The 47197-nt window shown below is 30.6% G+C and carries 39 protein-coding genes and 5 tRNA genes (1 of these 44 only partly in view); 32 read left to right on the forward strand and 12 right to left on the reverse strand.

Annotated features, from left to right (window positions below):
* Positions 1-848, reverse strand: partial view of a phosphoglycerate kinase gene (locus L8T90_RS01575; RefSeq protein WP_263736519.1) — the 5' portion only. Its footprint begins 355 nt before the window's first position; 848 of the gene's 1203 nt are visible here — the first part of the coding sequence; the start codon lies at positions 846-848; its stop codon lies beyond the left edge, outside the window.
* Between the two features lies 1 nt (position 849).
* Entirely contained in the window at positions 850-1845 is a 996-nt protein-coding gene (gene gap, locus L8T90_RS01580) for a type I glyceraldehyde-3-phosphate dehydrogenase (RefSeq protein ID WP_039628046.1), read from the reverse strand.
* Between the two features lie 59 nt (positions 1846-1904).
* Here gap and nadD point away from each other — a divergent pair, with 59 nt between their 5' ends.
* From nadD to L8T90_RS01595, 3 genes are read left to right on the forward strand one after another with little or no spacing between them, the layout of a single operon-like run.
* Entirely contained in the window at positions 1905-2450 is a 546-nt protein-coding gene (nadD, locus tag L8T90_RS01585) for a nicotinate (nicotinamide) nucleotide adenylyltransferase (RefSeq protein ID WP_263678587.1), read from the forward strand.
* Between the two features lie 13 nt (positions 2451-2463).
* Positions 2464-2793, forward strand: coding sequence for a ribosome silencing factor (gene rsfS, locus L8T90_RS01590; RefSeq protein WP_257912880.1), 330 nt, complete (start codon positions 2464-2466; stop codon positions 2791-2793).
* A gap of 9 nt (positions 2794-2802) precedes the next feature.
* A complete protein-coding gene (locus L8T90_RS01595) occupies positions 2803-5178 on the forward strand; it encodes a tetratricopeptide repeat protein (protein WP_263736520.1) in 2376 nt (791 codons plus the stop codon).
* A gap of 52 nt (positions 5179-5230) precedes the next feature.
* Here L8T90_RS01595 and L8T90_RS01600 read toward each other — a convergent pair whose 3' ends face one another.
* The 5 genes from L8T90_RS01600 to L8T90_RS01620 all read right to left on the reverse strand — a co-directional run bounded on the left by L8T90_RS01600 (position 5231) and on the right by L8T90_RS01620 (position 12875).
* The gene (locus L8T90_RS01600) at positions 5231-6583 is read right to left on the reverse strand and encodes a hypothetical protein (protein WP_263736521.1); all 1353 of its coding nucleotides are present in this window, start codon (positions 6581-6583) and stop codon (positions 5231-5233) included.
* 196 nt (positions 6584-6779) lie between these two features.
* The gene (locus L8T90_RS01605) at positions 6780-7154 is read right to left on the reverse strand and encodes an HIT family protein (protein WP_263663842.1); all 375 of its coding nucleotides are present in this window, start codon (positions 7152-7154) and stop codon (positions 6780-6782) included.
* Positions 7155-7197: 43 nt separating this feature from the next.
* On the reverse strand, positions 7198-8589 hold the full coding sequence (fumC, locus tag L8T90_RS01610; RefSeq protein WP_139453887.1) for a class II fumarate hydratase: 1392 nt from the start codon (positions 8587-8589) through the stop codon (positions 7198-7200).
* 128 nt (positions 8590-8717) lie between these two features.
* A complete protein-coding gene (gene glmS, locus L8T90_RS01615) occupies positions 8718-10517 on the reverse strand; it encodes a glutamine--fructose-6-phosphate transaminase (isomerizing) (protein ID WP_263736522.1) in 1800 nt (599 codons plus the stop codon).
* Positions 10518-10520: 3 nt separating this feature from the next.
* Complete coding sequence (locus L8T90_RS01620) at positions 10521-12875, reverse strand: nucleotidyltransferase (RefSeq protein ID WP_263736537.1); 2355 nt, start codon at positions 12873-12875, stop codon at positions 10521-10523.
* A gap of 115 nt (positions 12876-12990) precedes the next feature.
* Here L8T90_RS01620 and mqnE point away from each other — a divergent pair, with 115 nt between their 5' ends.
* The 8 genes from mqnE to L8T90_RS01660 all read left to right on the forward strand — a co-directional run bounded on the left by mqnE (position 12991) and on the right by L8T90_RS01660 (position 22414).
* Complete coding sequence (gene mqnE, locus L8T90_RS01625) at positions 12991-14055, forward strand: aminofutalosine synthase MqnE (RefSeq protein ID WP_263736523.1); 1065 nt, start codon at positions 12991-12993, stop codon at positions 14053-14055.
* Positions 14056-14063: 8 nt separating this feature from the next.
* Positions 14064-15380 carry an NCS2 family permease gene (locus L8T90_RS01630; RefSeq protein ID WP_263736524.1) on the forward strand — a complete coding sequence of 439 codons (1317 nt, stop codon included), beginning with the start codon at positions 14064-14066 and terminating at the stop codon, positions 15378-15380.
* Positions 15381-15389: 9 nt separating this feature from the next.
* Complete coding sequence (locus L8T90_RS01635) at positions 15390-15830, forward strand: phosphoribosyltransferase (protein WP_263736525.1); 441 nt, start codon at positions 15390-15392, stop codon at positions 15828-15830.
* Between the two features lie 63 nt (positions 15831-15893).
* Positions 15894-18293, forward strand: coding sequence for a molybdopterin guanine dinucleotide-containing S/N-oxide reductase (locus L8T90_RS01640; protein WP_263736526.1), 2400 nt, complete (start codon positions 15894-15896; stop codon positions 18291-18293).
* 2 nt (positions 18294-18295) lie between these two features.
* Entirely contained in the window at positions 18296-18829 is a 534-nt protein-coding gene (locus L8T90_RS01645; protein WP_263708571.1) for a hypothetical protein, read from the forward strand.
* Between the two features lie 6 nt (positions 18830-18835).
* The gene (locus L8T90_RS01650) at positions 18836-19993 is read left to right on the forward strand and encodes a hypothetical protein (RefSeq protein ID WP_263706652.1); all 1158 of its coding nucleotides are present in this window, start codon (positions 18836-18838) and stop codon (positions 19991-19993) included.
* Positions 19990-20730, forward strand: coding sequence for a Tfp pilus assembly protein FimT/FimU (locus L8T90_RS01655; protein ID WP_263736527.1), 741 nt, complete (start codon positions 19990-19992; stop codon positions 20728-20730). Before L8T90_RS01650 ends, L8T90_RS01655 begins: the two co-directional genes overlap by 4 nt.
* A gap of 400 nt (positions 20731-21130) precedes the next feature.
* Complete coding sequence (locus L8T90_RS01660) at positions 21131-22414, forward strand: major outer membrane protein (RefSeq protein ID WP_263728258.1); 1284 nt, start codon at positions 21131-21133, stop codon at positions 22412-22414.
* Positions 22415-22437: 23 nt separating this feature from the next.
* Here L8T90_RS01660 and L8T90_RS01665 read toward each other — a convergent pair whose 3' ends face one another.
* Positions 22438-23178 carry a YaaA family protein gene (locus tag L8T90_RS01665; RefSeq protein ID WP_263736528.1) on the reverse strand — a complete coding sequence of 247 codons (741 nt, stop codon included), beginning with the start codon at positions 23176-23178 and terminating at the stop codon, positions 22438-22440.
* 91 nt (positions 23179-23269) lie between these two features.
* Here L8T90_RS01665 and L8T90_RS01670 point away from each other — a divergent pair.
* The 19 genes from L8T90_RS01670 to fusA all read left to right on the forward strand — a co-directional run bounded on the left by L8T90_RS01670 (position 23270) and on the right by fusA (position 40807).
* Positions 23270-23345 (forward strand) — tRNA-Thr (locus L8T90_RS01670).
* Positions 23346-23392: 47 nt separating this feature from the next.
* Positions 23393-23478, forward strand: a tRNA-Tyr gene (locus tag L8T90_RS01675).
* Positions 23479-23485: 7 nt separating this feature from the next.
* Positions 23486-23562: transfer RNA gene (locus tag L8T90_RS01680), tRNA-Gly, on the forward strand.
* Between the two features lie 105 nt (positions 23563-23667).
* Positions 23668-23742, forward strand: a tRNA-Thr gene (locus L8T90_RS01685).
* 65 nt (positions 23743-23807) lie between these two features.
* Entirely contained in the window at positions 23808-25007 is a 1200-nt protein-coding gene (gene tuf / locus L8T90_RS01690) for an elongation factor Tu (RefSeq protein ID WP_039668122.1), read from the forward strand.
* A gap of 39 nt (positions 25008-25046) precedes the next feature.
* Complete coding sequence (gene rpmG / locus L8T90_RS01695; protein WP_012661178.1) at positions 25047-25205, forward strand: 50S ribosomal protein L33; 159 nt, start codon at positions 25047-25049, stop codon at positions 25203-25205.
* 21 nt (positions 25206-25226) lie between these two features.
* Positions 25227-25302: transfer RNA gene (locus tag L8T90_RS01700), tRNA-Trp, on the forward strand.
* A 16-nt stretch (positions 25303-25318) separates the two neighbouring features.
* Entirely contained in the window at positions 25319-25501 is a 183-nt protein-coding gene (gene secE / locus L8T90_RS01705; protein WP_012661179.1) for a preprotein translocase subunit SecE, read from the forward strand.
* 4 nt (positions 25502-25505) lie between these two features.
* The gene (gene nusG, locus L8T90_RS01710) at positions 25506-26036 is read left to right on the forward strand and encodes a transcription termination/antitermination protein NusG (RefSeq protein WP_012661180.1); all 531 of its coding nucleotides are present in this window, start codon (positions 25506-25508) and stop codon (positions 26034-26036) included.
* A gap of 27 nt (positions 26037-26063) precedes the next feature.
* The gene (gene rplK / locus L8T90_RS01715; protein WP_012661181.1) at positions 26064-26489 is read left to right on the forward strand and encodes a 50S ribosomal protein L11; all 426 of its coding nucleotides are present in this window, start codon (positions 26064-26066) and stop codon (positions 26487-26489) included.
* Between the two features lie 63 nt (positions 26490-26552).
* Entirely contained in the window at positions 26553-27254 is a 702-nt protein-coding gene (rplA, locus tag L8T90_RS01720) for a 50S ribosomal protein L1 (RefSeq protein WP_039617747.1), read from the forward strand.
* Positions 27255-27408: 154 nt separating this feature from the next.
* Positions 27409-27888, forward strand: a complete 480-nt coding sequence (rplJ, locus tag L8T90_RS01725; RefSeq protein ID WP_012661183.1) for a 50S ribosomal protein L10 — start codon at positions 27409-27411, stop codon at positions 27886-27888.
* Between the two features lie 19 nt (positions 27889-27907).
* Positions 27908-28285: a 50S ribosomal protein L7/L12 gene (gene rplL, locus L8T90_RS01730; protein ID WP_012661184.1), complete on the forward strand. Its 378-nt coding sequence runs from the start codon at positions 27908-27910 to the stop codon at positions 28283-28285.
* 95 nt (positions 28286-28380) lie between these two features.
* The gene (gene rpoB / locus L8T90_RS01735; protein WP_263683249.1) at positions 28381-32514 is read left to right on the forward strand and encodes a DNA-directed RNA polymerase subunit beta; all 4134 of its coding nucleotides are present in this window, start codon (positions 28381-28383) and stop codon (positions 32512-32514) included.
* On the forward strand, positions 32507-37060 hold the full coding sequence (gene rpoC, locus L8T90_RS01740; RefSeq protein ID WP_263736529.1) for a DNA-directed RNA polymerase subunit beta': 4554 nt from the start codon (positions 32507-32509) through the stop codon (positions 37058-37060). Before rpoB ends, rpoC begins: the two co-directional genes overlap by 8 nt.
* A 42-nt stretch (positions 37061-37102) precedes the next feature.
* Complete coding sequence (locus L8T90_RS01745; RefSeq protein ID WP_263736530.1) at positions 37103-37735, forward strand: CatA-like O-acetyltransferase; 633 nt, start codon at positions 37103-37105, stop codon at positions 37733-37735.
* A gap of 62 nt (positions 37736-37797) precedes the next feature.
* Positions 37798-38181: a 30S ribosomal protein S12 gene (gene rpsL, locus L8T90_RS01750; protein WP_012661187.1), complete on the forward strand. Its 384-nt coding sequence runs from the start codon at positions 37798-37800 to the stop codon at positions 38179-38181.
* Positions 38182-38248: 67 nt separating this feature from the next.
* On the forward strand, positions 38249-38719 hold the full coding sequence (gene rpsG, locus L8T90_RS01755) for a 30S ribosomal protein S7 (RefSeq protein WP_012661188.1): 471 nt from the start codon (positions 38249-38251) through the stop codon (positions 38717-38719).
* A gap of 12 nt (positions 38720-38731) precedes the next feature.
* The gene (gene fusA / locus L8T90_RS01760) at positions 38732-40807 is read left to right on the forward strand and encodes an elongation factor G (RefSeq protein WP_039668128.1); all 2076 of its coding nucleotides are present in this window, start codon (positions 38732-38734) and stop codon (positions 40805-40807) included.
* Between the two features lie 32 nt (positions 40808-40839).
* Here the strand turns inward: fusA and L8T90_RS01765 are convergent, their stop codons facing one another.
* From L8T90_RS01765 to putP, 4 genes are all read right to left on the reverse strand, one after another.
* Positions 40840-41322, reverse strand: coding sequence for a pyridoxamine 5'-phosphate oxidase family protein (locus tag L8T90_RS01765; RefSeq protein ID WP_263736531.1), 483 nt, complete (start codon positions 41320-41322; stop codon positions 40840-40842).
* A 64-nt stretch (positions 41323-41386) separates the two neighbouring features.
* On the reverse strand, positions 41387-42757 hold the full coding sequence (locus L8T90_RS01770) for a hemolysin family protein (protein ID WP_263664233.1): 1371 nt from the start codon (positions 42755-42757) through the stop codon (positions 41387-41389).
* 78 nt (positions 42758-42835) lie between these two features.
* Positions 42836-43816, reverse strand: coding sequence for a putative transporter (locus L8T90_RS01775; protein WP_039668130.1), 981 nt, complete (start codon positions 43814-43816; stop codon positions 42836-42838).
* Entirely contained in the window at positions 43817-45295 is a 1479-nt protein-coding gene (putP, locus tag L8T90_RS01780; RefSeq protein ID WP_263736532.1) for a sodium/proline symporter PutP, read from the reverse strand.
* A gap of 143 nt (positions 45296-45438) precedes the next feature.
* On the opposite strand from putP, the gene L8T90_RS01785 reads away from it, so the two are divergent.
* Positions 45439-46644 (forward strand): saccharopine dehydrogenase family protein, encoded by a 1206-nt coding sequence (locus L8T90_RS01785; protein ID WP_263736533.1) that lies wholly within the window; start codon positions 45439-45441, stop codon positions 46642-46644.
* A gap of 37 nt (positions 46645-46681) precedes the next feature.
* A partial coding sequence (locus L8T90_RS01790; RefSeq protein WP_263736534.1) for a molybdate ABC transporter permease subunit occupies positions 46682-47197 on the forward strand: 516 nt, incomplete at its 3' end.

Below are 47197 nucleotides of genomic sequence, written 5' to 3' on the forward strand. Positions count from 1 at the left end.
TTCATTACTGCTTCTTGAGAGCAAGTTTGTGCTGCTGTAATATCCACAGGAAGATAAATTTTCACCCCTAGATTTTTACCTTTGAGCAAGATTTTATTTGCTTCTTCAATTAAATCTTCTTCTAAGAGAGAATTTCCTATATCATAACCTTGAGCTTTTAAGAAAGTAAAGGCCATACCTCCACCTATGATGAGCTTATCTACTTTTGGAAGTAAGTTAGTCAAAGCTTGCAATTTTCCACTTACTTTAGAACCACCTACTACAGCCACAAAAGGACGCGCAGGGTGTTTGATAAGATTGCTTGCAAATTCTATTTCTTTTTGGAGTAAAAATCCCGCACCTTTGTTTGTATTATCAAAGTATTTTGTAATAGCTTCAACGCTAGCATGGGCTCTATGACAAACCCCAAAAGCATCATTAATATAAACATCAGCCATAGAAGCAAGTTCTTTAGCTAAGTTTTCATCATTCTTAGTTTCACCCTTTTCAAAGCGTAAATTTTCTAAAAGCAAAATTTCACTTGATTTTAATTCACTAGCTTTTTTCTTTGCATCTTCACCTATAACATCTTTAGCCATAATGACTTCTTTAGCCATTAAGCGTGCAAGTCTTTTTGCAACCGGCTCTAAAGAATATTTTGAAGCTATTTCTTTTGGACGCCCTAAATGTGAAGCTAAAATAACTGCACAGCCATTGTCTAAACAATATCTTATAGTAGGGATAGCCGAGCGAATACGACGATCATCAGTGATATTTAAAAACTCATCTTGAGGAACATTAAAATCACATCTAATAAACACTTTTTTCTTTGCAAGATTAATATCTTTAATCGATAAAATACTACTCATCTTAAGCCTTTGCTACAAATACTGCCATATCTACCAAACGAGAAGAATATCCCCATTCATTATCATACCAAGCAACCACTTTAACAAAATCATCACAAATAACTTGAGTTAAATCGCTTGCTACAATCGCACCATAAGAGCAAGTTATAAAATCACTTGAAACTCTTTCTTCATCATCTACTAATAATATACCTTTTAAATTGCTAGCAGCTGCTTTTCTAAAGGCTTCGTTGATTTCTTCTTTACTTACTTTTTTCTTTAAAGTTGCAGTTAAATCCACAGTTGATACATCAGCTACAGGTACACGCATACTTTGACCGTGTAATTTTCCATCAAGCTCAGGCATAACAAGCTTCATAGCTTTTGCTGCACCAGTTGAGGTAGGAATGATATTTTGCGCAGCAGCACGTGATCTTCTTTTATCTCTTGCTTTTGCATCAATAATGCTTTGTCCGTTTGTGTAGGCATGTATAGTAGTCATTAAGCCTTTTTCTATGCCAAAATTATCTTGTAAAACTCTACAAATTGGACCTAAGCAGTTAGTAGTACAACTTGCATTTGAGATGATGTTTTCGCCTTTATATTCGTGAGCATTTACTCCTAAAACATAAGTTGGAGTTTTATCTTTTGCAGGTGCACTCATGATAACTTTTTGCACCCCATGATCTAAAAATCCTTGACATTTTTCCATAGTTAAGTGTGCACCAGTACACTCTAAAACAATTTGTGCACCATATTTTGCAAAGTCTAAATCCGCTACATTTCTGCTTTTTAAAACTTTTATTTTTTTATTATCAATTATTAAATCATCACCATCATTTTCAACACTACCATCGTATACCCCATGAACAGTGTCATATTTAAAAAGATATTTAGTAAGCTCTATATCAGTAGTATCATTAATCGCTACAAGTTCGATATCATCGCGCTTCATAATAATTCTTGCAACACATCTTCCAATGCGTCCAAAACCATTTATTGCAACTTTTACAGCCATTTTCATTTCCTTTTTATGATTAAGTAGGTAAAATTCTACTAAAAAAAGGTTAAATTTTAATGAAAATCGCACTTTTTGGTGGCAGTTTTGATCCACCCCATTTAGGGCATAATGCTATAGTCTTTAATGCACTAGCAAATTTAGAGCTTGATAAACTCATTATTATGCCAACTTTTATTAGCCCCTTTAAGCAAGAATTTACCGCAAATGAGCAAAGACGCTTAAAATGGTGTGAGATGATTTGGGGAGGTTTGGAAAAAGTTGAAATTTGTGATTTTGAAATAAAAAAGCAAAGACCTGTGCCTAGTATAGAAAGTGTTGATTTTTTGCATAAGCAATATGAAATTTCTAAATTTTATCTTATTTTGGGAGCTGATCATTTACAAAGTCTTGAAAAATGGCATGAATTTGAAAGATTGCAAAATTTGGTAGAATTTGTTGTAGCCAAAAGAGATGGTATTTTTATACCAAAACATTTTAAAACTTTAGATACTAAAGTAAATATCTCTTCTTCTTTTATAAGAGAAACCTTGCAAACATCGCAAGTTTGTGAGCAAATCAAAGAAGAAGTTAAGCTTTATTATTCTAAATTTAAAAATATTTAACAAAAGGAAAATAATGCAAGAAAGAATTAATAATATAGTACAGATTTTAGATGATAAAAAAGCAGATTTAATAGAAACTTTTGATATGCAAGATAGGGATTATTTTGTTAAATTTGTAGTGATTGCTACTACTATGGGAGAAAGACATGCGCTTTCTTTGATTGATGATTTAAAAACTAATCTTAAAAGCAAGGGTGAAGAGTTTTTAAATATAGAAAGTAGTGAAGAATGGACTGTGCTTGATTTAGGTGATATTTTGATTCACTTAATGAGTGAAACTTATAGAGCAAAATATAATATAGAAGAATTTTTAAAAAGTCTAAATAAAGAAAATCAAAACTAGGATTAAGATTTGGATAATCTAATCACTGAATTATCAGATTTAGCTAAAGAATATTTTGAAAATTCAGAATTTGAAAAATGCGATGAGGTTTTAAGTGAACTTATAGCTTTTTGCAAAGGCGAGGTTGCGCTTGCTCAAGATGGTAAAATGATTTTTATAGATGATGAGGACAAACATCGTTTGCTTTTAGAAGCTTACCATAATAGAGCGCTTTGTAGATTTAATTGTTTGAAATTTCAAGAAGCACTTAAAGATGTAACCATAGCTGTAGAATTTGATCCTAGTAATGTATTTTTATTTAATCTTTTGGGTCTATGTAATTTTAAATTAGATTTATTACAAGAAGCACTTTTGGCTTTTAATAAAACTATAGCGCTAGATAATGCATATTATTTAGCATATTTTAATAGGGCTAGAGTTTATATACTTTTAGATGAGCACACAAAAGCTTTAAAAGATTTACAAACTTGTATTGATTTAGCTCCAGAATATTATATGGCTTATTATACTAGAGCCATTACTTTGCTTAGTATTGATCCAAAACAAGCTTTGATTGATTTTAAAAAGTCTCAAGATTTAGGATTTGAATCCTCGCAGATTTTTTATTATCAAGGTGTAGCTTGTGAGAATTTGGAAGATTATCAAAAAGCTATAGAATTTTTTACTAAGATGATTGAGCAAGATGAGAGTTTTGCTGATGCGTATTATAAAAGGGCTAATAATAAACGCAAGGTTGATGATTTAGAAGGAGCTTTGCAAGATTGTTTAAAATCTATTGAATTAGACAATGAAAACGCAATGGCATATTTGATTTTGGGACATATTTATAAAGATCTAGAAAAGATAGAATTATCAATAGATGCTTTTAAAAAATCAATTGAATTAGATGAAAATTTACAATATCCATGTTTTGCATTAGCTAGAGTTTTGTATGATCTAAAAGATTATGAACAAGCTTTGAAATATTATGATAAAACAATTGAGCTTTATGAAGAATACGCTCAAGCATATATTAATAGAGGCAATACTAAAATTAACCTAAAAATGATTGAAGAGGCTATAGAAGATTTTGACTTAGCAGCTAAATATTATCAAGAAAGAGCAAGAAAGCATGATTTTACTCCATCAGAATTGGCAGAACTTGAACAAGCAGTTCCTTATGGTTTTTATCATTTGGGTAATAGTTTATATGAAATAGACAAATATGATGAAGCTTTGATAAGTTATGAAAAAGCTTTGAAATATCAAAAAGAATATCCTGATGTGTTTTTTAATAGGGCTTATTTAAAATCTGATCTTGAAAAATATGAGGAAGCTTTAGAAGATAGCGAATTAGCTGTTAAATATTATAAAAAGCAAAATAATACCCAAGATTATGTTAATTCTCTTTCTCAAAGAGCTTGGATTAAAAGTAGACTTGAAAGATTTCAAGAAGCTATGGATGAATACAATGAGCTTATAAAAACATATAAAGATTATATTGATTTAAAAGATGTATTATTTGAAAGAGCATATTGTGCAAAAGAGCTTGAATCTTATGAAGAATTAATAGCTTATTGTAATGCAGCACACAAGGTGGATAAAAATAATTTTAAACTTTATTTTTGGCGAGGAATTGCTAAATATAATTTAAGCTTAGAAGAAGAAGCTATAGAAGATTTAAACAAGGCTTTAAAAATTGATAAAAATCATAATGGAGCAAAGTATTATAAGGGGCTTTGTTATGAAGATCTTTATATGTTTGAAGAAGCTATAAAATGTTACGATAGTGTGATTTTAAGTAATGAAGAAGATGATGAATCATATTTTCATAGAGCAAAATGTAAAAGAAATCTTGAAAAATATAATGAAGCCTTAAAAGATATCAATGAATGCTTAAAAATAATTGATGATGTTGGGGAGTATTGGATAGAAAAAGCACAAATTTTAAGCTTTTTAGGAAAATATGATGAAAGCTTTGAAGCGGCAAAAAAAGCAAGTGAGCTTGAACCAAAATCATATGAGTGTTATCATTTTATGGGTGCAGTTAAAGTGTATTCGCAAGATTTTAAAGAAGCTATAAAATATCTTAATATGGCTTTAAATTTAGATGAAAGTCAAAATTGGACACATTATTATAAGGCAGAGTGTTTAAGAAATTTAGGTGATTTTCACGATGCATTGCAATGTTATGAAGATTGCTTAAAGATAACAAAAGAAAATACTGATGCTTTGGTGGGAAAAATTCAGTGTTTAGAAGAGCTAAAAGAATACGAGCAAGCTTTAGAGTGTACTAAAGAATTATTAAAGCTTGATGAAGAAAATGAATTTGCATTAAAAAATCAAAATATTTTAATGCAAAAATTAAAACAGCAAAATAAAAAATGGTGGCAAATTTGGAATTAAGCTTTGTGTGATTTATTATTTGTGCAGATTTGAAAATTTGCATAAATAAAGTCTATTTGGTATTTTTAATGAAAATATGAGTTTTGAAAAAAGTTATTTGACCTTTTATATTAATGTTAAACTCCAAAGGGATAAAAATCAAAGATGAGTTATTGTTAAGTTTGTAGCTTAATTGTGAATTTTTCTGATAATTTTTTAAGATTTTGTCAAAATTTTCAAGCTTTAAAAGTTCTTTTTCCTGAAGTAAAAAATATAAGGTATTATCATCAATCTTCATAAAATATTTAAAGTCGCTTGAATTAGCAACAAAATCAAATAATACTTCATCGTAATTTTCTTTTAATTTAGAGTATTTTGGATGAAATTTTTTGGACATATTGTGAAATTCTATCTTTTGTGGTTTTAAATGAGTTAAATTATAAGTTTTTAAAAAATCATCAAAACTATAATTATTATTATAATTTTTATTAAGATTATGCAAGGTGTTTTTGATACTTTTAATTTGATTATAATATTGCCTGCTTTGAATATAGTCAAGATTTAAAGAATGTATAGAGATTTCTAATTTTTGCAATTGATATTTTTGTGAAGAGAAGCTTATGTAATTTGCAAAAAATCCTAAAAATAGCGCCATAAGTGCAAGTAGATAAAAAGAAAATTTTAATGCTATTTTTTGTTTAAACACGCTTAGATAATTTGCAATCAAAAGCCATAAATTTAAAGCTAATACTGCTAAGCGTTCTGGCGTAAAGCCATATTGTGTAATTCTAATTATAATAGCATAAAATACGAAAATATTTAGTGATAGTACCACAATAAAAAAGGCATAAAGTAATGATTTTTTGATTTTATAAAAAGATAAATTTATCCAAAGATTAATTAATAAAAAACTACCAAACCAAAGACATAAATGAACTATACTAAGATTTTCTAAAAGATTAAATAATGCTCCTAAACCATAGATAAAAAGCATGATTAGATATAAAATACTAAAAGTATTTAGTATAAAAACAAAAATTTTATGAAAATTGTATGAAGTAAAATTGCCAAGTAAAAATAAAGAAAAAATTCCAGCACTACAAAGCCATAATGATAAAACACAAGAATCTAACATGCTTGAAGAAATATCAAATAAAAAATCAAATGAACCATAAAATATAGCCAAAAATATACCAAAAATGAACCAAAAGCTTATACTAAAAGAAATGGCAGCTAAAAAATGATGAAAATAATTAAAATCATATAATTTTCTTGCACATACTAAAGCTATAAGAGCTGTTGTTAAGGAAATATACAAAGAATTATTAGTAAAAAATATTAAATAATTTTCTATACCATCTTTAAAAATAAAATTTAAAAATATATAAAAAATTAGCCCAAAAAATCCAACCCATAAATTTTTCAAACTTTTATAATTTTGTATTAAATTGCTTTTTGATTCAGTGAATGTTTCACAAAAAATTATAAATAGGGTTAAAAGTAAAAAAATACTAGTTTGGTATGAATCATTAAAAAATGCTACAAAAAACCAAAAACATAAATAAAAAATAACTCCAAGTGGATGATGTAATAAAGCTATATAGCTAGAATTAATAAATTTTTTAAACATGAATATTTTTTATTTTGTTAAGTAAAATTGATATAAATTCTTCAAAGTCAGGTAAATTTAAATCCTTAATTTCTCTTTGCTGTTTTCCCCACATGCATTCAGGAAAAAACCCATCTTCTTTAAACCGTGCCATAACATGAAAATGCACTCTTGGTACATAGTTTGCAAAGGAAGCTATGTTGATTTTTTCTGGGTTATAGTACTCTCTAAGGCTTAATTCGCAAGCTAAAACATATTGAAAAAGCATATTTTGCAAAAAGGCTGGGCAATCACTTAATTCTCTGTAATTTTCTTTAGTAAAAATTTTCACCCAAGGAATTTGAGAATTTTCTTTTTCTATAAATAAATAATCATTTTCATAAATCATACTAACCCTTAAGAAAAGACTAGGATTATTCCTAGTCTTTTGATTATTTTTTTGGTCCTATCATTTTTGTAGGATCTACAAATTTAGCAAAGTCTTCTTCACTTACCAAGCCAAGCTCCATAGCACTTTCTTTTAAAGAAATACCTTTTTTGTGAGCATTTTTAGCTACTTTAGCTGCGTTTTCATAGCCAATGTGTGGGTTTAATGCAGTCACTAGCATTAAAGAATTATGTAAATTATGATCTATTTTTTCTTTATTTGGCTCTATGCCAACAGCACAGTGGATATTAAATGAATGCATAGCATCAGCTAATAAATCAAGGCTTTGCAAGAAATTATAAATAATCACAGGTTTAAAAACATTAAGCTCGAAATTTCCTTGGCTTGCTGCAAAACCAATAGCTGCATCATTTCCCATAACTTGCACTGCAACCATAGTTAAAGCTTCACATTGAGTAGGATTAACCTTACCTGGCATGATGGAACTTCCTGGTTCATTCTCAGGTATGTTTAACTCTCCAAGACCACATCTAGGGCCACTTGCTAGCCATCTAATATCATTTGCTATTTTCATTAAATTTGCAGCTAAGCCTTTCATAGCTCCATGGGTAAAATTAATAGCATCATGGCTTGTTAGTGCATGGAATTTATTTGGACTTGAAACAAATTTAGTGCCTAAAAGCTTGCTTAATTCCTCGCTTACTTTTTCACTAAGTTCTGGATGTGCATTTAATCCTGTGCCAACAGCTGTCCCACCTATTGCAAGCTCTCTTAATGTAGGCAAAGAAGCGATGATTTGCTCTTTTGAGTGAAGTAACATAGAAAGGTATCCACTAAATTCTTGAGCTAGGGTAAGTGGTGTAGCATCTTGAAGGTGAGTTCTTCCTATTTTAATAATCCCTTCAAATTCTTTTACTTTCTTTTCAAAAGTCGCAATAAGCTCATCTAAAGCAGGGATAAGTTTTTTTTCTACTTGTTCTACTGAAACTATGCTCATAGCAGTTGGAAAGGTATCGTTTGAGCTTTGGCTCATATTTACATGATCATTTGGATGAACAAGTTTTTCTTTTCTAAAATCACCACCCATAATTTCAGTAGCACGATTTGCTATAACTTCGTTCATATTCATATTACTTTGAGTGCCTGAACCTGTTTGCCATATTGCTAGTGGGAAATTATCGTCAAATTTTCCTGCTACGATTTCATCGCAAGCTTGCACAATAGCATCTTTTTTAGCATCGTCTAATTTGCCAAGTTTGTTATTAACTAAAGCCAAAGATTTTTTAAGATTTGCAAAAGCATAAATTAAAACTTTTGGCATTTTTTCACAACCAATTTTAAAATTTTCAAAACTTCTTTCAGTTTGTGCACCCCAATATTTATCATTAGGAACTTTAATCTCTCCCATAGTATCGTGTTCGATTCTATATTCCATGGCTTTTCCTTGTAATAAAATAAGATATGATATTTAAACCAAATAAACCCTAAAGTTTGCTTATAATTTAAGAAGTATTTATAAAATTTTTTAAAAAAGTGTAGTTTTTTCAAAACTACACAAAATATTTATTCTACGGTAACACTTTTTGCTAAATTTCTTGGCATATCTACATCATTACCAAGTCTTATAGAAACTTCTAAGGCAAGAAGCTGTAAGATCACCATCATTTCAAAAAATTCACACATATAGTGTTCTTGTTTTGAAGTTCTTATAAAATCATCGCTTAAATCAAAATCAAGTGGAGAAATAGCAAGTAGGGTAGAATCCCTTGCAGCTAATTCTTCTACATTTGATTTGGTTTTTTCATAAAGGCAATTTTGCGGCATTAGTGCAACGGTAAAAAGCTCGCTATCTGCTAGAGCAATAGGCCCATGTTTCATTTCACCTGCTGGATATCCTTCAGCATGCAAGTATGAAATTTCTTTTAATTTTAAAGCCCCTTCTAATGCTAGTGGATAAAATACATCTCTTCCTATAAAGAAGAAGCCATGGCCATGTAGGTATCTTTTTGAAATTCTGTGTACTTTTTCATGCAAGTTTTGTTCAACTTTAACTATACTTGGCAAGCTTCTTAGGGCTTTGATTTCTTTACTCATATCTAAATTTGCTTTTTGTGCAAGATAGATTGCAAGCATCCATAAAGTTGCTACTTGAGTGGCAAAAGCTTTAGTTGAAGCCACACCTTTTTCAATGCCCGCTCTAGTAAGTAATGATATATCAGCTAAACGCACGATATTAGAATTATCCACATTACATATTGCTAAAGTTTTAACTCCTTGTGTTTTTGCTATTTTTAAAGCTTCAAGTGTATCAGCTGTTTCACCGCTTTGAGAGATTACTATAAAAAGAGTATTTTTGCCTATAATGGCTTCTCTGTATCTAAATTCACTTGCTACTTCAACTTTAGTTTTAATCTTTGCAAGCCTTTCAAGCAAATAAGCCCCGCTTAATGCTGCATGATAGCTTGTGCCACAAGCGCAAAGTGTTATTTCATCTATGTTTTGTAAAAGAGTTTCATCTATATCCTCAAAAACAATCTGCTCACCTTGTAAGCGTCCCATTAAAACTTCGCCTAAAACTCTACTTTGCTCATAAATTTCTTTTTCCATAAAAAATCTATAACCATCTTTTTGAGCATAACTTTTATCTTGGCTTAAAGCCACAAAAGTAGGTTGTATGCAAGCTTGATCATGGCAAATTTTGCATTCGTTTAAATTCACATATCCATAATCTCCATCTTCAAGATAAGCTACTTTATCCACTAAAGAAACTAAAGGTGCATCACTTGATGCAAAATAATATTCATTTTCATCGCCATTTTTTCCGATGATGAGTGGCACAGCATTTTTAGCAAAATAAATTGTATTAGGATCTTTTTTACTCACAAGCAAAATTGCAAAAGCACCTTTTAGTTCAGCTATAGTTTTTTTAAAAGCTTCAAATGGTTCTAAATTGCTTGCATAGTATTCAAATAAATGTACAATAACTTCAGTGTCAGTTTGACTTAGAAAATTAATACCTTCTTGTGTGAGTTTCGTTTTTAATTCTTGGTAGTTTTCTATGATTCCATTATGTATTACGCAAGAGTATTGTCCTAAATGTGGATGAGCATTTATTTCAGTTGGTTTTCCATGAGTTGCCCAACGCGTATGACCTATAGCAAGCCCAAATCCATCACTATTAAAATTAGCAGTTTTATTGGCTAAATTTTCTAATTTTCCAACCGCTTTAAAAAAGTCTAACTCCCCATCTTTCATTACTGCTATACCGGCACTATCATAACCTCTATACTCAAGCTCTTTTAAGCCTTCTAATATGATTTTTTTCTTTTCTTTGGTTCCTATATATCCTACTATTCCACACATCTTTTACTCGCTTATTAGTGATTTAAGAATTTGATCTTTATGATCTTGCAAGCTTTCATTTTTATGCAAAATCAAAACATTTCGCGTTCTTTCTTTTATGGTTTGAATTTTTGCTGCGCTTAAGATAATATCATATCTTGCAAGCACATCCATCACATAAGCCATTAAACCTTTTTGATCTTTTGTGTTTAAGGTTATTTTGGCATAGCTTTTGGAATAATTCATATCTAATTTTAATTCATCTTTTTTAATGTTTGGTTTTTTTGCCTTTTTTTGTACTTTTAAATGTAATTTAGAATTTAGTAAATTTTCTAAACTTTGTTTTTGAGTATCGCTTACTATATCTGAATATTCAAATTTCAAATAAACTTTTTCATCAAATAATTCAAAGAAGCTCATAAAGATTAAATTCAAAGAACTTAAAGTATTGAGTATATTTTCAAGATTGTTTTTTCTATTCATTATAAGTTCTAGGGTAAAATTATCTTGATTATCAAGCCAAAAAGTAAAATTTTCTTTTTGTGTAATTTGTGTTATTTTAATGATTTTTTCAAAACTATTTTTTATAAAAAATAAATTGGATTTAATATGAGTAATATTATTTTGAGTTTGTTCATCAAGATCTAAAAAAGCCTTACTTCTTTTTAGGGTTTGTTCTTTTTTTACTCTTCTTTGGCTCTCATCAATTAAATTCTCATCCTCAAAGCCTTCTAATGCATTTTGGAATAATCTTTCTAAACTTTTATAATAAAAATGATTTTCTATACCCAAAGCTTTAGCATTGCAAAAAGATAAAAGATGTAAGGTTTTTAAGGTATTTATATCATTTAATTTGGAAATAAAATTTAAAACAATAGTAGAATTATAAATATCTTCTTTTTCTATAATGTCTTTAAAAGCATTAAAATTTTTATACAATCTTAAGCCAAAATCTAAAAGCTCATTATCAACTTGGAATTTTCCTACATAAGCTCTGTAAATATTTGCTAAAGAAATTTCATTTTCTTCATGAATAGCACTTAAAAGTATGGTGAGTTTTATTATTAAAAGTGTATTTTCATCAAAGCTATAATCTTTTTCTTCAAAGTATTTTAAGCAAAGTAATGCTCTATCTAATGCACTATAAACACCTTCTTCTTCAAGCAAGAATTTGCTTTGAGTAAGAGGTTTGCAAAAATCTTTTAAAATATTAGCATCAGCAAGAAGTTTTAAAAGAGCAAAAGAATGCTTTCTTTCTAAAATTTTCTTGAATAATTCTAAATTTTCATCTTTATTTTCTGCTCTTCTTAGTGTAAAAATGAGTTTGATATCAAAATTATAATCTTTATCATCTAATTTTAAAAGTTGATTTAATATCAAGCTTAGGTTTTCACTTTTGTTAGAATAAGTAAAAAAGCTATCTTGTGTTTCATAAAGTTCATTATCTTTATAGTGTTTTTCTTGGATACACCTTGCTAAAAATTGTGTATAAATTCCACAAGTTTGCATACATTGCATAGCTTTTTGAATAAGTATGGATTTAAGATCTAAATTTTTCTTTTCTTTTTTTTGCATTAAGTTAGCAAGTTCTTGTGAATTTTGTATTAAAAATAAATTAGTGTTTTTACCTTCTAAAAGATTCATTGCACATTTAAGTGAAAATAAAAAATCACTTGCAAGTTTAAATTCACTTAATTCTTTTTCGTTGATAAAATTAAGCATATAGTTTTTAGGAGAATCTTTAAACAAAATACTTAAATTTTCTATATCAAGCTGCTCATCTAAACCGCCAAAATTTTTATTGATGTCAAATTCTTGCTTGATTAAAGGTTGATGATAAGGGTTAAATTCTTGCAAGATTTTTAAAGCAAATTCTTCTTTTAACTCTTCTTGAGCTTGAGAAATTTTTTCTTTGATTTGTTTGAATAAAATCTTAGATCCACAAATATAACGATATTGTAAAATATTTTGTTTTAGCTCGTTTTTAGCTATATTATAAAGTCCATTTATTTCACAAATTTGATAATTGATATTTAAATTAATATCATTTAATGAAGTAATAAATGCTTTCATTAAAGGCTTGATATTATAAGCTTTTATATCTTTATAAATAAGTAATAAATCAACATTTTCTTTTATACTTAAATTCATTTTAGCATATTGTCTAATAGCGATAATACAAAAAGGGAATTTATCATTATGCGGAAAATAATCATCAAAAAAATCATTCAAAACAAGCTCGTAAACATCTTCTATAAAACGATCAATTTCTTTAGAGTGGTAAAAACTAAACGAGCCTTGTTTTAAAAAAAGTCTAGAGCAATAAGCTTCATAATCTTTTAAAGAATTTTTTAATTTTTGAATTTTTTGTATATCCATAACTTGATAATAATCCTTATTCAATTTTACTAGTATCATACCAAAAATACTTTGTATTAAATTTTAAGTAAGTTAAAATTATAATTATAATTTAAATTTAAAAAATGGTAAGAACATGCAAACAATTATAGAAAAACTAGAAAATCAAGAAAGATTAAATGAAGAAGAAGCTAACAAGCTTTGGGATTTAGAGCTTTTTACTTTAGGCAAATACGCACAAAGAATTCGAACTAATTTGCATGGCAAAAAGGTTTATTTTAATATCAATCGCCATATTAATCCTACAAATATATGTGCAGATACTTGTAAATTTTGTGCTTTTTCAGCACACAGGAAAAATCCTAATCCTTATATTATGTCGCACGAAGAGATAATGAAAATAGTTGATGAAACAGTTTTAAGAGATACAAAAGAAATTCATATCGTTTCAGCGCATAATAAAAACACTTCATGGCAGTGGTATTTGGAAATTTTTAAAATGATTAAAGAAAAATATTCATTTTTACATATTAAAGCCTTAACTGCTGCTGAGATTGATTTTTTAAGCAGGGCTTTTAATATGAGCTATGAAGAAGTGATAGAAAAAATGCTTGAATACGGCGTTGATTCTATGCCAGGTGGTGGGGCTGAAATTTTTGATGAGGAAGTTAGAAAAAAAATTTGTCATGGTAAAGTAAGTAGTGAAAATTGGTTGAAAATTCACAAACTTTGGCATGAAAAAGGTAGACAAAGTAACGCCACAATGCTTTTTGGGCATATAGAAAGTAGAGAAAATAGAATTAATCATATGATAAGATTGAGAAATCTTCAAGATCAAACTGGTGGTTTTAATGCTTTTATTCCTTTGGTTTGGCAACAAGATAATAGTTTTATTACGGGTAAAAAACCACTTGGCTCAGTAGAAATTTTAAAAACCTTAGCTATTGCGAGGATAGTGCTTGATAATATTAAAAATATTAAAGCTTATTGGGCAACCATGGGTATAAATTTAGCTATGGTTGCTCAAGATTTTGGTGCAAATGATTTAGATGGTACTATAGAAAAAGAAAGCATACAAAGTGCAGGTGGGGCAAAAAGTTCAAATGGCTTGAGTTTAAAAACTTTTATAGAAATGATTCAAAGCTCAGGCTATATAGCAATAGAACGAGATAGTTTGTATAATGAATTAAAAACTTATTAAGGATAAAAATGGATTTTTTTAAACTTAAAGAACATAATAGTGATGTAAAAACTGAAATTTATGCAGGTATTGCTACTTTTTTAGCAATGATTTATATTATACCAGTTAATGCAAATATTATGAGTAATTCAGGCATGCCACTAGAAGCTTTAATTGTTGCAACTGCTTTAGTAACTATTATAGCTACTACTTTTAGTGCTTTTTTTTCTAATACTCCTGTGGCTATGAGTGTGGGTATGGGGCTAAATGCGTATTTTACTTTTAGCGTGTGTAATACCTATCAAATTCCTTGGCAAAGTGCTTTGGGAGCTGTGTTTTTATCGGGTATTTTTTTTACTTTATTATCTTTTACTAATTTTAGAATTTGGGTGATAAAAAGCATACCAAATGATTTAAGAAGAGCCATATCAGCAGGTATTGGAACCTTTATAGCTTTTATGGGGCTTGTGCAAATGGGGATTATCACCAAAAGCGAAGCAACTTTAGTGGGTTTGGGCGATTTTTCAAGTACTAAAGTGCTTTTTGGATTGTTTGGTTTGTTTTTGGTTTTTGTTTTTTGGGCTTGGAGGATTAAAGCTGCGTTTATTTTAGCTGTTTTTGTAAGTGCTTTGTGTGCTTGGATTTTTGGTATTGATGGAGCTAAATTTCCTGAGCAACTTTTATCTTTACCAGTTATTAGTGGAGATAATGGTTTAAGTGCTATATTTGGTAAGCTTGATATTAAAGGAGCTTTAGAGCTTAGTATGATTCCTATAGTACTTACTTTTTTTGTTACTCAGCTTTTTGATAGTGTGGGTACAATCACAGGTGTAGGCTCAAGAGGAAAAATATTTGATGATCCAAAACAAGGTGAGAAAAAATTAGGTAAAACCTTAGGCGCTGATGCAGCAAGTTCGGCTATGGGGGCTGTTATTGGAACTTCTACTGTAACTGCTTTTGTAGAAAGCTCAGCAGGTGTTGAAGCAGGAGGTAGGACAGGACTTACAGCTTTAGTTACTGCTATATGTTTTGTTTTTACCTTATTTTTGCTTCCAGTATTTAAAGCTATTCCTGCAAATTCTATTTATCCTATTTTGGTACTTGTTGGTGTTTTAATGTTTATGGAAGTTGCAAATATTAATTTTAAAGATAAAGCTATAGCAGTGAGTGCATTTTTTATTATCATTATGATGCCACTAACTTATTCTATTACCACAGGTTTTGCTTTTGGATTTATTGTATATTTATTTATGCGTATTATGCAAAAAGAATTTGATAAAATTAACCTTGGTATTATTGTATTAAGTGCGATTTCATTATTAGTATTTTTATTACAATTTTTATAGGAAGTGATTATGTATTATTATGCTTATGAAGAATTTCAAAAAGAAATTATTCCTTTTACGCGCAAAATTAAGGAAGAATTTAATCCTGATGTGTTACTTGCCATTGCAAGAGGTGGTATGACTTTGGGTCATTTTTTAGCAGAAGGTATGGGTAATAGAAACTTATTTTCTTTAAATTCCATTCATTATGAAGATACCCAAAAGTTAGATACGATTAAAATTTTTAATATCCCTGATCTTAGTTCATACAAAAAAATTCTTTTGATAGATGATATTATAGATAGTGGTGAAACTATGATAGAAATCAAAAGAGTTTTAATGGAAAAATATCCTCATTTAGAACTCAAAGTAGCAAGTGTTTTTTATAAACCTTCAGCATTATTAATCCCTGAGTTTTATATAAAAGAGGCTAAAGAGTGGATTGACTTTTTTTGGAGTATTAAAATTTAGCTTTAAATCAAATACAAATGCTATAATATATATTGACTTTATTTTGTTAAGAAAGGATGTCTTATGAGTTTAACAAGAAGAAAATTTCTAAAAGGACTTGCTGCTACTTCAGCGATTGCTTCGGTTAATCCTTTAATAGCCGCAAGTGAGGGAACTAAATTTTATGATACTAAAAAAATTCCTCACGCTACTCACTTTGGTGCTTTTTGGGCTGAAGTAAATTCAGAAGGAAAACTTGTAAAAGTTACACCACAACAATCTGACAAACATCCTTCTATTATCACTGATGCTATCATTGATAGAACTTATTCAGATACTAGGGTAAAATATCCTTGTGTTAGAAAAAGTTTCTTAGAAGGTAAAAAAAGACCTAAATTAAGAGGTAAAGAACCTTTTGTAAGAGTAAGCTGGGAAAAAGCTTTAGAGCTTGTATTGCAAAAATTAAAAGAAACTCCTATTGAAAATTTATTTAATGCAAGTTATGGTGCTTGGGGGCATGTAGGTTTATTGCACAATTGTAACTCAGTAGCAGGAAGATTTTTTAATACAGCTTTAGGTGGTCACATCGGCACTGATGGAGAGTATAGTAATGGAGCTGCTGGTAAGGTTAATGCTAGTATAGTAGGGGATTTAGAAGTTTATTCTTTACAAACTTCTCATGAGGTTATTTTAGAAAATACCCAAGTTTATGTTTTATGGGGAGCTGATCTTTATAAATGTAATCAAATTGACTTTAAAGTTGCAAATCGTGGTAATGATGAGTATTATAAAAAATACAGCAAATCAAATATCAAATTTATTAGTATTGATCCTCAATACACTCAAACAGCAGAGATTTTAAATGCTCAGTGGATTAAAATTCGTCCAAATACCGATGTAGCTTTAATGCTTGGTATGATGAATTATTTATATAAAAGTGGAAAATATGATAAAAAATTTATTGAAAAATACACTGATGGTTTTGACAAATTCTTACCTTATTTACTTGGAAAAACTGATGGTATTGATAAAACTCCAGCTTGGGCCGCAAATATTACCGGTGTTGAAGAAAAAGTTATTACCGCATTAGCAGATACTTTTGTAAAAAATAGAACTTTCTTAGCAGGTAACTGGGCTATGCAAAGAGCACACCATGGTGAACAAGCTGATTGGACTTTAATGGTTTTAGCTTCAATGATAGGTCAAGTGGGTTTACCTGGTGGTGGATTTGGTTTTTCAATGCACTATTCAGGTGGCGGACAAGCATTTTCAGGTGTAAGATTACCAGTAGGTTTACCGCAAGGTAAAAATAATCTTGATACTAATATTCCTGCAAGTAGAATTTCAGAAGCAATATTAAATCCAGGCAAAACAGTTAAGTTTAAAGGTAAAGAGATTACCTATCCAAAAATCAAACTTATGTATGTAGTAGGTGCTTCTGTATTGGGTCATCATCCGGACACAAATGAGCTTATCAAAGCTTTAAGAACTCTTGATACGCTAATTGTACATGAGCCTTGGTGGACGCCTATGGCAAAAATGGCTGATATTGTATTGCCTTCAACTACAACTTTAGAAAGAGATGATATTAGTTTTGGTGGTTCTTATTCTCAAGATTATGTTTATGCTATGAAAAAAGTAATTGAGCCTTATTTTGAAAGTAGAAATGATTATGATATTTTTGAAGAATTAGCAAAAAGAATAGGTGAAAGAGAGCATAAAAAATTCACCGGAAATAAAACAAAAGAGCAGTGGCTTGAAGGTTTTTATGGCAGAAGTGATTGTCCTTATTATATGGAATTTGCTGATTTTTGGAAACAAGGATTTATTCATTTTGAAGCTCCAAAAGAAGCTTATAATTTCGTAAGACACTCTGAATTTAGAGCTGATCCTGTGGCAAATAAACTTGCAACAGAAAGTGGAAAAATTCAAATTTATTCACCAAAATTTGAAAAATATAATTTAGAAGATTTTAAAGCACATCCAACTTGGTTTGAACCAGCTGAGTGGTTAGGTAATGAAAAATTAGTTAAAAAATATCCTTTCCATTTGTTAAGCCCGCATCCAAGATATAGAGTGCATTCTCAGCTTGATAATACTTGGGTAAGAGATTTGTATAAAATTCAAGGTAGAGAGCCTGTGGTGATTAATACAAATGATGCTAAAAAACTTGGTATTACACACGGAGAAGTTGTAGAAGTATATAATGATCGTGGATCGCTTTTAGCAGGGGCTTTTGTAACAGATAATATCATGGAAGGGGTTATTAGTATCCAAGAGGGTGCTTGGTATGACCCTGAAGATGCAAGCGATAGTAAGCCAAGATGTAATGCAGGTCATGTAAATGTTTTAACAAGCTCAAGACCAACTTCAACTATGGCTCAAGCAACTAGCGTTAATACTTGTCTAGTGGGTATTAAAAAGCTAAAAGAAGTTATAAAACCTTATAACTCAACTACACCACCAGAAATTATAGGAGCTTAATAATGAAGAAGATTATATTAGCATTGACTTTTTTAGCTAGTGCTTTATTTGCTAAAGATATGTTTATTTTTAATGAAAAAGTAGATCTTTTAGATAGTGCTAGTAAAAAAGTGGTAGGGCAAATTTATGAAGGCTCTAAAGTAGAGCTTATAAAAGAAGAGGGTGAATATTCTTTGATTAAAGTTAAAGGCGAGGTTGTGGAGACAAATCCAAAAAGCCTTGCTTATACTAAAGATGGAATTTATCTTTTACTTACTTTAAATGCTAAAAATGCAAGCAATGAAATGGAATTTTTAGTTAAAAGTAAAGATTTAACCGATCAAGAAATTCTTGCTTGGGATGAGATAGAATTAACTTATTATGATACTTGTACAAGTTGTCACGCAGCGCATAAACCAAAAGAACATTTAATGGAAGAATGGGATGCATACTTATCTGCTATGCAAGGTTTTGCAAAAATTACTGATGCAGAAAAAGATAGAATTTTAAGATTTTTACAATCTCATGCAAGTAATGGTCCTGTAAAACTTGACTAATCAAAAATGAAAAGGTATTTGTTAGCCGTTTTATTTTTTGATTTTTGTGCTTTATTGTATGGCATAAGCACTTTATCTATAAGTTACAATGAAGCACAAATTTATTTTTATGATCATAGCTTAATTGCTATGATTGCTAAATTTGGCACTACTCTTTTTGGTCAAAATGACTTTGGGTTAAGACTACCTTTTGTTTTATTGCATTCTTTAAGCTGTATTTTATTATACATTTTAGCTTTAAGATACACCAAAACTTCTTTTGATGCTTTTATTTCTGTTGTGCTTTTTATATTGCTCCCTGGTAGTGTAGCTAGTGCTTTACTTATTAATGAATCAAGCATTGTAATATTTTTTACGCTTTTAATTTTAGTATTATTTGAATATAAGAAAATATTTTTATTTTATATTTTATTGGTTTTAGTTCTTTTTGTAGATGGAAATTTTGCAATTTTATACTTATCTTTTTTCTTTTTTGCTATTTATAAAAAAGATAAATTACTTATTATATGTTCTTTGATTTTATTTGCTATCGCAATGAGTGTTTATGGGTTTGATGCAAGTGGAAAGCCTAAGGGGTATTTTTTGGATACTTTGGGTATTTTTGCAGCTTGTTTTTCGCCTTTGATTTTTCTTTATTTTTTTTATGTTGTTTATAGAATTCTTTTACAAGATGATAAGCCACTTTTATGGTTTATTAGTGCAAGTACTTTTGTTTTTTGTTTAATTTTTTCTATAAGACAAAGACTTTTTTTAGAAGATTTTTTACCTTTTTGTGTGGTTTGTACGCCTTTGTTGATTCGTTATTTAATGTCTTCTTATCGTTCAAGAATGCCACAATTGCGCCTAAAACATAAAATTTTTATAGAATGTTCTTTGGTATTTTTATTATTTTTTTATCTTGGTATTGTTTTTAATCAAAGTTTTTATTATTTATTAAAAGATCCCAAAAGACATTTTGCCTATGATTATCACATAGCTAAAGAATTAGCTCTAAATTTAAAACAACACAATCTCACACATATTGCTACACAAGATAAAGAACTAGCCTTAAGACTTAAATTTTATGGTATTTCTAAGGGTAAACTAGAGCTTCATTCTAGTAAAAAAGCTAGTAAAATCTATGTTAGTTTAGGTAAGCATAAAGTATATTATTTTATAAAATGAAACAAGCTTTTACTTTAATAGAACTGGTTTTTGTTTGTATAATATTATCCTTATTATTTTCTATGGCTTATGTTTATTATAAACCTGATTATTTGCGCTTGGGAGCTGAGCAAGTTTTAAATGATATTAAATACACAAGACATTTAGCTTTAATGCAAAATGATTTTAGAGTTAAAGAATTTAATATTGCTAAACGAGAGTGGTTTAAGGCTAAATGGCAGCTGTATTTTATACGCTCAAAATCTGCCACTAATAATGAACAAACCTATACCATTTTTTTAGATAAAAACGGCGATGGTAATGCAAACATAGGTAAAAATATGATCAATAAAGACAGAGAAATAGCTGTTGATCTTATCAATCCAGATATATTAATGAACTCAGGTCAAAGTGGAGTGATAAATCAAAATGATTTCAAAGCAAATTTAAAATACAATATAGAAAAAACTTATGGTATATCTAAAGTTTTATTTGAAGGTGCATGTAAAGGAAGTACGCGTTTGGTTTTTGATGATTATGGTCGTTTATATACGCCTTTAAAAAATGCTACACGTGCTTATGATAAACTTGCTTCTTTTAATAATGATTGCATTATAAGATTATCTAATAATCAAAATGAGCATATATGCATTATTATAAATCCCATTAGTGGCTATGCTTATATCCCTAAATTTTCTTCAAATAAATCACAAAATATTATACTTAATAATAAAAACACCTACTGTCAAGCCTTATAAGATATATTGATGTTGTATCACCCTGCCCAGTTTCCATACATTAACTATCAAAGAGCATAATTACATCTGTAAAAGCAAACATTCATAGATAACTCCTTAGTTTTTAAAGATCTAGTTTTTTACTAGATCTTTAAAGATATATAGTTTTAAATATGAATGAGATTATTTATAAAATATAAAATTAGGAATAAAATTAAATTATAATTTTAAAGATTTAACTTAAATATAGTTTGATTATCTAAACTATAATCATTATATACTAATAATTATAGTATAACAACACGCTATAACTTCAAATATATATCCCAATAAATACATATTTTTGTTTACTTTAAGAATTCTCATATAAAACTATGATATAATACAAGCCATAGTTTTAATTTTAATAAGGAGAATTCTCATGAAACTAGTTAAACTTAGTTTAGTAGCAGCTTTAGCTGCAGGTGCTTTTTCAGCAGCTAACGCTGTTTCACTTGAAGAAGCTATAAAAGATGTTGATGTATCAGGTATGTTCAGATACAGATTTGAATCTGATAGAAAAGACATTGGTAACACAATTGAAGATGGTTACAACAACTCTAAAGAAAATAAACACAGATTTAAATCTCAATTAAACTTCAAAGCAGCTTTAGATGATAATTTCAAAGCTTTTGTTCAATTCCAATACAGCACAAATGAAGCTGGTTTTGGAACAGGCAATGGAACAAACACTCATGATACTTTCGCTGTGCAACAAGCTTACTTAGAATATACAAATGAAGCTTATGCTACAAATGTAACTTTCGGTAAAATGGAAGTTGGTTCAATTTGGACTGATGATTTAGTAGGAACAGGAGCTAAAGTTCTTAACAATTCTATCGAAGGTTTAACTTTTGCAGGTTACTGGTTTGATAGCTTTAATGCTGAAGATGATGGTGATACTGCTATTACTACTGCAGATAGTAACAAAAACTATCCAACAGATAAAGACAATGGAGGAGTTCCTGGTGCTGCATCAAAAGGGCTTAATATAGCTAAATCTTCATTATATGGTGCTGCTGTATTGGGTGATTTTGATCCATTTGCTTTCCAAATTTGGGCTGCTTATGCTAATAACTGGGCTTTCTTATATGCAGTAGATGCTAGCTATAAATTTGCATTCAATGATGCTAACTTCAAAATCCAAGCTCAATACTTGGGAAATAGCTTAGATAGTGATAAAAAAGACTACTATGGAAAAGATACTTTAGATGATGGCAATTTCTATGCTGCTCAAATCCAAGCAAATATTTCTGCTTTTGATTTCCAAGCAGGTATAGTTGGTTATGGTGAAAAAGACAAAGGTAGTGTAGTTACATTAGAAGATAAAGGTAGAATAATCGCTCCAGGTGAGCAAATTTTCTATTCTAATGGTAGTAAATTAACTGGAGATACTGGTGAAAACTTCTTCTATTTTGCAGGTTTAGGTTATACTTTTGCTGAAACTGTAAGAGTAGGATTTGACTATATCGGTGGTTCTACTGAATATGGTAGAGGTATAGCTGATACAGATAAAAACGAATACATTGCAAGAGTATCTTATGCTTATAGTCCAAAACTTACATTTAGTGGATTCTATTCTTATTTAACTGAAGATTTCAATACAAAAGATGTAAGTGACCATGATGATCAATTCATCAGACTTGAAGCTCTATACAAATTCTAATTATAAAAGCTAAGCCAAAAGGCTTAGCTTACTATATCTAAGATTATCTCTTCTTTTAATCCTTGTATTTTAATTTCTTTTATTTTTAAATCATTAGGTAGATTTTCTAGTAAAGCTTCTTTGCTATGTATGTTTTTACTTGCTAGTATTCTTAATATTTTACCCCTATAAGCCTTTGCAAAGTGACTTAAAGTTTTGGAATTTTTTAAAAAAGTGAGGGTAATAAAGGGTTGTTTAATGGTGTAAAATTTTTCATAAAATTTGGCTCTAAGATCGATTATTAATTTATTTTCTAAAAAATCATCAAGTTCACTGGAAAAATTTTCTTTATAAAATTTTTCTATATTAAAATCTTTGATTTTCTCTCCTTGTTTTAATTTATAATAAGGTATTAAATCTTTTGCTAAAATAGGACCAAAAAGATTTGAAAATATTAATACATTTTCATCTATATATTTTTTAGAAATTTCACCCAAACTCTCATAATCTAAATATTCAAAAGCAACACCATTGTATCTTTGAATTGCTTTAGTTGTATCTTTTTTTAATATATCATGACTAAGATTATATAATTCATCTTTGTCTTTGATACCAAAAAATTTTTCAAGAACATTTTCATCACATTCTTTAATAAATTTTTTGTATTTAGCAATTACTTCAAGTCTTTTATCGTATAGCTTGTTAAATATGAATGATTTTTCATTTAAACAACTATGTGTATTTATTTTACTTTTTCCCTCACTAGGTGAAAATAAAATTTTCATAATTAATCCTTTATTTTTTAAAAATTATACAAAATTATTTAAAACACTTGACATTAATTCAAAATTACATTATAATTCAACTTTATTTTTTGCTGGTTTAGCTCAGTTGGTAGAGCAGCTGCCTTGTAAGCAGCAGGTCGGGGGTTCAAGTCCCTTAACCAGCTCCATTGTTAATAGCAGTGTTTGACCAGAAATAAAAAGCATTATTATTCATGGTGAGTTACTCAAGTGGCCAACGAGGGCAGACTGTAAATCTGCTGGCTTTCGCCTTCCGTGGTTCGAATCCACGACTCACCACCATTGCTTTGCGGGAGTAGCTCAGTTGGCTAGAGCATCAGCCTTCCAAGCTGAGGGTCGCGGGTTCGAGTCCCGTTTCCCGCTCCAACCTGATTTTGGTAGAGTGAAACTGGGAGCTGTTTTTAAATTCAGAATTTCTAGCAGTTTCAAATTTCCAAAATTTTATAGTTTATGTTTTTAATTTTTCTGAGCGCTCGTATGGCTCAGAGGTAGAGCACTCCCTTGGTAAGGGAGAGGTCGCGGGTTCAAGTCCCGCTATGAGCTCCATTGATTTCAAAAGATTATAAAACATAAATTAGTATTTGTTTGTAAATTTTATATGGAGGAAAAAGATGGCTAAAGAAAAATTTTCACGTAATAAGCCTCACGTAAATATTGGTACTATTGGTCACGTTGACCACGGTAAAACTACTTTAACAGCTGCTATCTCTGCTGTTCTTTCAAGAAGAGGTTTGGCTGAGCTTAAAGATTATGATAATATCGATAACGCTCCTGAAGAAAAAGAGCGTGGTATTACTATTGCTACTTCTCACATTGAGTATGAAACAGAAAATCGTCACTATGCTCACGTAGACTGCCCAGGTCACGCTGACTATGTTAAAAACATGATTACTGGTGCTGCTCAAATGGATGGTGCTATTCTTGTTGTTTCTGCTGCAGATGGTCCAATGCCGCAAACTAGAGAGCACATCTTACTTTCTCGTCAAGTAGGTGTACCATATATTGTTGTTTTCATGAACAAAGCTGATATGGTTGATGATGCTGAGTTATTAGAATTAGTTGAAATGGAAATTAGAGAGTTATTAAGCTCTTATGATTTCCCAGGAGATGATACTCCAATTATTTCAGGTTCGGCTTTACAAGCTCTTGAAGAAGCAAAAGCTGGACAAGATGGTGAATGGTCTAAAAAAATCTTAGATCTTATGGCAGCAGTTGATGAGTATATTCCAACTCCAGCTCGTGATACAGATAAAGATTTCTTAATGCCTATCGAAGATGTATTCTCAATTTCAGGTCGTGGTACAGTTGTTACTGGTAGAATTGAAAAAGGTATTGTTAAAGTTGGTGATACTATTGAAATCGTTGGTATTAGAGAAACACAAAGCACTACAGTAACTGGTGTTGAAATGTTTAGAAAAGAAATGGATCAAGGTGAAGCAGGAGATAACGTTGGTGTTCTTCTTCGTGGAACTAAAAAAGAAGATGTTCTTCGTGGTATGGTTCTTGCTAAACCTAAATCAATCACTCCTCATACTGATTTTGAAGCAGAAGTTTATATTTTAAATAAAGATGAAGGTGGACGCCATACTCCATTCTTTAATAACTATAGACCACAATTTTATGTAAGAACAACTGATGTTACTGGTTCTATCCAACTTGCAGAAGGCGTTGAAATGGTTATGCCAGGCGATAATGTTAGAATTACTGTAAGTCTTATTGCGCCAGTTGCACTTGAAGAAGGTACTCGTTTTGCTATCCGTGAAGGTGGCCGTACTGTTGGTTCAGGTGTTGTTTCTAAAATTATTAAATAATTATAAGCGAGATTTAATCTCGCTTTTTAAGGAATAAAAATGAGAATTAAAGTTGGTTTAAAATGTGAAGAGTGCGGTGATATTAATTATAGCACTTTTAAAAATAGTAAAAATACAACTGAAAAGTTAGAATTAAAAAAATATTGCCCAAGATTGAAAAAACATACAATTCATAAAGAAGTTAAATTAAAAAGTTAAGGCTTTTATAAAAAAGCCCTTAGGGCAATAGCTCCAACGGTAGAGCGCCGGATTCCAAATCCGATGGTTGGGGGTTCGAATCCCTCTTGCCCTGCCACAAAATAAGGTAAAATATGGAAAAACTAATAACTTATTTTAAATTGTCAAAAGCTGAATTAGGAAAAGTAATTTGGCCTTTGAAAGAGCAAGTTAGAAATGCTTATATTACAGTTTTTGTAGTTGTTACTGTTGTTTCATTATTTTTAGCATTAGTTGATTTGATTATGTCATTTTCATTATCTAAGATTATAGGATAGAAAAATGAATCATAAATGGTATGCAATTCAAACTTATGCAGGTAGTGAGATGGCTGTAAAAAGAGCCATAGAAAATTTAGTTAGAGATCATGGAATTCAAGAGCAATTATTAGAAGTAATTGTTCCAACTGAAGATGTGATTGAATTTAAAAATGGTAAAGAAAAAATAAGCGAAAGAAGTTTATATTCAGGCTATGTATTTGCTAATATAGACTTATCAACAGAGCTTTGGCACAAAATTCAGTCTTTACCAAAGGTTGGTCGTTTTATAGGTGAAAGTAAAAAACCAACTCCATTAAGTGAAAAAGATATCAATCTTATTTTAGAAAAGGTGAAAAATAAAGCAGCACCTAAGCCTAAAATTTCATTTGATAAAGAAGAAAGTGTAAGAATAACTGAAGGTCCTTTTGCAAACTTTGTTGGTATTGTAGAGGAATATGATATGGTTAGAGGCGTTTTAAAGCTAAATGTTTCTATATTTGGTAGATCAACTCCAGTAGAAATCTTATACTCTCAAGTTGAAAAAATAGTTTGATTATATAGTAAGTAAAGGAGAAAGGTTATGGCTAAAAAAGTCGTAGGAGAAATTAAATTACAAATAGCTGCTACTAAGGCTAATCCATCACCTCCAGTTGGTCCTGCTTTAGGTCAACAAGGTGTTAATATTATGGAATTTTGTAAGGCATTTAATGAAAGAACAAAAGATATGGCTGGTTTTAATATTCCAGTTGTTATTACTGTTTATGCAGATAAAAGCTTTACATTTATAACAAAACAACCACCAGCTACTGATTTAATTAAAAAAGCTGCAGGTATTTCTAAAGGTGCGGATAATCCTTTAAAAAATAAAGTAGGTAAATTAACTAAAGCACAAGTTTTAGAAATTGTAGATAAAAAAATCGCTGATATGAATACAAAAGATAGAGAGCAAGCTGCTAAAATTATCATGGGTTCTGCTCGTTCTATGGGTGTTGAAATCGTAGATTAATACTCTTTACCGCCAAGAGTTTAAAAAGGCGGTAGCACTTTATATAAAATGCGGAGAAAATTGATGTCTAAAAATACTAAAAGATTTACAGAATTATTAAAAAAAATAGATTCAAATAAAAACTATTTAATGGATGAGGCAATAAGCACAGTAAAAACTCTTGCTTCTGCTAAATTTGATGAAACAGTTGAAATTGCTTTAAAATTAAATGTTGATCCAAGACATGCAGATCAAATGGTAAGAGGTAGTGTTGTTTTACCTTGCGGTACAGGTAAAAAAGTTCGTGTTGCTGTTATTGCAAAAGATGCAAAAGCTGATGAAGCGAAAAATGCAGGTGCTGATATAGTTGGTAGCGATGATTTAGTAGAAGAAATTCAAAAAGGTAATATGAATTTTGATGTTTTAATTGCTACACCAAATTTAATGGGTCTAGTAGGTAAAGTAGGTCGTATTTTAGGACCTAAAGGTTTGATGCCAAATCCTAAAACAGGTACAGTAACAATGGATGTTGCTCAAGCTGTTAATAATGCTAAAAATGGACAAGTTAATTTCCGTGTTGATAAACAAGGAAACATCCATGCAGGTTTGGGTAAAGTTAGTTTTACTCAAGAACAATTAAAAGAAAATATGACAGCATTTGTAAAAGCTATTAATAAACATAAACCAGCTGCTGCAAAAGGAAGATATATTAAAAATGCTAGTCTTTCTTTGACTATGAGTCCTTCTCTTTCTCTTGATACTCAAGAATTGCTTGATACAAAATAAAATTAATGAGAGTTTTTCTCTCATTAATAAAAATTAGATAAGATAATAACTTTTATTTTATCTAATTTTTATCTTAGATTGGAGATAGCCGAGGTCTTAGGACTTAATTAGATTTTCTGCTCTGCTTGAAATCACCGGTCGGAAAGGAGTAAAGATGACTAAAAGCCAAAAAATTGAACTTGTTTCTAAGCTTGAAGAGGGTTTTAAGGCTAGTGAAGCTGTTGTAGTTTGTAATTACAAAGGTTTAAACACTAAAAAACTTGAAGAGTTAAGAAATAATGCGAGAGAAATGGATGTTAAAGTTCAAATTATTAAAAATACTTTAGCAAGTATTGCTCTTAAAAATGCCGGCAAAGATGGAATGGAACTTAAAGATACAAATATTTATCTTTGGGGTGAAGACCAATTAAATGTTTCAAAAGTTGCTGATAAATTTAGCGAAGCTAATCAAACATTTGAGATCAAAACCGCATTTATTGATGGTGAAGTTGCTTCAGTAGATAAAGTTAAAGCTTTAGCTAAAATGCCTTCTCGCAATGAATTACTTGCTATGCTTTTGCAAGTTTGGAATGCACCAATCACCAATTTTACAATTGGATTAAATGCATTAAAAGAAAAAAAAGAAGCTGAATAAAATTTAAAAAGGATAAAAAATGGCAATTACTAAAGAAGATGTATTAGAATTTATTTCTAACCTAAGCGTTCTTGAACTTTCAGAATTGGTAAAAGAATTTGAAGAAAAATTTGGTGTTTCTGCTGCTCCAGTTATGGTTGCAGGTGCTGCTGTTGCAGGTGCTGCTGGCGGTGCTGCTGAAGAAAAAACTGAATTTGACATTGTATTACAAGATGGTGGCGATAAAAAAATCAATGTAATTAAAGTTGTTCGTGCTTTAACTGGTCTTGGACTAAAAGAAGCAAAAGATGCTGTTGAACAAACTCCATCAGTTCTTAAAGAAGGTGTTAGCAAAGCTGAAGCTGAAGAAGCTAAAAAACAACTTGAAGAAGCTGGCGCTAAGGTTGAGCTTAAATAATTTTTTTGTTTTAAAAGAAAGGATTTTATATCCTTTCTTGTTTTCCTTTAATTAGGATTCTTTCTTTCAATACTTTTACCATGGGGTATAATAATATGTTAAATTCACAATCAGGAAATCGTTTAAGAATAGACTTCTCGAATGTTCCACAACAAATAGACATTCCAAATTTATTACAATTACAAAAGAAAAGTTTTGATTATTTTTTAAACATAGATGCTAAAAATTCAGAAAGTGGAATTGAAAAAGTATTTAAATCTATTTTTCCAATTCATGATCCACAAAATAGATTAAGTTTAGAATATGTAAGTAGTGAAGTAGGTAAACCTAAGTACACTATTAGAGAGTGTATGGAAAGAGGTTTGACTTATTCTGTAAATTTAAAAATGAAAATCCGTTTAACTTTACACGAAAAAGATGAAAAAACGGGTGAAAAAATTGGTATAAAAGATATTAAAGAACAAGAAATTTATATTAGAGAAATCCCTTTAATGACAGATAGAATTTCTTTCATAATTAACGGAGTTGAAAGGGTTGTAGTAAATCAACTTCATAGAAGTCCGGGTGTTATATTTAAAGAAGAAGAAAGTTCTACTGTTGCAAATAAATTAGTATATACAGCCCAAATCATACCAGATCGTGGTTCTTGGCTTTATTTTGAATATGATGCTAAAGATGTGCTTTATGTGCGTATTAATAAAAGAAGAAAAGTGCCTATTACAATTTTATTTAGAGCACTTGGTTATAAAAAACAAGACATTATAAAATTATTTTACCCTATACAAACTATTCATGTTAAAAAAGATAAATTCTTAACTGAATTTAATCCAAATGACTTTTTAGATAGAGTTGAGTATGATTTAAAAGATGAAAAAGGCAATGTAATTCATCAAGCTGGTAAAAGAATGACAAAGAAAAAGGCTGAACAGCTTGTAAAAGATGGGGTTAAATGGGTTGAATATCCAGTTGAAATTTTAACAAATAGGTATTTAGCTAATCCTATTATTAATAAAGAAACTGGTGAGGTTTTATTTGATTCTTTAACGCTATTAGATGAGGGAAAACTAGCAAAAATTAAAGAGGAAAAACAGTTTGATATTGCTAATGACTTAGCTAATGGAGTAGATGCTGCTATTATTAATTCTTTCATTCAAGATAATGAAACATTAAAATTGTTAAAACAAACTGAGAATATAGATGATGAGAATGATTTAGCAGCTATTAGAATTTATAAAGTAATGAGACCAGGCGAACCGGTAGTAAAAGATGCTGCAAAAGCTTTTGTGAATGATTTATTTTTTAATCCTGAAAGATATGATCTAACAAAAGTTGGTCGTATGAAAATGAATCATAAATTAGGCTTAGATACGCCTGAATATGTTACGGTTTTAACCAATGAAGATATAGTAAAAACTGCAAAATATTTAATTAAAGTAAAAAATGGTAGAGGTCATATTGATGATAGAGACCATTTAGGTAATCGTCGTATAAGATCAATTGGAGAACTTTTAGCAAATGAACTTCATGTAGGTCTTGCTAAAATGCAAAAATCAATCAGAGATAAATTTACGGCTTTAAATACAGATATTGATAAAGTAATGCCTTATGATTTGATTAATCCTAAGACAATTACTGTAACAATTATGGAATTTTTTACCGGCGGACAATTATCTCAATTTATGGATCAAACAAACCCATTGAGTGAAGTAACTCATAAACGTCGTTTATCAGCACTTGGTGAAGGTGGTTTAGTAAAAGAAAGAGCAGGTTTTGAAGTACGTGATGTTCATGCAACACATTATGGAAGAATTTGTCCTGTTGAAACTCCAGAAGGTCAAAACATCGGATTAATTAATACACTTTCAACTTATGCTAAAGTAAATGATCTAGGCTTTGTTGAAGCACCTTATAAGAAAGTAGAAAATGGAAAAGTAAGTAATGAAATTGTTTACTTGACTGCTACTCAAGAAGAGGGCTTGGTGATTGCAGCCGCTTCAACTAAAATTGATGAAAAAGGTAATATTGTTGAGGAATTTGTAGAAGCAAGACAAGATGGTGAAACAATCCTAGCAAGAAGAGAAGAAGTACATTTAATTGACCTTTGTTCAGGCATGATAGTAGGGGTTGCAGCGTCATTAATCCCATTCTTAGAGCATGATGATGCAAACAGAGCTTTAATGGGTTCAAACATGCAACGTCAAGCAGTGCCTTTACTAACCGCACAAGCACCTATAGTAGGTACTGGTATGGAAAAAATCATTGCTCGTGATGCTTGGGAGGCTATTAAAGCTAAAAGAGCAGGGATTGTAGAAAAAGTTGACAATAAAAATATTTTTATTTTGGGCGAAGATGAAAATGGTCCATTTATAGATCATTACAAAATGGAAAAAAATCTAAGAACAAATCAAAATACAACTTTTATTCAACACCCGATTGTGAAAAAAGGCGAATTTATTCAAGCAGGTCAAATCATTGCAGATGGCCCAAGTATGGATCAAGGAGAGCTTGCTATTGGTAAGAATGCCTTAATCGCATTTATGCCATGGCATGGGTATAACTATGAAGATGCTATTGTAATTAGTGAGAAAATTTTACGTGAAGATACTTTTACTAGTGTTCATATTTATGAAAAAGAAGTAGAGGCTAGAGAGCTTAAAGATGGTGTAGAAGAAATTACAAAAGATATTCCAAATGTAAAAGAAGAAGATTTAGCGCATCTTGATGAGAGTGGTATTGCAAAAATAGGAACTCATATAAAGCCTGGTATGATTTTGGTAGGTAAAGTTTCACCTAAGGGTGAAGTAAAACCTACACCTGAAGAAAGATTATTAAGAGCTATTTTTGGTGAAAAAGCTGGACATGTTGTAAATAAATCTTTATATGCAACCGCCTCATTAGAAGGTGTTGTTGTAGATGTAAAAATCTTTACTAAAAAAGGTTATGAAAAAGATGCACGTGCTATAAAAGCTTATGATGATGAAAAATTAAATCTTGAAAAAGAACATCATGATAGACTTTTAATGATGGATAGAGAAGAAACTTTAAGAGTATGTTCTTTACTTTCTAAATCAGCTTTAAATTCAGATGAAGAAATAAATGGTGTTAAATATAAAAAAGGCTCTAAAGTAGAAATTACAGAATTAGAAAAAATCAATCGTTTTGCGTTAAATTCTTTAGTTAAAGCTTATTCTAAAGAAGTACAAAAAGAATATGATGATTTAAAAAATCATTTCCAAAATGAGAAGAAAAAACTTAAAACAGAGCATGATGAAAAATTAGAAATTTTAGAAAAAGATGATATTTTACCAAGTGGGGTAGTAAAACTTGTTAAAGTATATATCGCGACTAAGAGAAAATTGAAAGTTGGGGATAAAATGGCAGGGCGCCATGGAAATAAAGGTATTGTGTCTAATATCGTTCCAGAAGTTGATATGCCATATTTACCTGATGGAAGACCTATTGATATAGCCTTAAATCCTCTAGGGGTTCCAAGTCGTATGAATATAGGACAAATTCTTGAAAGTCATTTGGGGATTGTTGGTATGAGACTAGGTGATCAAATTCAAGAAATTTTTGATAGAAAACAAAAAGATTTTGTAAAAGAATTACGTGAAAAAATTCTTGAAATTTGTAGTGTATCTAGACTTGAATTAGAAAAGAAATTTGTGCAAACTTTAAATGATGAACAGCTTATTTCTTATGCTAGAGATTGGGCTAAAGGAGTGAAATTTGCTACTCCTGTATTTGAAGGCGTAACGGTTGAAGAATTTGGCAAGCTTTTTGAAATGGCTAAAATAGCTATGGATGGAAAAAGCGAACTTTATGATGGAAGAACTGGCGAAAAAATGGCAGAGCGTGTGCATGTTGGATGTATGTATATGCTTAAATTACACCATTTAGTAGATGAAAAAGTTCACGCAAGAAGTACTGGACCTTATAGTCTTGTAACACAACAACCAGTTGGTGGTAAGGCTCTATTTGGTGGACAAAGATTTGGTGAGATGGAGGTTTGGGCTCTTGAAGCTTATGGAGCAGCTCATACTTTAAGGGAAATGTTAACCATAAAATCTGATGATGTTGAAGGTAGATTTAGTGCTTATAAAGCTTTAACAAAAGGTGAGAATGTTCCAGCAACAGGTATTCCAGAGACATTCTTTGTACTTACAAATGAATTAAAATCTCTTGCTTTAGATGTTGAGATTTTTGATAAGGATGAGAATAATGAGTAAATTTAAACCTATCGAAATAAAAGAAGATGGCAGACCTAGAGACTTTGAAGCTTTTCAATTAAGACTTGCAAGTCCTGAAAAAATCAAATCATGGTCTTATGGTGAAGTAAAAAAACCAGAAACAATTAATTATAGAACTTTAAAGCCTGAAAGAGACGGTCTTTTTTGCGCTAAAATTTTTGGACCAGTAAGAGATTATGAATGTCTTTGTGGTAAGTATAAAAAAATGCGTTTTAAAGGCATTAAGTGTGAAAAATGTGGTGTTGAAGTTACTAGTTCTAAAGTACGCCGCTCAAGAATGGGGCATATCGAGCTAGTTACACCAGTAGCACATATATGGTATGTAAATTCTTTGCCAAGTCGTATCGGTACTTTACTTGGCGTAAAGATGAAAGACTTAGAGCGCGTATTATATTATGAAGCATATATAGTAGAAAATCCAGGTGATGCATACTATGATAATGAAAATACTAAAAAAGTTGAATTTTGTGATGTATTAAATGAAGAGCAGTATTTAAATTTAATGCAACGCTATGAAAGTAGTGGATTTAAAGCTAGAATGGGTGGTGAAGTTGTTAGAGATTTACTAGCAAATTTAGATCTTGTTGAGCTTTTAAATAAATTAAAAGAAGATATTGCAGCAACTAATTCAGAAGCAAAGAAAAAAACTATCATCAAACGCTTAAAAGTGGTGGAAAATTTCTTAAATAGTAATTTAAATACTAATACAAATAGTGATGAAGTAGTTCCAAATCGTCCTGAGTGGATGATGATTACAAATTTACCTGTATTACCACCTGATTTAAGACCTTTGGTGGCTTTAGATGGTGGAAAATTTGCAGTTTCTGATGTGAATGATTTATATAGAAGAGTTATTAATAGAAATACACGTTTAAAAAGACTTATGGAGCTTGATGCACCTGAAATTATCATTAGAAATGAAAAAAGAATGCTTCAAGAAGCAGTCGATGCTTTATTTGATAATGGTAGAAGAGCAAATGCAGTTAAAGGTGCAAATAAACGTCCATTAAAATCTTTAAGTGAAATCATCAAAGGAAAACAAGGTCGTTTCAGACAAAATCTACTTGGTAAAAGAGTGGATTTTTCAGGTCGTAGTGTTATTGTTGTTGGGCCAAAACTTAGAATGGATCAATGCGGCTTGCCTAAAAAAATGGCTTTAGAATTATTTAAACCACATTTGTTAGCTAAGCTTGAAGAAAAAGGTTATGCAACTACTGTAAAACAAGCTAAAAAAATGATTGAAAATAAAACCAATGAAGTTTGGGAGTGTTTAGAAGAGGTTGTTAAAGGTCATCCTGTAATGCTTAATCGTGCACCAACCTTACATAAGCTTTCCATCCAAGCTTTCCATCCTGTGCTTGTAGAGGGTAAGGCAATTCAACTTCATCCATTGGTGTGTGCAGCATTTAATGCTGACTTTGACGGGGACCAAATGGCTGTACATGTACCTTTATCTCAAGAAGCAATAGCTGAGTGTAAAGTATTAATGCTTTCATCTATGAATATCTTGCTTCCAGCAAGTGGTCGTTCTGTGACTGTACCTTCTCAAGATATGGTTTTGGGGATTTATTATCTATCTTTAGAAAAAGATGGTGCTAAGGGTGAGCATAAAATTTGTACAGGTATTGAAGAGGTTATGATTGCTCTAGAAGCAAAATCTTTAGATATTCATGCAAGTATTAGAAGCGTAGTTGATGGAAGAAAAATCACAACAACTGCGGGAAGATTAATCATTAAGTCTATCTTACCTGATTTTGTTCCAGAGAATATGTGGAATAAAGTCATGAAGAAAAAAGATATTGCAGCTTTGGTTGATTATGTTTATAAAGAAGGTGGCCTTGAAGTAAGTGCTAGCTTTTTAGATAAATTAAAAGATCTTGGTTTTGAATATGCAACAAAAGCGGGTATTTCTATTTCAATTGCTGATATTATTGTGCCTGATCAAAAACAAAAAAGTATAGAAGAAGCTAAAAAACAAGTAAGAGAAATCCAAAATTCATATAATTTAGGTTTGATTACTTCAGGTGAAAGATATAACAAGATTATTGATATTTGGAAAAGCACTAATAATGTCTTATCAAAAGATATGATGGAGTTGATTAAAAAAGACAAAGAAGGATTTAACTCTATTTATATGATGGCAGATTCTGGTGCTAGGGGTTCAGCAGCTCAAATTTCGCAGCTTGCTGCGATGAGGGGTCTTATGGCTAAGCCTGATGGTTCTATTATTGAAACACCGATCATTTCGAACTTCCGTGAAGGACTAAACGTTCTTGAATATTTCATTTCAACTCACGGTGCTAGAAAAGGTCTTGCAGATACAGCATTAAAAACAGCAAATGCAGGTTATTTGACAAGAAAACTTATCGATGTGGCGCAAAATGTAAAAGTTACAATGGAAGATTGTGGTGCACATGAGGGTGTTGAGATTAATGAAATTACCGCAGATGGTGTTGTAATTGAAACCTTAGAAGAAAGAATTTTAGGAAGAGTTTTAGCTGAAAATATTATTGACTCTATTACTAATGAGATTTTATTCTCAGAAGGTACTTTAGTAGATGAGGAAAAAGCTAGAATTATTGTTGAAAGTGGAGTAAAGAGTGTAAGCATTAGAACTCCTATTACTTGTAAAGCTAAAAAAGGAGTTTGTTCTAAATGCTATGGTATTAATCTAGGTGAAGGAAAATTAGTTAAACCAGGTGAGGCTGTAGGTATTATATCTGCTCAATCAATCGGTGAGCCAGGAACACAGCTTACACTAAGAACTTTCCACAGTGGTGGTACTGCTAGTACAGATTTACAAGATCGTCAAGTGGTAGCACATAAAGAAGGTTTTGTAAGATTTTATAATCTTAATACCTATGAAGATAGACAAGGTAAAACTATAGTGGCTAATCACCGCAATGCTGCTATTTTACTTGTGGAGCCAAAAATCAAAGCTCCATTTAAAGGAACTATCCATATTGAGCATGCATATGAGGATGTGGTGGTTAGTGTTAAAGCAAAAAACAATGAAGCTAAATTTATATTAAGAAAGTATGACTTAGCAAAAGCTAATGAGCTTGCGGGTGTAAGTGGTAATATTGAAGGTAAATTATATATTCCATATAGCGATGGTGCTGAAGTAGCTGAAAATGAAAGTATTGTAGAAGTAATCAAAGAGGGTTGGAATATACCAAACCGTATCCCTTATGCGAGTGAATTGCTAGTAAAAGATGGTGATCCTATCACTCAAGATATTGTAGCTGGTGCAAAAGGTACCTTGAAGTTTTATATGCTTAAAGGGGATGGTTTAGATAGAATTAGAAATCTTAAAAAAGGTGATGTAGTTAAAGAAAAAGGTGTTTTTGTAGTTATTGCTGATGAAAATGATAGAGAAGCAAAAAGACACTATATACCAAGAGATTCTGTGATTGAATTTGATGATAGTACTTTTGTGGATAATCCTAAAACTATCATAGCAAAATCAAGCAAAGAAGATAAAACTATCATTGCTGAATGGGATGCATATAATAATACTGTAATTGCAGAAGTTGCAGGTGTAATTAACTTTGAAGATATTGAATCAGGCTATAGTGCTGATGAGCAAATTGATGAAGCAACTGGTAAAAGATCACTTGTTATTAATGAGTATTTACCAAGTGGAGTGCGTCCAGCGTTGTTGATTATAGGTGAAAACGATAAAGTGGTGCGTTATCAACTCGAACCAAAAACTGTTATTTATGTAAACGATGGCGATAAGGTTAAGCAAGCTGATATCTTAGCTAAAACACCAAAGGCAGCAGCTAAATCAAAAGATATTACTGGAGGTCTTCCAAGGGTATCTGAATTATTTGAAGCAAGAAAGCCAAAAAATACTGCTGTTGTGGCTGAAATTGACGGGGTTGTTAGATTTGATAAACCTTTAAGATCAAAGGAAAGAATCATTATCCAAGCAGAAGATGGAAGTAGTGCAGAATATTTAATTGATAAATCAAAACGCATTCAAGTAAGAGATGGTGAATTTATTCATGCGGGTGAAAAATTAACCGATGGGGTTATTTCAAGTCATGATGTGCTTAGAATTTTAGGCGAAAAAGCATTGCATTATTATCTTATTTCTGAAATTCAGCAAGTTTATCGTGGTCAAGGTGTTGTGATTTCTGATAAGCATATTGAAATTATCGTATCGCAAATGCTAAGACAAGTAAAAATTGTTGATAGTGGTCATACAAACTTTATTGTGGGTGATTTGGTTTCAAGAAGAAAATTCAGAGAAGAAAATGAAAGAATTTTAAGATATGGCGGTGAACCTGCTGTAGCTGAGCCTGTATTGCTTGGGGTTACAAGAGCAGCTATTGGAAGTGATAGTGTGATTTCGGCTGCTTCATTCCAAGAAACAACAAAAGTTTTAACAGAAGCAAGTATCGCAGGTAAATTTGACTATCTTGAAGATCTAAAAGAAAATGTAATCTTAGGTCGCATGATTCCTGTTGGTACAGGTCTTTATGGAGATCAAAATTTAAAACTTAAACAACAAAATTAATTTTCAATCCTAGCGATTTTGCTAGGATTTTTGGAGTGTATTATGTTCAAAGTGATTGATTTGGAAAAATATAAAAGAAAGGATCATTTTGAATTTTACACTCAAAATATTCCTTGCTCGTTTGAAATTACTGTTAAATTAGATATTAGTTCTTTTTATTATTTTATTAAAAACAATAATTATGAATTCTACCCTTGTTTTATCCACACTATTAGTAAAAGTATAAATGCTTTTGATAATTTTAAATTTAGTTTAGATCAAAACAAACAACTAATATGTTATGATATTATCCATCCTTCTTATACTATTTTTCATAAGGACTCTAAAACTTTTTCTGTTCTTTGGACTTTCTATAAAGAAAATTTAAATGATTTTTTATCTTTATATGAAGAGGATAAACGATTAATAAGAAACGATAAAAGTATGTTTTTAAAAGAGCCTATAGATAATCTTTTTAATATTTCTGCTATTCCTTGGGTGGCTTTTGAGAATTTTTCTTTACACTTGCCAAAAAAAGAGCAGTATTTCTTTCCTATTATAACAAGTGGAAAGATTATAAAAGAAAATAAAAAAATTCTCATTCCTTTTAGTATTAATATTAATCATGCCAGCAATGATGCTTATCACATTTATTTGTTTTTAGAAAAACTCCAAGAAAACCTTAATAGTTTATAATTTTATAAGTAAAATTTAGATACTATCCAAAGTTTATTATTTTATTAATGAAAGGAATTACTGTGCCAACCATAAATCAATTGGTTAGAAAAGAGCGCAAAAAAGTTTTAGAAAAATCTAAATCACCAGCGCTTAAAAATTGCCCACAAAGAAGGGGAGTTTGTACTAGGGTTTATACAACAACTCCTAAAAAACCAAACTCAGCGTTAAGAAAAGTTGCCAAAGTAAGACTTACAAGTGGCTTTGAAGTTATTAGTTATATCGGTGGTGAAGGTCACAACCTACAAGAACACAGCATCGTTTTAGTGCGTGGTGGTAGGGTAAAAGACTTACCAGGTGTTAAGTATCACATTGTTCGTGGTGCCTTAGATACTGCAGGTGTTGCAAAAAGAACTGTTTCTCGTTCTAAATATGGTGCAAAACGCCCTAAAGCAGCAGCTAAGTAATAAGATTGCAGACAAATCCGTTAGATTTGATTTTGTTTGAGTAAAATTATAAATTTGAAGGAAAATTATGAGAAGAAGAAAAGCTCCGGTAAGAGAAGTCTTGCCAGATCCGATTTATGGAAATAAAGTAATCACAAAATTCATTAATTCTTTAATGTATGATGGTAAAAAAAGCACAGCTACTACTATTATGTATGGTGCTTTAGAAGCTATCGATAAAAAAGGTGGAGAAAAAAAAGGTATAGAAATTTTTAATGATGCTATTGAAAATATTAAGCCTTTGTTAGAAGTTAAATCTCGTCGTGTTGGTGGTGCTACTTATCAAGTTCCAGTAGAAGTACGCCCAGCTAGACAACAAGCTTTAGCTATAAGATGGATTATTTCTTTTGCTAGAAAAAGAAGTGAAAGAACTATGATTGAAAAATTAGCAGCTGAATTATTAGACGCAGCTAACAGTAAAGGCGCTTCATTTAAGAAGAAAGAAGATACTTATAAAATGGCAGAAGCTAATAAAGCATTTGCTCATTATCGTTGGTAAGAGGAGTAAAACATGTCAAGAAGTACTCCTTTAAAAAGAGTTAGAAATATAGGTATTGCAGCTCACATTGATGCTGGTAAAACAACTACTAGTGAAAGAATTCTTTTCTTTACAGGTATGAGTCATAAAATTGGCGAGGTACATGATGGTGCAGCTACAATGGACTGGATGGAACAAGAAAAAGAAAGAGGTATTACAATTACTTCTGCTGCTACAACTTGTTTTTGGAAAAATCACCAAATCAACCTTATAGACACTCCAGGCCACGTTGACTTTACAATCGAAGTTGAAAGATCAATGCGTGTTTTAGATGGTGCTGTTGCAGTATTTTGTTCAGTAGGTGGAGTTCAACCACAATCAGAAACTGTTTGGAGACAAGCTAATAAATATGGTGTTCCAAGAATTGTTTTTGTGAATAAAATGGACAGAATTGGTGCAAATTTCTTTAATGTAGAAGAGCAAATTAAAAATCGCTTAAAAGGTAACCCAGTTCCACTTCAAATTCCAATTGGTGCTGAAGATAATTTCAAAGGTGTGATTGATCTTATCACTATGAAAGCTTTAGTATGGGAAGATGAAAGCAAACCAACTGATTATGTAGAAAAAGAAATTCCAGCTGAGCTTAAAGAAAAGGCTGAAGAATATCGTGTAAAAATGATAGAAGCTGTTTCTGAAACAAGCGATGAATTAATGGAAAAATATTTAGGTGGTGAAGAACTTACTCAAGAAGAAATCAAAGCAGGTATTAAAGCAGGATGTTTAAGTCTTTCTATGGTTCCTATGCTTTGTGGTACGGCTTTTAAAAACAAAGGTGTTCAACCATTGCTTGATGCTGTTGTTGCTTATTTACCAGCTCCTGATGAAGTTGCTAATATCAAAGGTGAGTATGAAGATGGTACAGAAGTTTCTGTAAAATCAACTGATGATGGTGAATTTGCAGGTCTTGCATTTAAAATTATGACTGACCCATTTGTTGGACAATTAACTTTCGTTCGTGTATATAGAGGAAGTTTAGAAAGTGGTTCTTATGCATATAATTCAACAAAAGATAAAAAAGAAAGAATTGGTCGTCTTTTGAAAATGCACTCTAATAAAAGAGAAGAGATTAAAACTTTATATGCAGGGGAAATTGGAGCAGTTGTTGGTCTTAAAGATACACTAACTGGTGATACCTTAGCAAGTGAAAAAGATAAAGTTATTTTAGAGAGAATGGATTTCCCAGATCCTGTTATTTCAGTTGCTGTTGAGCCTAAAACAAAAGCAGATCAAGAAAAAATGTCTATTGCTTTAAATAAATTAGCTCAAGAAGATCCAAGCTTTAGAGTTTCTACAGATGAAGAAAGTGGTCAAACCATCATTTCAGGTATGGGTGAGCTTCACTTAGAAATTATTGTTGATAGAATGCTTCGTGAGTTTAAAGTTGAAGCAGAAGTTGGTCAACCTCAAGTTGCTTACCGTGAAACTATTAGAAAAACAGTTGAGCAAGAATACAAATACGCTAAACAATCAGGTGGCCGTGGTCAGTATGGCCATGTATTCTTAAGACTTGAGCCGCTTGAGCCAGGTAGTGGATATGAGTTTGTAAATGATATCAAAGGTGGGGTAATTCCAAAAGAATATATTCCAGCTGTTGATAAAGGTATACAAGAAGCATTACAAAATGGTGTTTTAGCGGGATATCCTGTTGAAGATGTTAAAGTAACTGTTTATGATGGAAGCTATCACGAAGTGGATTCTTCTGAAATGGCATTTAAACTTGCAGCTTCTATGGGCTTTAAAGAAGGTGCTAGAAAAGCAGGTGCGGTAATCTTAGAACCTATGATGAAAGTTGAAGTTGAAACTCCAGAAGAATACATGGGTGATGTTATTGGTGATTTAAATAAACGTCGTGGTCAAGTAAATTCAATGGATGAAAGAGGTGGTAATAAAATTATTACAGCATTTTGTCCTTTGGCTGAGATGTTTGGTTACTCAACTGATCTTAGAAGTCAAACTCAAGGCCGTGCTACTTATTCTATGGAATTTGATCACTATGATGAAGTTCCAAAAAACGTTTCTGAAGAAATTATCAAAAAAAGAAATGGTTAATCTACCAAGATGAGCAAAAAGCTCATCTTGAATTATTTATGTCCTTTTGAATTAATTAAATTAATTATTCCTTCATTAATTTCATATGCTTTTCCAAAACCTTTAACATATCTTCCATTTTTTAGTATCAGCTGAAATAAATGAAAATCTTTCATATTTTTAATGACTTGGATTATTTCTTTATTGCTTTCATTTTCATAAGTATTTAATACTTGCTCAAAGAGTTGATTATCTCTTGTTATTTCTGCACTCTCTACTCTAAATTTAAGTCTTTTTCTTGCAAAGATTGACACGCAATCTTTTTCATCTTCTATAAACATAATTTCTATGTTTTTATTATTGTATTTTGCTCCTTCAAAGTGTTCAGCGATTTCACTAATATAAATATAAAAGTCATTTTTAATTTTTATAATAGGTGCGTATGAGCATATTGTTTGATTGTTTAAATTTAAAGAAGATATCATAATGCTTTTGAATTCTTGCATAAATTGATTAATTTCATCATGTAATTGCATATATTTTCCTTGTAGGTTAGAATGGATAAGATTGAGGATTGTATGAAAGTAAAAGAAGAGTTTATCACTCTTCTTCATCAGTATTTTTGCGTACAACTTTAATGCGTTCTATACTATTTCCATCCATCTTTTTGACTTCATAGTAGCAGAATTCATCTTCTATTCTATCTCCAACTACCGGTAAGCGTCCTAAGAGATTGAAAACATATCCACCTATAGTGACTTGTTCTAGCTCTTCATTAAAGCGTATATCAAGCATTTCTTCTACTTCGCTAATTTCATATCTTCCTTGAAATTCATAAATGTTTTCTGCAAGTTTTTTAAAATGTGGACTAGAATCATCATGCTCATCGTTAATATCTCCAACGATTTCTTCCATAATATCTTCCATGGTTAAAAGTCCAGCTGTGCCACCATATTCATCCACTACTAATGCTGTGTGTACTTGTTCTTTGTTCATCATGAAAAGGACTTTAGATATGCTGATATTTTCTGGTACCAAGATCATTTTGATTAAAAAATCATCTAAATTTTTCTTATCTTTGCTAAGTTCGTTTTGCATGATATCTCTAATGTGTACCATACCTAAAATGATATCTTTAGAACCATCTATATATGGAAAGCGTGTGTGTTTGTATTGACAAACTATTTGCATATTTTCCTCATAGCTTTTTTGTTTGTTAAGACATATCATATCTTTTCTAGGTGTCATGATTTCTTTTGCTACTGTATCTGAAAAATCAACAGCATTACGTATGATTTCAGTTTCAAACTCATCCAAAACTCCACCTTTTTGGCTTTCACTTGCAATAAATTTAATTTCTTCTTCAGAGTGGCTTAATTCATGTTCTTTAGCAGGTTTAATACCTATAACTTTTAAAGAAATTGCAGCTAAAAAGTCAAATGTTTTGATGAAAGGTAGGAAAAGTAACCAAAATAAATGTAATGGTCTTGCAACCCATAAAACAGCTTTATCTGCAATAGCGATAGCAACGCTCTTTGGAACTAATTCACCTAATACAACATGCAATAATGTGATAATAGCAAAAGCGATAACAAATGCTATAGTATGAATTAATGCTGGAGCTAAGCCTAAATTTGCCAAAGGAACTTCAAGAATTTTAGCAATAGCAGGTTCGCCTATCCAACCAAGAGCAAGAGAACTTAGTGTAATACCAAGTTGGCAAGCGCTTAAATAAGTATCTAGTTTTGAGGTTACTTCTAAAGCTTTTTTTGCATTACGTTTTTTTTCTTTTACCATTTCTTCGAGTTTTGATCTACGTACTTTAACAATAGCAAATTCAGATAAAACAAAAAATCCATTTAAAAGCACTAAAGCTAATGCAACAAGAATCATAAAAGTAGAATAGCCTACATCAATTGAGGCAACAGCGGGTAATGTTTGATTTAAGTCTAAAGATTGACTGGGGTCCAAAAAAACTCCTTTAATAAAATTTTTGCAAAATTATATCAAATCAAAACTATAAAATTAGCTTAAAATAAACGACATATTTTAAATTAATTTATGTTTTCTATATTCAATATTTTTTTCAAATTCATCTAAACGTTTATAAATGCTACGCAATTGTGTGATAGTTGTCCAATTGGTGATAAAAATACTAAATGATGATCTAACTTGATCAAAAGCATTGCCAACTTGTATGATAATTCCAAGTTGTATAAGTCCTAAAAACAAGCTTGGAGCCATGATTAAAAAAGGCACTATAACCATGATTTGCTCAAATAAATAAAGCCATATATTAAAATACCCATAATGCAAAAATAATCTTTTATAATTGATTTTAAGTCCAGTAAATAAACTTAAAATACTTTCATCGCTCGCATAATTTTTTCTATCATCTTCAGCAAAAACAAGTTCTTTTCTAAAAGCAGCTTCGGCTTTTTGATTATTATATTCAAGACCAGGTAATTTAATGCCAACAAACCATGATATAACAAGACCTCCTAAAGAAACCAAAAATGCAATCCATACTAAAGAGCCATTAATGTCTTTTAAGATAGGTAAATTAACATGCGCACTTAACATCCACAAAATCGGAACAAAAGCAATTAAAGTCATAATTGCCTTAACAAAAGCTAATCCTAAGCTTTCTATGATTTTTGAAAAATTATAAATATCTTCTTGAATTCTTTGTGAGCTACCTTCTATGTTGTCATCTTTTTTTTGCCAAAATTTAATATAATCAAAAGTCATAGCCTCACGCCATTTAAAGGCATAAATACTTCCAAAATATTGTGTGATAGTAGCGATTAATACATAAGGCAATGCTAGATATAAAAATTGCTTAATAAAATGATAAAAGTCATCTATACTATGATTTTTTGCATCTTGTAAAACATCATAAAATTCTTTATACCATTCATTTATTGCAACATTAATGGAAGTTTGAGCAAGTAAAGAAGCTAGTAAAAAAAACAAACCCAAATAAGCCCACAATGCCCATTTTTTTGAATAAAAAAAAGATTTAAACATTTAAATTTCTTTTAACATTTTTTCATAGTGTCTTATTGTATGTTTTTTTGCTTTAAAAATTATACTAAAAATCACAATAAAACAACTTGCAACTAAAAATCCAGGAATGATTTCATAAATTGCTATAAAATTTGAACCAAAATGTTTATAAAATATAACAGTTAAAGCTCCACTAACCATTCCAGCTATCGCACCTTCTTTGCTCATATTTTTATAAAATAAAGAAAATAAAATAACACTTCCAAAGCTTGCACCAAAACCAGCCCAAGCGTAAGAAACTATACCTAAAATTTGACTTTGAGTATCAAGTGAAAGTATAAAAGCTATGCAAGCAACAGCTAAAACACCTAGACGTGATAATAAAGTAATATTTTTATCATTTGTTTTTCTTTTTAAGATTTGTGTATAAAAATCTTGCACCAAGCTAGAAGCACATACTAGTAGTTGAGAACTTGCAGTACTCATAATAGCTGCCAATATAGCACTGAGTAAAATTCCTGCCACCCAAGGATTAAAAAACACTTGAGACATTACGATAAATATTCTTTCAGGGTCATTTAAAGTGAGATTAAATTTAGCTATATAAGCAATACCTAAAAATCCTATCATAGCAGCACCAAATAAAGAAATTACCATCCAAGTTATGCCTATAAAAGTTGCAGTAGGAATTTCTTTTACATTTTTTATAGAGATAAAACGAATTAAAATGTGAGGTTGACCAAAATAACCAAGCCCCCATGCTAGGGTTGATACTACAACTAGCCAACCACCACCGTCTAGGCCAAAGGCTTGGGGTTTTACATCATTTATAATAGAAAAAGCTTCGCCAAAGCCACCAAGTTCAAAAATCATCACAAAAGGAATGATGATTAATGAACTCATCATTAAAAGTCCTTGTATCATATCAGTCCAGCATACAGCTTTATAACCACCTAAAAAAGTATATAAAACAATAACTAAAAATCCAATACTCAAGGCAAAAATATAAGGCAAATTAAATACACTTTCAAAAAGTTTAGCACCGCTTACTAATCCAGCGCTAATGTAAATAGTAAAAAATACCAAAATAACTACCGCACAAATGCTTCTTAAAATATGTCTATCATCATGAAAGCGACTTTCAAAAAAATCAGGAATTGTAATACATTCTTTGGCTATTTGAGAAAAAATCTTTAATCTTTTAGCAACAAAAGTCCAGTTTAAAAACATACCAAAACTTAAGCCTATAGCTATATAAATTTGTCCTAAACCAGCTGCATATAAAGCACCAGGAAAAGCCATTAAAAGCCAACTGCTCATATCAGAAGCACCTGCACTTAAGGCAGATATAACCGGCCCCATGGAGGCATTACCAACAAAATAATCTTTACTGTTTTGATTTTTTTTGTAAAAATAAAAACCTATAAAAAGCATTAAAAATGCATAGGTAATAAAAGTAATAACAATAGGATAAGAAAGTTCCACACTTTGTAAATTCATAAGTGTCCTTAAAAAATTTAAAAAACTATCATTTTACTTGTTTTATTTTAAAAAAACATTATAAAAATTATTTTTTGTTTTTTTATTTCAATGCTTTATAAAGTTTTTTTGTTACAATTTTCTAAAAAATTTAAGGAAAAATGATGAAAAATCTTTTGATTATAGGTGCAGGTGGTGTAAGCCGTGTTGCGACTGTAAAATGTGCAATGAATAGTGATGTCTTTAGTAAAATAACCCTAGCAAGTAGAACTAAAAGTAAATGTGATGAAATAGCAGCTTTTATAAAAGAGCGTTTAGGTGTAGAAATTCAAACTGAGCAAATAGACGCAGATGACACCGCTGCTGTTGTAGAACTTATCAAAAAAACAGGAGCTGAAATTTTATTAAATGTGGCTTTACCTTATCAAGATCTTACTTTAATGGATGCGTGCATTCAAACTAATATCCACTATGTAGATACTGCAAACTATGAACATCCTGATTTGGCTAAATTTGAATATAAAGAACAATGGGCAAGAAATGATAAATTTAAACAAGCAGGAATTTTAGGACTTTTAGGCAGTGGATTTGATCCTGGTGTTACTAATGTATTTTGCGCTTATGCACAGCAAAATTTGTTTGATGAAATTCATTATATAGATATATTAGATTGCAATGCTGGAGATCATGGCTATGCCTTTGCAACTAATTTTAACCCTGAAATTAACTTAAGAGAAGTTTCTGCTAAAGGTCGTTACTGGGAAAATGGAAAATGGATAGAAACTGCACCTATGGAAATAAAAATGGAATGGGATTATCCTGAAGTAGGGGTAAAGGATAGCTATTTACTTTATCATGAGGAGCTTGAAAGCTTAGTAAAAAATATCAAAGGTTTAAAAAGAATAAGATTTTTTATGACTTTTGGGCAAAGCTATTTAACTCATATGAAATGTCTTGAAAATGTTGGTATGCTAGGTATTAAGCCTGTTATGCATCAAGGCAAAGAAATAATACCAATAGAATTTTTAAAAACACTACTTCCTGATCCTGCTAGTTTAGGCCCTCGCACTAAAGGTTATACTAATATAGGTTGTGTGATTCGTGGTGTAAAAGATGGAAAAGATAGACAAGTTTATATTTACAATGTTTGCAATCACGAAGAGTGCTTTAAAGAAACTGGAGCGCAAGCTGTGAGTTATACTACCGGAGTTCCTGCAATGATAGGAACAAAGTTAATTGCTAAAGGAATTTGGCAAGGAAAAGGTGTGTTTAACATGGAAGAATTTGATGCTAAACCTTTTATGGATGAGTTAAATACTCAAGGACTTCCTTGGAAAATTATAGAAATGGAGCCAAATTTAGGAAAGTAATCTCAAGTCTTTTTTTTGACTTGAGAAAGTTTCAATAATGACACAATTATTATTAAGTATAGATTGGACACCTTTTTTAGTTTCCATAAAGCTTTCTATTATTACTTGTATAATTTTGTTTTGTTTTTGCATACCACTTGCTTGGGTTTTTACTTTTAAGCAATTTAGAGCAAAAAAAATTCTAGAAACCATAATAACCTTACCTTTGGTTTTACCACCATCTGTTGTTGGTTTTTACTTGTTGATTTTATTTTCAAAATACTCTTTTTTGGGTAATTTTTTAGAAAAACACTTTAATATCACTTTAGCTTTTACCTTTGAAGGTTTAGTGATAGCAAGTTGTATTTATTCTTTACCTTTTATGTTTAATCCTTTATATAATGCAATGTCTATGATTTCTAAAAATATTATAGAAGCTAGTTTTTCTTTGGGAAAAAATTCTTTCATCACACTTTTTAAAGTAATCTTACCTAGTATTAAACCAGCTATATTAAGTGCTTTGGTGATAAGTTTTGCACATACTATGGGTGAGTTTGGTATAGTATTAATGATA

The organism is Campylobacter sp. RKI_CA19_01121 (assembly GCF_025771295.1).
Classification (GTDB): Bacteria; Campylobacterota; Campylobacteria; order Campylobacterales; family Campylobacteraceae; genus Campylobacter_D.

What these genes read in the sequence shown, in the direction of transcription:
- gap (WP_039628046.1), bottom strand. Translation starts at nt 1,845, where the DNA reads ATGGCTGTAAAAGTTGCAATAAATGGTTTTGGACGCATTGGAAGATGT.
- nadD (WP_263678587.1), top strand. Translation starts at nt 1,905, where the DNA reads ATGAAAATCGCACTTTTTGGTGGCAGTTTTGATCCACCCCATTTAGGG.
- rsfS (WP_257912880.1), top strand. Translation starts at nt 2,464, where the DNA reads ATGCAAGAAAGAATTAATAATATAGTACAGATTTTAGATGATAAAAAA.
- L8T90_RS01605 (WP_263663842.1), bottom strand. Translation starts at nt 7,154, where the DNA reads ATGATTTATGAAAATGATTATTTATTTATAGAAAAAGAAAATTCTCAA.
- fumC (WP_139453887.1), bottom strand. Translation starts at nt 8,589, where the DNA reads ATGGAATATAGAATCGAACACGATACTATGGGAGAGATTAAAGTTCCT.
- glmS (WP_263736522.1), bottom strand. Translation starts at nt 10,517, where the DNA reads ATGTGTGGAATAGTAGGATATATAGGAACCAAAGAAAAGAAAAAAATC.
- L8T90_RS01620 (WP_263736537.1), bottom strand. Translation starts at nt 12,875, where the DNA reads ATGGATATACAAAAAATTCAAAAATTAAAAAATTCTTTAAAAGATTAT.
- mqnE (WP_263736523.1), top strand. Translation starts at nt 12,991, where the DNA reads ATGCAAACAATTATAGAAAAACTAGAAAATCAAGAAAGATTAAATGAA.
- L8T90_RS01630 (WP_263736524.1), top strand. Translation starts at nt 14,064, where the DNA reads ATGGATTTTTTTAAACTTAAAGAACATAATAGTGATGTAAAAACTGAA.
- L8T90_RS01635 (WP_263736525.1), top strand. Translation starts at nt 15,390, where the DNA reads ATGTATTATTATGCTTATGAAGAATTTCAAAAAGAAATTATTCCTTTT.
- L8T90_RS01640 (WP_263736526.1), top strand. Translation starts at nt 15,894, where the DNA reads ATGAGTTTAACAAGAAGAAAATTTCTAAAAGGACTTGCTGCTACTTCA.
- L8T90_RS01645 (WP_263708571.1), top strand. Translation starts at nt 18,296, where the DNA reads ATGAAGAAGATTATATTAGCATTGACTTTTTTAGCTAGTGCTTTATTT.
- L8T90_RS01650 (WP_263706652.1), top strand. Translation starts at nt 18,836, where the DNA reads ATGAAAAGGTATTTGTTAGCCGTTTTATTTTTTGATTTTTGTGCTTTA.
- L8T90_RS01655 (WP_263736527.1), top strand. Translation starts at nt 19,990, where the DNA reads ATGAAACAAGCTTTTACTTTAATAGAACTGGTTTTTGTTTGTATAATA.
- L8T90_RS01660 (WP_263728258.1), top strand. Translation starts at nt 21,131, where the DNA reads ATGAAACTAGTTAAACTTAGTTTAGTAGCAGCTTTAGCTGCAGGTGCT.
- L8T90_RS01665 (WP_263736528.1), bottom strand. Translation starts at nt 23,178, where the DNA reads ATGAAAATTTTATTTTCACCTAGTGAGGGAAAAAGTAAAATAAATACA.
- tuf (WP_039668122.1), top strand. Translation starts at nt 23,808, where the DNA reads ATGGCTAAAGAAAAATTTTCACGTAATAAGCCTCACGTAAATATTGGT.
- rpmG (WP_012661178.1), top strand. Translation starts at nt 25,047, where the DNA reads ATGAGAATTAAAGTTGGTTTAAAATGTGAAGAGTGCGGTGATATTAAT.
- secE (WP_012661179.1), top strand. Translation starts at nt 25,319, where the DNA reads ATGGAAAAACTAATAACTTATTTTAAATTGTCAAAAGCTGAATTAGGA.
- nusG (WP_012661180.1), top strand. Translation starts at nt 25,506, where the DNA reads ATGAATCATAAATGGTATGCAATTCAAACTTATGCAGGTAGTGAGATG.
- rplK (WP_012661181.1), top strand. Translation starts at nt 26,064, where the DNA reads ATGGCTAAAAAAGTCGTAGGAGAAATTAAATTACAAATAGCTGCTACT.
- rplA (WP_039617747.1), top strand. Translation starts at nt 26,553, where the DNA reads ATGTCTAAAAATACTAAAAGATTTACAGAATTATTAAAAAAAATAGAT.
- rplJ (WP_012661183.1), top strand. Translation starts at nt 27,409, where the DNA reads ATGACTAAAAGCCAAAAAATTGAACTTGTTTCTAAGCTTGAAGAGGGT.
- rplL (WP_012661184.1), top strand. Translation starts at nt 27,908, where the DNA reads ATGGCAATTACTAAAGAAGATGTATTAGAATTTATTTCTAACCTAAGC.
- rpoB (WP_263683249.1), top strand. Translation starts at nt 28,381, where the DNA reads ATGTTAAATTCACAATCAGGAAATCGTTTAAGAATAGACTTCTCGAAT.
- rpoC (WP_263736529.1), top strand. Translation starts at nt 32,507, where the DNA reads ATGAGTAAATTTAAACCTATCGAAATAAAAGAAGATGGCAGACCTAGA.
- L8T90_RS01745 (WP_263736530.1), top strand. Translation starts at nt 37,103, where the DNA reads ATGTTCAAAGTGATTGATTTGGAAAAATATAAAAGAAAGGATCATTTT.
- rpsG (WP_012661188.1), top strand. Translation starts at nt 38,249, where the DNA reads ATGAGAAGAAGAAAAGCTCCGGTAAGAGAAGTCTTGCCAGATCCGATT.
- fusA (WP_039668128.1), top strand. Translation starts at nt 38,732, where the DNA reads ATGTCAAGAAGTACTCCTTTAAAAAGAGTTAGAAATATAGGTATTGCA.
- L8T90_RS01765 (WP_263736531.1), bottom strand. Translation starts at nt 41,322, where the DNA reads ATGCAATTACATGATGAAATTAATCAATTTATGCAAGAATTCAAAAGC.
- L8T90_RS01775 (WP_039668130.1), bottom strand. Translation starts at nt 43,816, where the DNA reads ATGTTTAAATCTTTTTTTTATTCAAAAAAATGGGCATTGTGGGCTTAT.
- putP (WP_263736532.1), bottom strand. Translation starts at nt 45,295, where the DNA reads ATGAATTTACAAAGTGTGGAACTTTCTTATCCTATTGTTATTACTTTT.
- L8T90_RS01785 (WP_263736533.1), top strand. Translation starts at nt 45,439, where the DNA reads ATGAAAAATCTTTTGATTATAGGTGCAGGTGGTGTAAGCCGTGTTGCG.